At 39.5% G+C, this 57,671-nt stretch carries 54 protein-coding genes and 1 pseudogene (1 of these 55 running past the window's edge); 42 read left to right on the top strand and 13 right to left on the bottom strand.

Features of this window, described 5'->3' with window-relative positions; all coding sequences use genetic code 11:
- From BAU16_RS12955 to yihA, 5 genes are all read left to right on the top strand, one after another.
- Positions 1-354: the 3' portion of an RDD family protein gene (locus BAU16_RS12955; RefSeq protein ID WP_371851514.1), read on the top strand. The gene continues 288 nt to the left of window position 1, outside the view; 354 of the gene's 642 nt are visible here — the last part of the coding sequence; its start codon lies beyond the left edge, outside the window; the stop codon is at positions 352-354.
- A gap of 81 nt (positions 355-435) precedes the next feature.
- Positions 436-1,404: a hypothetical protein gene (locus BAU16_RS12950; RefSeq protein ID WP_137605460.1), complete on the top strand. Its 969-nt coding sequence runs from the start codon at positions 436-438 to the stop codon at positions 1,402-1,404.
- 117 nt (positions 1,405-1,521) lie between these two features.
- Positions 1,522-2,805 carry a trigger factor gene (gene tig / locus BAU16_RS12945; RefSeq protein ID WP_137605459.1) on the top strand — a complete coding sequence of 428 codons (1,284 nt, stop codon included), beginning with the start codon at positions 1,522-1,524 and terminating at the stop codon, positions 2,803-2,805.
- Positions 2,806-3,047: 242 nt separating this feature from the next.
- A complete protein-coding gene (clpX, locus tag BAU16_RS12940) occupies positions 3,048-4,289 on the top strand; it encodes an ATP-dependent Clp protease ATP-binding subunit ClpX (RefSeq protein ID WP_048602974.1) in 1,242 nt (413 codons plus the stop codon).
- A 71-nt stretch (positions 4,290-4,360) separates the two neighbouring features.
- Complete coding sequence (yihA, locus tag BAU16_RS12935; protein WP_048602973.1) at positions 4,361-4,960, top strand: ribosome biogenesis GTP-binding protein YihA/YsxC; 600 nt, start codon at positions 4,361-4,363, stop codon at positions 4,958-4,960.
- Here yihA and BAU16_RS13620 read toward each other — a convergent pair.
- The gene (locus tag BAU16_RS13620; RefSeq protein WP_171000818.1) at positions 4,957-5,121 is read right to left on the bottom strand and encodes an SPJ_0845 family protein; all 165 of its coding nucleotides are present in this window, start codon (positions 5,119-5,121) and stop codon (positions 4,957-4,959) included. The genes yihA and BAU16_RS13620 overlap by 4 nt on opposite strands.
- Positions 5,122-5,264: 143 nt before the next feature.
- Between BAU16_RS13620 and BAU16_RS12930 the strand changes: the two genes are divergently transcribed.
- Both BAU16_RS12930 and BAU16_RS12925 read left to right on the top strand, forming a co-directional pair.
- On the top strand, positions 5,265-6,593 hold the full coding sequence (locus BAU16_RS12930) for a hypothetical protein (protein WP_161527230.1): 1,329 nt from the start codon (positions 5,265-5,267) through the stop codon (positions 6,591-6,593).
- A 4-nt stretch (positions 6,594-6,597) separates the two neighbouring features.
- Positions 6,598-6,762: a hypothetical protein gene (locus tag BAU16_RS12925; protein WP_156171195.1), complete on the top strand. Its 165-nt coding sequence runs from the start codon at positions 6,598-6,600 to the stop codon at positions 6,760-6,762.
- A 39-nt stretch (positions 6,763-6,801) separates the two neighbouring features.
- On the opposite strand, the gene BAU16_RS12920 is transcribed toward BAU16_RS12925, so the two are convergent.
- The 3 genes from BAU16_RS12920 to BAU16_RS12910 all read right to left on the bottom strand — a co-directional run bounded on the left by BAU16_RS12920 (position 6,802) and on the right by BAU16_RS12910 (position 10,458).
- On the bottom strand, positions 6,802-8,706 hold the full coding sequence (locus tag BAU16_RS12920; protein WP_161527229.1) for a PTS fructose transporter subunit IIABC: 1,905 nt from the start codon (positions 8,704-8,706) through the stop codon (positions 6,802-6,804).
- Between the two features lie 85 nt (positions 8,707-8,791).
- A complete protein-coding gene (gene pfkB / locus BAU16_RS12915) occupies positions 8,792-9,706 on the bottom strand; it encodes a 1-phosphofructokinase (protein ID WP_048602970.1) in 915 nt (304 codons plus the stop codon).
- Positions 9,703-10,458 carry a DeoR/GlpR family DNA-binding transcription regulator gene (locus BAU16_RS12910; protein ID WP_048602969.1) on the bottom strand — a complete coding sequence of 252 codons (756 nt, stop codon included), beginning with the start codon at positions 10,456-10,458 and terminating at the stop codon, positions 9,703-9,705. Before BAU16_RS12910 ends, pfkB begins: the two co-directional genes overlap by 4 nt.
- A gap of 231 nt (positions 10,459-10,689) precedes the next feature.
- On the opposite strand from BAU16_RS12910, the gene BAU16_RS12905 reads away from it, so the two are divergent.
- Positions 10,690-12,159 (top strand): alpha-amylase, encoded by a 1,470-nt coding sequence (locus tag BAU16_RS12905; protein WP_161527228.1) that lies wholly within the window; start codon positions 10,690-10,692, stop codon positions 12,157-12,159.
- A gap of 40 nt (positions 12,160-12,199) precedes the next feature.
- Here the strand turns inward: BAU16_RS12905 and BAU16_RS12900 are convergent, their stop codons facing one another.
- Positions 12,200-13,747, bottom strand: a complete 1,548-nt coding sequence (locus BAU16_RS12900; RefSeq protein WP_202621265.1) for a ClC family H(+)/Cl(-) exchange transporter — start codon at positions 13,745-13,747, stop codon at positions 12,200-12,202.
- Positions 13,748-13,962: 215 nt separating this feature from the next.
- Between BAU16_RS12900 and pcrA the strand changes: the two genes are divergently transcribed.
- The 9 genes from pcrA (at position 13,963) to BAU16_RS13750 (ending at position 25,514) form a co-directional block, all read left to right on the top strand.
- Entirely contained in the window at positions 13,963-16,197 is a 2,235-nt protein-coding gene (gene pcrA / locus BAU16_RS12895) for a DNA helicase PcrA (RefSeq protein WP_137605452.1), read from the top strand.
- Positions 16,198-16,212: 15 nt separating this feature from the next.
- A complete protein-coding gene (ligA, locus tag BAU16_RS12890; protein WP_161527226.1) occupies positions 16,213-18,246 on the top strand; it encodes an NAD-dependent DNA ligase LigA in 2,034 nt (677 codons plus the stop codon).
- Complete coding sequence (locus tag BAU16_RS12885; protein ID WP_161527225.1) at positions 18,236-19,333, top strand: CamS family sex pheromone protein; 1,098 nt, start codon at positions 18,236-18,238, stop codon at positions 19,331-19,333. The genes ligA and BAU16_RS12885 overlap by 11 nt, the downstream gene beginning before the upstream one ends.
- An 89-nt stretch (positions 19,334-19,422) precedes the next feature.
- Positions 19,423-19,728 carry an Asp-tRNA(Asn)/Glu-tRNA(Gln) amidotransferase subunit GatC gene (gene gatC / locus BAU16_RS12880; protein ID WP_048602963.1) on the top strand — a complete coding sequence of 102 codons (306 nt, stop codon included), beginning with the start codon at positions 19,423-19,425 and terminating at the stop codon, positions 19,726-19,728.
- Positions 19,728-21,200 (top strand): Asp-tRNA(Asn)/Glu-tRNA(Gln) amidotransferase subunit GatA, encoded by a 1,473-nt coding sequence (gene gatA, locus BAU16_RS12875; protein ID WP_137605449.1) that lies wholly within the window; start codon positions 19,728-19,730, stop codon positions 21,198-21,200. Before gatC ends, gatA begins: the two co-directional genes overlap by 1 nt.
- Positions 21,197-22,627, top strand: coding sequence for an Asp-tRNA(Asn)/Glu-tRNA(Gln) amidotransferase subunit GatB (gene gatB / locus BAU16_RS12870; protein WP_048602961.1), 1,431 nt, complete (start codon positions 21,197-21,199; stop codon positions 22,625-22,627). Before gatA ends, gatB begins: the two co-directional genes overlap by 4 nt.
- Before the next feature lie 11 nt (positions 22,628-22,638).
- Complete coding sequence (locus tag BAU16_RS12865; RefSeq protein WP_048602960.1) at positions 22,639-23,679, top strand: diacylglycerol kinase; 1,041 nt, start codon at positions 22,639-22,641, stop codon at positions 23,677-23,679.
- Positions 23,680-23,764: 85 nt separating this feature from the next.
- Complete coding sequence (gene rlmD, locus BAU16_RS12860; protein ID WP_048602959.1) at positions 23,765-25,138, top strand: 23S rRNA (uracil(1939)-C(5))-methyltransferase RlmD; 1,374 nt, start codon at positions 23,765-23,767, stop codon at positions 25,136-25,138.
- Between the two features lie 247 nt (positions 25,139-25,385).
- Entirely contained in the window at positions 25,386-25,514 is a 129-nt protein-coding gene (locus tag BAU16_RS13750; RefSeq protein WP_272927848.1) for a hypothetical protein, read from the top strand.
- Between the two features lie 55 nt (positions 25,515-25,569).
- Here the strand turns inward: BAU16_RS13750 and BAU16_RS12855 are convergent, their stop codons facing one another.
- The gene (locus BAU16_RS12855) at positions 25,570-26,910 is read right to left on the bottom strand and encodes a metallophosphoesterase (protein ID WP_161527224.1); all 1,341 of its coding nucleotides are present in this window, start codon (positions 26,908-26,910) and stop codon (positions 25,570-25,572) included.
- A gap of 125 nt (positions 26,911-27,035) precedes the next feature.
- Here BAU16_RS12855 and BAU16_RS12850 point away from each other — a divergent pair, with 125 nt between their 5' ends.
- The 3 genes from BAU16_RS12850 to BAU16_RS12840 are packed head-to-tail and all read left to right on the top strand — an operon-like array spanning position 27,036 to position 28,866.
- Entirely contained in the window at positions 27,036-27,719 is a 684-nt protein-coding gene (locus BAU16_RS12850) for a DUF1538 domain-containing protein (protein WP_048602956.1), read from the top strand.
- The gene (locus tag BAU16_RS12845; protein ID WP_048602955.1) at positions 27,716-28,489 is read left to right on the top strand and encodes a DUF1538 domain-containing protein; all 774 of its coding nucleotides are present in this window, start codon (positions 27,716-27,718) and stop codon (positions 28,487-28,489) included. Before BAU16_RS12850 ends, BAU16_RS12845 begins: the two co-directional genes overlap by 4 nt.
- Positions 28,486-28,866 (top strand): P-II family nitrogen regulator, encoded by a 381-nt coding sequence (locus BAU16_RS12840; RefSeq protein WP_048602954.1) that lies wholly within the window; start codon positions 28,486-28,488, stop codon positions 28,864-28,866. Before BAU16_RS12845 ends, BAU16_RS12840 begins: the two co-directional genes overlap by 4 nt.
- Positions 28,867-28,909: 43 nt before the next feature.
- Here BAU16_RS12840 and BAU16_RS12835 read toward each other — a convergent pair whose 3' ends face one another.
- A complete protein-coding gene (locus BAU16_RS12835; RefSeq protein WP_161527223.1) occupies positions 28,910-30,268 on the bottom strand; it encodes an MATE family efflux transporter in 1,359 nt (452 codons plus the stop codon).
- A 202-nt stretch (positions 30,269-30,470) separates the two neighbouring features.
- Between BAU16_RS12835 and BAU16_RS12830 the strand changes: the two genes are divergently transcribed.
- From BAU16_RS12830 to holA, 8 genes are all read left to right on the top strand, one after another.
- Complete coding sequence (locus tag BAU16_RS12830; protein ID WP_161527222.1) at positions 30,471-31,136, top strand: 2,3-bisphosphoglycerate-dependent phosphoglycerate mutase; 666 nt, start codon at positions 30,471-30,473, stop codon at positions 31,134-31,136.
- Positions 31,137-31,239: 103 nt separating this feature from the next.
- Entirely contained in the window at positions 31,240-31,506 is a 267-nt protein-coding gene (locus tag BAU16_RS12825) for an ACT domain-containing protein (protein ID WP_048602951.1), read from the top strand.
- 14 nt (positions 31,507-31,520) lie between these two features.
- Positions 31,521-32,864, top strand: a complete 1,344-nt coding sequence (locus BAU16_RS12820; protein WP_161527221.1) for a PFL family protein — start codon at positions 31,521-31,523, stop codon at positions 32,862-32,864.
- A 9-nt stretch (positions 32,865-32,873) separates the two neighbouring features.
- The gene (locus BAU16_RS12815; RefSeq protein ID WP_048602949.1) at positions 32,874-33,488 is read left to right on the top strand and encodes an HAD-IA family hydrolase; all 615 of its coding nucleotides are present in this window, start codon (positions 32,874-32,876) and stop codon (positions 33,486-33,488) included.
- An 85-nt stretch (positions 33,489-33,573) separates the two neighbouring features.
- Entirely contained in the window at positions 33,574-34,194 is a 621-nt protein-coding gene (locus BAU16_RS12810) for a helix-hairpin-helix domain-containing protein (RefSeq protein ID WP_161527220.1), read from the top strand.
- 27 nt (positions 34,195-34,221) lie between these two features.
- Positions 34,222-34,710 (top strand): ComE operon protein 2, encoded by a 489-nt coding sequence (locus BAU16_RS12805; protein WP_161527219.1) that lies wholly within the window; start codon positions 34,222-34,224, stop codon positions 34,708-34,710.
- Positions 34,691-36,931 carry a DNA internalization-related competence protein ComEC/Rec2 gene (locus BAU16_RS12800; RefSeq protein WP_161527218.1) on the top strand — a complete coding sequence of 747 codons (2,241 nt, stop codon included), beginning with the start codon at positions 34,691-34,693 and terminating at the stop codon, positions 36,929-36,931. The genes BAU16_RS12805 and BAU16_RS12800 overlap by 20 nt, the downstream gene beginning before the upstream one ends.
- Before the next feature lie 48 nt (positions 36,932-36,979).
- Positions 36,980-38,008 carry a DNA polymerase III subunit delta gene (gene holA, locus BAU16_RS12795; protein WP_161527217.1) on the top strand — a complete coding sequence of 343 codons (1,029 nt, stop codon included), beginning with the start codon at positions 36,980-36,982 and terminating at the stop codon, positions 38,006-38,008.
- 64 nt (positions 38,009-38,072) lie between these two features.
- On the opposite strand, the gene rpsT is transcribed toward holA, so the two are convergent.
- Positions 38,073-38,327, bottom strand: a complete 255-nt coding sequence (gene rpsT, locus BAU16_RS12790) for a 30S ribosomal protein S20 (RefSeq protein ID WP_048602944.1) — start codon at positions 38,325-38,327, stop codon at positions 38,073-38,075.
- A 330-nt stretch (positions 38,328-38,657) separates the two neighbouring features.
- Here rpsT and BAU16_RS12785 point away from each other — a divergent pair, with 330 nt between their 5' ends.
- Both BAU16_RS12785 and BAU16_RS12780 read left to right on the top strand, forming a co-directional pair.
- A complete protein-coding gene (locus BAU16_RS12785; protein WP_161527247.1) occupies positions 38,658-39,641 on the top strand; it encodes an inorganic phosphate transporter in 984 nt (327 codons plus the stop codon).
- 12 nt (positions 39,642-39,653) lie between these two features.
- Positions 39,654-40,277, top strand: coding sequence for a DUF47 domain-containing protein (locus tag BAU16_RS12780; protein WP_048602942.1), 624 nt, complete (start codon positions 39,654-39,656; stop codon positions 40,275-40,277).
- Positions 40,278-40,319: 42 nt separating this feature from the next.
- On the opposite strand, the gene BAU16_RS12775 is transcribed toward BAU16_RS12780, so the two are convergent.
- The 4 genes from BAU16_RS12775 to BAU16_RS12760 form a co-directional block, all read right to left on the bottom strand.
- On the bottom strand, positions 40,320-42,245 hold the full coding sequence (locus BAU16_RS12775) for a heavy metal translocating P-type ATPase (protein ID WP_161527216.1): 1,926 nt from the start codon (positions 42,243-42,245) through the stop codon (positions 40,320-40,322).
- A 135-nt stretch (positions 42,246-42,380) separates the two neighbouring features.
- Positions 42,381-43,214 carry an undecaprenyl-diphosphate phosphatase gene (locus BAU16_RS12770; protein WP_161527215.1) on the bottom strand — a complete coding sequence of 278 codons (834 nt, stop codon included), beginning with the start codon at positions 43,212-43,214 and terminating at the stop codon, positions 42,381-42,383.
- A 118-nt stretch (positions 43,215-43,332) separates the two neighbouring features.
- Entirely contained in the window at positions 43,333-44,037 is a 705-nt protein-coding gene (locus BAU16_RS12765; RefSeq protein WP_048602940.1) for a histidine phosphatase family protein, read from the bottom strand.
- A 71-nt stretch (positions 44,038-44,108) separates the two neighbouring features.
- Positions 44,109-44,732 carry an MBL fold metallo-hydrolase gene (locus BAU16_RS12760; RefSeq protein WP_048602939.1) on the bottom strand — a complete coding sequence of 208 codons (624 nt, stop codon included), beginning with the start codon at positions 44,730-44,732 and terminating at the stop codon, positions 44,109-44,111.
- A gap of 206 nt (positions 44,733-44,938) precedes the next feature.
- Here BAU16_RS12760 and BAU16_RS12755 point away from each other — a divergent pair, with 206 nt between their 5' ends.
- The 10 genes and pseudogenes from BAU16_RS12755 (at position 44,939) to BAU16_RS12715 (ending at position 53,221) form a co-directional block, all read left to right on the top strand.
- A complete protein-coding gene (locus BAU16_RS12755; RefSeq protein ID WP_048602938.1) occupies positions 44,939-45,475 on the top strand; it encodes a hypothetical protein in 537 nt (178 codons plus the stop codon).
- A 212-nt stretch (positions 45,476-45,687) separates the two neighbouring features.
- Positions 45,688-46,059, top strand: a complete 372-nt coding sequence (locus BAU16_RS12750) for a phage holin family protein (protein WP_048602937.1) — start codon at positions 45,688-45,690, stop codon at positions 46,057-46,059.
- 102 nt (positions 46,060-46,161) lie between these two features.
- On the top strand, positions 46,162-48,504 hold the full coding sequence (locus tag BAU16_RS12745) for an ATP-dependent DNA helicase (RefSeq protein ID WP_161527214.1): 2,343 nt from the start codon (positions 46,162-46,164) through the stop codon (positions 48,502-48,504).
- Positions 48,505-48,574: 70 nt separating this feature from the next.
- On the top strand, positions 48,575-48,757 hold the full coding sequence (locus BAU16_RS12740; RefSeq protein WP_048602935.1) for a hypothetical protein: 183 nt from the start codon (positions 48,575-48,577) through the stop codon (positions 48,755-48,757).
- A 172-nt stretch (positions 48,758-48,929) separates the two neighbouring features.
- Positions 48,930-49,826 carry a YitT family protein gene (locus tag BAU16_RS12735; RefSeq protein ID WP_390622574.1) on the top strand — a complete coding sequence of 299 codons (897 nt, stop codon included), beginning with the start codon at positions 48,930-48,932 and terminating at the stop codon, positions 49,824-49,826.
- An 87-nt stretch (positions 49,827-49,913) separates the two neighbouring features.
- Positions 49,914-50,249, top strand: a complete 336-nt coding sequence (locus BAU16_RS12730; RefSeq protein WP_048602933.1) for a metal-sulfur cluster assembly factor — start codon at positions 49,914-49,916, stop codon at positions 50,247-50,249.
- 201 nt (positions 50,250-50,450) lie between these two features.
- Positions 50,451-51,428 carry a tyrosine-type recombinase/integrase gene (locus tag BAU16_RS12725; RefSeq protein WP_144771445.1) on the top strand — a complete coding sequence of 326 codons (978 nt, stop codon included), beginning with the start codon at positions 50,451-50,453 and terminating at the stop codon, positions 51,426-51,428.
- Positions 51,429-51,536: 108 nt separating this feature from the next.
- Positions 51,537-51,938 (top strand): annotated as a pseudogene (locus BAU16_RS12720) (recombinase family protein); the annotation flags it as partial.
- Positions 51,930-52,106, top strand: coding sequence for a helix-turn-helix domain-containing protein (locus tag BAU16_RS13820; protein ID WP_442896824.1), 177 nt, complete (start codon positions 51,930-51,932; stop codon positions 52,104-52,106). The pseudogene BAU16_RS12720 and the gene BAU16_RS13820, both read left to right, overlap by 9 nt.
- A gap of 353 nt (positions 52,107-52,459) precedes the next feature.
- Positions 52,460-53,221 carry a hypothetical protein gene (locus BAU16_RS12715; protein WP_161527212.1) on the top strand — a complete coding sequence of 254 codons (762 nt, stop codon included), beginning with the start codon at positions 52,460-52,462 and terminating at the stop codon, positions 53,219-53,221.
- Positions 53,222-53,721: 500 nt separating this feature from the next.
- On the opposite strand, the gene BAU16_RS12710 is transcribed toward BAU16_RS12715, so the two are convergent.
- Positions 53,722-55,038, bottom strand: coding sequence for an ISL3 family transposase (locus BAU16_RS12710; RefSeq protein WP_161527211.1), 1,317 nt, complete (start codon positions 55,036-55,038; stop codon positions 53,722-53,724).
- A gap of 213 nt (positions 55,039-55,251) precedes the next feature.
- Here BAU16_RS12710 and BAU16_RS12705 point away from each other — a divergent pair, with 213 nt between their 5' ends.
- Entirely contained in the window at positions 55,252-57,036 is a 1,785-nt protein-coding gene (locus BAU16_RS12705; RefSeq protein ID WP_237579250.1) for a glucosaminidase domain-containing protein, read from the top strand.
- Positions 57,037-57,155: 119 nt separating this feature from the next.
- Positions 57,156-57,341 (top strand): hypothetical protein, encoded by a 186-nt coding sequence (locus BAU16_RS12700; protein ID WP_048602927.1) that lies wholly within the window; start codon positions 57,156-57,158, stop codon positions 57,339-57,341.
- Positions 57,342-57,671 lie beyond the last annotated feature (330 nt).

The following is a 57,671-nucleotide window of genomic DNA, read 5'->3' as shown; positions in this document are numbered from 1 at the left end:
CGTTTGAGAGGACAAACACCTGATAGCGGTTTTCTAAGTGTTTATGCTTTGCTGAGCCTGGCTATTTATCTTGTCTATTTTATTTTACTGACCAAATTGAACAAAGGCCAAACAATTGGAAAAATGGTTTTTGGAATTCGTGTTGTTAGTTTGGATCAAGAGGAATTGAGCTGGGCGACAGTGCTTGTTCGCGAGGGAGCTTGCCGATTTATTCTCAAATCATTTCCCTTCATTTTGGGTTATCTACCGGCAGCATTTTCGAGGAAAAAACAACATTTGGGGGATTACTTTTCCGGTACGGCAGTGGTAACCTTAAACATGATTAAGGCTTTCAATAAAGAAATCCACGTATAATTTAGTGCTACTTATATCCATTCTTGGAACGGCTTGAGCAACAACAGCTGTTCCAAACTTATTTTAAAGGAGCTATCCATAATGGGAGATACGGTAAAATTTCCAGATGAATACCAAAGACTTTTGTGGCAAGGCCAGCAGCTAATGGAGAAGGCAGAGTATCTTGGAGCGGCAGCGGCTTTTGAAAAGGCGTACCAGCTTGCACCGAATTTTGATAATCATTTGCTTTGGACAAAAGCATTAGTTAAACTGGAAGACTTCGACAAAGTACTGCGAATCGCGGAAGATTGGTATGAAGAATATTTCTCTCACAGGACTGGCTTTCGTTTATATACGCAAACACTGCTTTTGAGTCGGCGATTTTTGAAGGCAAGAGAATATTTGTTAATAGGAAAAAAAGCGAAAAAAATAGACAACATACTGATAGAGGAGCTTTTTCAGCAATTGCAGCAGTTAGAAAATATCCAGCAACTGGTGGACCCTGAATCTGTTCCGCAAAAGCGCAGATTGCTACGGGAATTCGATCAAGCAATCGGTCCGATTTCAAAGAATGACTGGGATGTGTTTACTCAAAACGTGACCTATTTATCATTTCTTTCGCTAATAAAGGAATTTTTACCAATCGCAACGAATCCTTTTGTGCGGCCTCGCTTAGCTGAGGAGTTGGTGAAGCTGGAGTGTAATAAGATTTTTGTTGTCAAAAGCTTGGAAGGCACCTTGCAGGAATTTCAACCCAACTTGCTGACGCTGCCGGAAAAGGCAGAAAGCTTGCAACAAATGATTCGACATGTGGAAGAAACAACGGGCCAAGATGATCCTGCCCTATCAGCAGCGATAGTAGCAGAGATTCAGGCGCATTTTGCGCTGGCTTTTCCTTTTCCTCCCCAGGAGCTTCAACCAGAAGCATGGGCGGAAAGTTATGTTTTGGAATACGCAGCCATGTTTGGAAATGAGGACGCCAATCGCGAATTAATGCGTTATCAGGAAATCCAGCAGGAAAAAACCCGATTTCGGGAATTTTTTCAACAATTAATCGAGAAAAATCGCTAGAAAACAAGAAAGTTTCAACCCTAAATATTTACATTTCAAAAGGGTTAGTGTACTATTGAAAAGTATGCATGAAGTTATTTCATATGTAAAATTATTAAAACATTCGGAGGGAAATACATGACTGCAAAATGGGAAAAAACAGGCACCAATGATGGTGTATTGACATTTTCGATTGCACAAGAAGAAATTCAAAAAGGGCTGAATCAAGCTTTCAATAAAGTGAAGGGCAACTTAAATGTCCCTGGATTCCGTAAAGGAAAAGTATCACGCCAAGTATTTAATCGTATCTATGGCGAAGAAGCATTGTTTGAAGATGCATTGAACGCTGTTTTACCAGAAGCGTATGAAGCTGCTGTTGCAGAAGCTGGCATTGATCCTGTTTCACAACCAAAAATCGATGTTGAAAGCATGAACAAAGGGGAAGACTGGACAATCAAAGCAGAAGTTACAGTTAAACCTGAGGTAAAACTAGGCGAATACAAAAATCTGACGGTTGAAAAACAAGACCGTGAAGTTTCTGAAGACGATGTTGACGCACGCATCAAACGGGAACAAGAACAACAAGCAGATTTAGTAATTAAAGAAGACGAAGCAGCTGAAAACGGCGACACAGTTGTTATTGACTTTGAAGGTTTTGTGAATGATGAAGCCTTTGAAGGCGGAAAAGGTGAAAACCATTCCTTAGAACTTGGATCAGGTTCATTTATTCCTGGGTTTGAAGAACAATTAGTCGGACACAAAGCTGGCGATAATTTAGATGTAACTGTGACTTTCCCAGAAGATTACCAAGCAGAAGATTTAGCTGGTAAAGAAGCAGTCTTTAAAGTGACTGTTCATGAAGTCAAAGCAAAAGAACTTCCTGAATTAGACGATGATTTTGCCAAAGACATCGACGAAGAAGTTAACTCACTTGATGAATTGAAAGAAAAATACCGCAAAGAACTAGCTGAAACAAAAGAAAAAGCAGCAGAAGATGCAAAAGATGAAGCTGCAATTCGTCAAGCAGTTGAAAACGCAGAAATTCTTGACTTACCACATGTAATGGTTCATGACGAAGTTCACCGTTCAATGGACGAATTCCTAAACAACATGCAACGTCAAGGAATCTCAGCAGAAATGTATTACCAATTAACTGGTTCAACAGAAGAAGATTTGCATAAACAATTTGAAGGCGAAGCAGAAATGCGCGTTAAAACAAATCTAGTTATCGAAGCAATCGCTAAAGAAGAAAATCTAGAAGCGTCTGCAGAAGATGTAGCAAAAGAAATCAAAGAACTTTCTGAAGCATACAACATGCCAGAGGACCAAATCAAAAATGTTTTAACAGAAGATATGTTGAAACATGACATTACGATGAAACAAGCAGTTGAACTTGTAACGGGAACAGCTGTAGAAAAATAATCTTCCATCTTTCTTAGGAAGAGTTTGATTGAAAGAAAGTATCGATAGCCTCGATGCTTTCTTTTTCTTCCTTAAAAAAGAGTAAAAAGTTCTAAGAAAATGCAAAATCCCCCATCTATCGATGAATCCAATCGAAAGAACTTTTTCTTTTTTTTAAATTATGTTATGATTATAAAAGACTGAAAAAGTCTGTATCTTATTCCACTCGTTAACGAGCTTGGAAAATTCAAGAGGTGAAAACCATGTACGACAATTCTAACGGTAGTGAAACAGTACGCTGTTCTTTTTGCGGTAAAACACAAGAAGAAGTCAAAAAGATCGTAGCTGGTCCCGGCGTCTACATTTGTAACGAGTGTATTGATTTGTGCAAGGAGATCATTGATGAGGAATTATATGAAGAAGCGGTCCGTGAATTTACGGAAGTGCCGAAACCTCAAGAGATCTTAAGTATTTTAAATGATTATGTCATCGGACAAGACCGTGCGAAAAGAGCATTGGCGGTGGCGGTTTATAACCATTACAAACGGGTAAATGCAGAAGTAACGTCAGAAGACGAAGTAGAATTGCAAAAGAGCAATATTTGTCTAATTGGCCCAACTGGTTCTGGAAAGACCTTTTTAGCGCAAACTTTAGCAAAAACCTTGAACGTGCCTTTTGCGATCGCTGATGCGACAAGTTTGACTGAAGCAGGCTACGTTGGGGAAGACGTTGAAAATATCTTGCTAAAACTATTACAGGCAGCCGATTACAATGTTGATCGCGCTGAAAAAGGCATCATCTATATTGATGAAATTGATAAAATTGCCCGTAAAAGTGAAAATGTATCGATCACTCGGGATGTTTCCGGTGAAGGCGTACAGCAAGCGTTACTGAAAATTTTAGAAGGTACCGAAGCGAGTGTGCCTCCGCAAGGCGGACGCAAACATCCCCATCAAGAAATGATCCAAATCGATACGACAAATATTTTGTTTATCGTAGGTGGCGCCTTTGATGGCATCGAAACCATTGTAAAAAATCGAATGGGTGAAAAAACAATCGGTTTTGGTACCAACAATCGGAAAATCGGTGAAAATGAAAGTGTGATGCAACACATCATTCCGGAAGATTTACTGAAATTTGGGTTGATTCCTGAATTTATCGGACGTTTGCCGGTAATGGCAGCATTGGATAAATTAACCAATGAAGATTTGGTTCGTATTTTGACCGAACCTAAAAATGCTTTAGTTAAGCAATATAAAAAATTGCTGGCACTAGATGAAACAAAGTTAGAATTTGAACCGACAGCGCTAAAAGCGATTGCTGACAAAGCCATCGAACGAAATACCGGCGCTCGAGGCTTGCGTTCGATCATTGAAGATATCATGATGGATGTGATGTTTGATATTCCATCTGAAACAGGGATTGAAAAGGTGATTATCACTGAACTGGCAGCCAAAGGACAGGGCCAACCAGAAATCGTCTACACAGAGAAAAAAGCAGGATAACAAAAGAAAGCCGGTCGACGAAATTCTCGTCCCGGCTCTCTGTTTGTCATTCGTTTGAAAGGAGTAAAAACATGAAAGTTCACTCAGCCGAAATCGTGATCAGTGCAGTTGCACCGAAACAATATCCTGAAAGCCAACTGCCGGAAATTGCCTTGGCAGGTCGCTCCAATGTGGGGAAATCTTCTTTCATCAATACGTTGATTGATCGGCGGAATTTGGCACGAACCTCATCCAAACCCGGAAAAACCCAGACGTTGAATTTTTATTTAATTGAAGAAAGTTTGTATTTTGTCGATGTCCCAGGATATGGTTATGCAAAAGTTTCAAAAACCGAACGGGCAAAGTGGGGAAAAATGATTGAAACATATATCACTCAGCGGGAGCAACTAAAAGCGGTCGTCTCCTTAGTTGATATGCGTCATGCCCCTAGTCAAGAAGATATTCAGATGTATCAATTTTTGAGCTATTATCATATACCGATCATCGTTGTCGCCACCAAAGCAGACAAAATTCCCCGGGGAAAATGGAACAAACATGAATCAATGATCAAAAAGGCATTGAATTTTAATCCAAGAGATCAGTTTATTATTTTCTCTTCTGTGACAAAAGAAGGAAAAGAAACTGCTTGGCAGGCTATTGAAGAAGCAATCAAAAACGACCAACACGTTTAATCGTCTTGGTCGTTTTTTTTGTCTTTTGTCTTTTTTTCTGGTTTTAGAAAACGTTCAATTGCTTTATTTTCTTCCACTACTTTTTCTTTTTGATCGGGTAAAATGGCGAATTCTTCAAACATTTTATCCAATGAATCTTCACGTTGAAATTTTAAGCCCATGATTGCCACCTCCGCTAGGTCTAGTTTAGCACGAAATGCTTCTTTTTTCATTGCTTTTGCTAGAACCTATTTCTTTTTTTTCTTTTGCGTTTTCGTTATAATTAGATTAGCAAATGATTAAAAAACGAAAGGAGAGGGGGAAAATGCAAAAAACCGAACGTGTGATGGCGACGATTCAATATCGTTCTTTATCCAAAAAAATGATTCAGCGGCACACGCAGGATTGGTTTGTTCTGATTCGTTTATTGTATGAACCAATCTATATGAAAATCGCAGAGGAATCCTATACCCAATTTTCCCTGATTCGTTGCCGAGAAACTATTGAGCAATTAGGCACTCATGAAGATTTTTCGATCATTGTTGGAAATGGGACGAATGAGTCCACCTTTTATTTGTTTGAAGGAGAGTTATTAGAAAAGCACATTATTCAAAGGAAGATTTTTGAAGAAAAACGAGAATTATTTCTCAATTACGTAGAAACGCAGGCTCACCAAAAGGGATTGTTTGCGTCGATTCGCTCCTATGATGAATATCTCTATCACAATACAGAAAAGATTGAACAGCGATTACTTTTTGAGACACAAGAAGAAGTAGATGAGTTGCCAAAAAGGAAAAATTTTCGTGGAGAAGTGATTGTAGACTGCAATCAGTTTTCTGGGTACGATGTGAATTATCGTGGATTCTGGCTGACTTCGTGTTGGCGGCTCTATTTTCATACTAGCTACCACCAAATCATTCCTCTGCCTTTATTTGCCGATATTCAGCAGGTGGAACGGGTACAGCAAATCGATGAGCTGGTAATTATTGAATTATACAAAGATCCTTTTCGTTGGGATGAGTCGGCAAATGCGAACTATCAACGGTTGTTTCGTGATCAAATTGGGATTGATCAATTGGCATGGGACAATGGCGTGGGAATTTTTCGAGAACCATTTGTAGAATACGCATTTAATGGCAATATGATTCAAACTGTGCAATACCAAAATGATCGCTTGCAGCCAATCGAAAAGAAAAAAGCTTCCCATTTTGTTACACGGACGTATGACATCGTTCGCCGTCATTATCAGGAAAAACGAGTGAAGGGCGAACTAAATGCACGAGCTTATTTTCCCTGGGTAGATGAACAAGGAATGAAGATGATGAATTATCTTGTGTTAAATCCTGAATATGCCATTGATGAAGGATTTTCGGCGTACATGTATTATATTCGCAACTATTTGGAAATCAATGTTTGTGATGAAAATTATCCTGAATTCAAGGCGATTTTGACGATTTATATTCCGGACGACTATTTAAAAAAAATCCCCTTCAAAAAATTGAAGGAAACCATGACGGATATTCGCTTTAGTCGTTTAAGACAGCGAAAAGGAAAATCCTTCTTTGATTTAAAGAAAGGGAAAAACCATTTACGTGTTGTTTTCATGAATTATTCGACCTTTGAACAACTGGAAACAAGAGGACTAGGAGGCTGATTGAATGGATGATAAATTATTTTTAAAAGTGATGCTGCCGATTGCAGTACTCGCATTTTTCTTATTTTTACTGCCTGACTTTGCTTTGAAAATTCCGATTGGCCTTGTTTCTTTTGTCGATGGTTTGGCACTTTGTTATTATCTTGAAAGAGAAGTGAAAAAAGAATGAGTAACGCCCCGTATCGCTGGAGGATACGGGGCGTTAAAGTTAATTAATTTTTTTCTTCAAAAGTCCAAAGATCACACCGGAAATAAGTGATCCAATCAGAATAAATAAAAGATAAAGCAGCGGATTGCTTAGTAAGAATACCACGAAAATTCCACCGTGAGGAGCTAATAATTTAATTCCTAAAGCACCTACTAATGCTCCTGTTACCGCTGAACCGGCAACAAAACTTGGAATTGCCCGCAATGGGTCAGATGCTGCAAAAGGAATTGAACCTTCTGTTACAAAGGAGAGGCCCATCACGATATTGGTTAAGCCAGCATCCAGTTGGTCTTGGGTAAACTTATTTTTAAAAAGACGAGTAGCCACAAAAATTGCTAATGGAGGTACCATTCCGCCAGCCATGACCGCTGCCATGACAACACTTCCGCCGTCGGCTACGGTACTGGCCAAGGTAGCTGTACCGAAAACATAAGCGGCTTTATTGATCGGTCCGCCAAGGTCGGTCGCCATCATTCCGGCCAGCAAAGCACCTAACAATGCTGCATTGGTTCCACTCATGCCCGTTAAGAAGCTGTTCAAGCCATCATTAATGATTTTCATAGGAATATTGATGACCAACATCATCAGACCAGTGATGATCAAGCCAAACACCGGATAGAAAAGGATTGTTTTGATTCCATCTAACGATTTTGGTAATCCTTTGAAAATCTTTCGTAAAAATAAGACAACGTAGCCGGCCAAAAAGCCGCCAACAAGTGCACCTAAAAATCCGGCACCTCCGGTATTTGCCAGCGCACCGGCTGCAAAACCAACGACTAATCCTGGTCGATCAGCAATACTGGAAGCGATAAATCCAGCAAGAACCGGTAACATGAAACCAAAAGCGGCACTGCCGATTTGATTGAACCAACTGGCAACTTCATTGTAATTTCCTAAATCAGCTAAATTGGCTTGTGGCACACCTAAGGATTGATCAATCAGGAAGGAGAGGGCGATTGCAATCCCACCACCGATTACGAAAGGTAACATATGCGAAACACCATTCATCAAATCTTTATAGATTCGTTGCCCAACAGTTCCATCTGCTTGGTGAGAATCGGCGGCTGCTTGCCCATCTCCATGAAATAAAGGTGCCTTTCCCCTGAGGGCTTCATTGATTAATTCTTCTGGTTTACGGATGCCGTCACTTACAGGGCGATTGACTAAAGGTTTGCCATCAAACCGATTCATCTCCACTTTTTTATCGGCGGCAACAATGACTCCTTTGGCACGAGCAATATCTTCATCAGTTAGTCGATGCTTGATTCCTTCCGATCCGTTTGTTTCAACTTTGATAGCCACGCCCATTTCTTTGGCTTTTTTCTTTAAAGCATCCTCTGCCATATAGGTGTGGGCGATGCCGGTTGGACAAGCAGTGACTGCCACGATATAGGGTTGATCTTCTTTTTCAGTTGTTTCTGCTGTTTCGGCTTTTTCTTCGGCTTCTTTATCCGCCTCCGCCTCTTGAAAAAGTTTTTGGACATCATCAGGTGTTTCGGCTTTCTTTAAACGGTCGACAAATTCTGGATCCACCAACAGTCGTGCTAATTGTGCTAAGGCTTGCAGGTGAGTATCATTTGCGCCTTCTGGAGCAGCGATCATAAAGAAAAGATAGGTTGGTTGTCCGTCCAACGCTTCGTAATCCAATCCTTTGTTACTTTTTGCAAAAAGAACAGTTGCTTCTTTTACAGCCGCATTTTTTGCATGGGGCATAGCGATTCCGTCACCTAAACCTGTTGAAGTTTGGGCTTCACGTGCCAAAATGCCTTCTTTGTAGGTAGCAATATCTGAAATACGACCAGTATCAAACATTTTTTGAACCATTTCATCAATGGCACCTTGTTTGTCAGTTGCTTGCAAATCCATGATCATTGCATCTTTAATCAATAAATCCTTGATGTTCATTTTTCTCCTCCTCTTTTTAATACAAAACGGCATCGTTCGTCATTGGGTATTTCTCTTTGTTAAAAATAATCAATTGCTCTTACTCTTAGTCAATAGGTGTAATCTTGACTTCGGGTAATAAACTGTCAATGAATTCTTTTGTTGCCAAATCATCGGAAAAAGCAGTGGCACTGCCACAAGCAACTCCCCATTTGAAAGCGGAAAGGGCATCTTGTGTTTTGGCATATTCACCGATAAAACCAGCAATCATCGAATCACCGGCACCTACTGAATTTTTTACTGGACGTTTTAATACGTTGGACTGATAGATTCCATCTTGTGTAAACAGCAAGGCGCCGTCACCAGCCATTGAAATAATGGCATGTTGCGCTCCGTCATCTAAAAGTTTTTTTCCAAAAGGCAAGATGTCTGCGATTGTTGTGAAGCTGGTTTGGTAAAGTTCCGCTAGCTCGTGGTTATTTGGTTTCACTAATAGTGGGTGCTGCTCCAAAGACTGTAAAAGGTCTTTGCCAGTCGTATCAATGATAAAGTCAGCCCCGTTGCGTTTAACAAGGGTAACCAACTCGTTGTAGAAACCTTCAGGAAGATTTGCTGGTTTGCTGCCGGAAAGAATGACGATATCTCCTTTACCAGCTTTTTCTAAGTTTTTTTTCAACTGCTCGATTTCTTGTGAAGAAATGTCTGGTCCTAACCCGTTGATTTCCGTTTCAGTATCTGATTTGAGTTTGATATTGATTCGGGTATCGTTTTTGACTGAAGTAAATTGTTGAGTGATACCTTCTTCAGTCAGCCAGTCATGAATAAAGCGGCCGGTAAATCCCCCTAAAAAGCCGGTAGCGACTGAATCTTGGCCTAAGCGTTTTAAAATTCGGGAGACATTCAGTCCTTTTCCACCGGGAAGCTTGAGATCTTTTGTCATGCGATTCAGAGCGTCCGCTTGAAAATGGTCGACGTGAACGATAAAGTCGATGGATGGATTAAGAGTAACGGTGTAAATCATTGTTTGACCTCCATAATAGTAGTTTCGGGATAAAGGGAACGATAGCCATCAGGAACGTGATCGGTAATCAGCGTGATGCTGCTGTCTAAAGGTGCTACCTGCGTAAAAGTGATTTGCTGAAATTTTGAGTGATCAATCAAAACAAACGTTTGTTCACTATTCTCAATTGCTAATCGTTTCAAAGCAGCTTCTTCTGGATCAGGGGTAGTAAGTCCGCAGTGATCTTCCACACCGTTCATCCCTAAAAACGTTTTGTTAAAACGGTATTGTTTTAACTGCTGTGCGCTGGTAGACCCCATCGCAGCATTTGTTGAAAGTTTTATCGTTCCACCGATAATAATCGTTGCTATTTGTCGATCAATCAGTAGAGCAGCATGTTTGACAGAATTAGTCACAACTTTAAGATCAAAATGAGTCGGCAATAGTGGGATCATTTCGTAGGTGGTGGATCCGGCATCTAAATAGATGACTTCATTTTTATGAAGCTGATTCACTGCTTGTTGTGCGATTGCTTTTTTTTCTGTTGCGTTTTTCTGGGTTTTTTCCAGCATCGTTGGTTCAACACCGAGACGTTGAATCTTTTTAGCACCGCCGTGGATGCGGGTCAAGAGTTGTTGATCTTCCAATTCTTGAAGATCACGGCGAATCGTCGACTCGGAGGCCCCAAGAGCATTAGTCAGTTCATGAAGTTTGACGATGTTTTTTTCTTCTAATAGGGAGAGAATTTTTTGTTGGCGTTCCTCTGTAAGCATTTGCATTCACCTCTTCGTTTTTTATCCTAGCATATTCTTTTTATTTATTCAATCAAAAACAATCAAATTATTCCAAAAGCGGTCACATAGATCCCTACGAATCCGCCATAAACGAGCAGAGAAGCAATCATACGGATTTCTTTTGACTTTTTTTCTGCTTCTTGGCTTAATGGAAGAAGGACCATTTGCTAAAAAAGTGCAATAACAGTCACGGGATTAGGAGGATAGATGATGAACAATCAATTAATCTTACAAGCGTTTCAATGGGAATTGCCTGCTGACGGCACTCATTGGCAAACGATAAAAGAGAAAGCCGCAGCGTTGCAACAGTTAGGGATCACCGCCGTTTGGCTGCCGCCAGCTTCTAAAGGTGCTGCCGGATCAGAAGATGTGGGATACGGCACGTATGATCTGTATGATTTAGGGGAGTTTGATCAAAAAGGAAGCGTTGCTACGAAGTATGGAACGAAAGCAGAATATTTAGCAGCGATTCAAGCCTTGCAAAATCAAGGAATCGCGGTATATGGGGATATAGTGTTCAATCATTTTATGGGAGCAGACGAGATAGAGCGAGTCTCGGCGGTAGAATACAATTGGGATAATCGTAACCAAGCAATCAGCGGAGAAGAAGAAATTGAAGCTTGGACCAAATTCACTTTTCCTGGTCGCCAAGGAAAATACAATACGTATTCTTGGACTTGGAAAAACTTTTCTGGAGTAGACTATGATGCTCGACGATCTAATCATGCGATTTTTAATTTTGCTGATAAAGGTTGGGACGAAGAGGTCGATAGGGAAAAAGGGAATTTTGACTATTTGATGGGCTGTGATCTGGATATGGAGAATCCTGAGACGGCAGAGCAATTAAATAAATGGGGAAAATGGTATTTGGAAGAAACAAATGTCAATGGTTTCCGTTTAGATGCAGTCAAACATATCCAATTTGATTTTTTTGTGGATTGGTTGTTGCAGCGGCGAAAAGAAAAAAAAGATTCCTTGTTTGTTGTCGGGGAATATTGGGCGGATGAAGTAACTAAATTGGAGGAGTATATTGATGCTTCCGGTAATTTGATTGCACTTTTTGACGTTCCTTTGCATTTTAATTTTTATCGTGCCAGTTCGTCGATGGGAAGTTTTGACATGCGGGAAATTTTTGCGAATACCTTGATTGCTTCTCGTCCAGATTATGCAGTGACTTTTGTTGATAACCATGATACGCAAAAGGGGCAGAGTTTGGAGTCGTGGATTGATGGCTGGTTCAAGGTACATGCTTATGCCTTGATTTTATTGCGCAAGGCAGGAATTCCAACCGTTTTTTGGGGCGATCTTTATGGAATTCCAACACAAAAAATTAATCCTGTCGGTCAAGATCTTGAGACCTTGATAGCAATCCGACAACAATTAGCGTTTGGTAACCAAGTGGATTATTTTGATGACCCCGATCGGATTGGTTGGGTGATGACAGGAGATTTTGAGCATGAGCATTCAGGATTTGCCGTACTCATGACGAATGGGTCTGGTGGTGAAAAAGAAATGACCATCAGCGGTATCCATGCAGGAAAAACTTTCGTGGACGTGTTGAGCAATCAGCAAGAAAAGGTTGTCCTCGATGAAAACGGCAAAGGGGTTTTTCCTGTGAAGGATGGTTCCATTTCTGTTTATCTAAACGAAGAAATTGCTGCTGATTTTGGCTATAATTAAAAAGAACCTTCCCGATTTAGTTGCCGGGAAGGTTCTTTTTTTAGATCAATGTCTTTGCTGAACGTTGTTGAATCGTTTGCCGAACTTCTGCAACATTGGTATCGTCAGTCAGAATCCGCAATGTGTCTCCTAACTTCATAATGGTATCCCCGTGAGTCAGTAGTTCGTGATCTCCCCGTCGAATCGAAATCAGCAGCATATTTGCCGGCCAATTAAAGTCACGAATCATCAGTCCATCCAAAGAGCTTTCAACGGTAATCGGCCATTCAAGTACAAGTTTTTTTCCTTGAATATCAGAAGGTTTAGTTTGCACCAATCGTTCTAATAGTGATTCATAGATTGGATTGCCGCCTAATAAATCCACCACGACATACGCAACCAGTGCAACAACTCCCAACGGCATCAAGTGAACTAACGAGCCGACCATTTCTGTCACTAAGACGATTGCTGTTAGTGGTGCCTTGCCGATTGCTGCAAAGTAGCCGGCCATTGCCACGATGATAAAATTCTTAACAAAAATCGGATCAATGTGAAACCAAAGAACTGCTGCCGTGCCGAACAAACTACCTAAAACAGCACCTAATGTCAAAATAGGCAAAAAGATTCCTCCCGGTAAAGATGAGCCGTAGGAAATCATTGAGAAAACAAAACGTAGCAAGAAAAGTCCCAGCATAATTAGTAAGGTCGGCGAAGTTTGTCCTAACTGAATCACGATTTGATTTCCACCGCCCAAACTATCAGGAAAGAACCAACCAATCGGGATCACCAGCAAAAAAGGAATCAAGCCATGAAGGTACTCTGGAAGTGGTAATTTATGAAACCATTTTGACAATGATAATAATACAAGCTGATAGAAGCGCCCTAAGAGTCCTAAAAAAATACCTAAAAGAATTAACAACCAATAATACCGCAAGGGCAAGGATTCGATTGCGCCTAAATGAAGAACCGGCTGCAAACCAAAAATTGTTAATGAAACAAAATTTGCAGTAATGGCTGAGGCGAAAGAAGTCAACCAAACAAGAGGCGAAAAATTATGATGTACTTCTTCTACGACAAAAAGCAATCCAGCAATCGGTGCGTTGAAGGCGGCGGCAAGTCCTGCGCTGGCACCACTGGAAATCAGAACTTTTGTCTCAGAATTTTCTGCCTGCCATTTTTTGGCAAAACCTTGTCCGACACTGGCACCCAGTTGGATTGATGGTCCTTCACGCCCTAAAAACAATCCCATGCCGACAGAAAGCACACCGCCGATAAATTTTTTCCATAAAGCGGGGAACCAGGGAACGTGGATTTCATCCCGTAGCTGACCCTCGACTTGGGGAATCCCGCTACCTTTGATGTCCGGTTCACTTTTTACCAGTAGACCGACAAAAACAGCAATGATAGATGAAAGTAGTATCCAAGGAATCAGCCACAACGGTTCCTCATGAAAAAAAAGGTACGCATCAGTCACCCAAGTGCTCAAGGTTGCAATAAACAACCGAAAGAGACTAACAATGAAGCCGGCACAAGCACCCACTAAAACCCCTTTTCCAATATATTTTATTCGTGTTTCATCTAAATAGTTTATTTTACTCATTTTTTTCACTCATTTCCTTATTTAATGTAGCTTGTTTTTATTGTGCTGACAAGGGTAATCCGAAGAAAAAAGGAGATTCAAAAAAAATAAAAATGATTTTCATTGTTTCTTAGAAGAATAGTTGGGGTTTTATTGAAATTTAAAAAAGTTTTCCTATTAGCCGTTTTATGACAAGAGGGAAAATGCTATAATTGGGAGGATTGAAATGGAAAGGATGTTTCGTTATGTCATCCAGGAAAAACTTGCTACAAGGGATGAATCCCAAACAAAAAGAAGCCGTGCAGCAAACAGAAGGACCATTATTATTGATGGCCGGAGCCGGTAGCGGAAAAACCCGCGTATTGACCCATCGAATTGCTTATTTAATTGAAGAAAAGGAAGTTAATCCTTGGAATATTTTAGCAATCACCTTTACAAATAAAGCAGCAAAAGAAATGAAGGAACGCGTTGGAAATCTGCTGGGTGCAGAAGGAGCAGATGTCTGGGTTTCGACTTTCCACTCCATGTGTGTGCGTATTTTGCGCCGGGATGTCGATTTCATCGGTTACTCGCGAAATTTTACAATCATCGATTCATCAGAACAATTGACATTGATGAAACGAGTGCTAAAAGAATTGAATATTGATCCAAAGAAATACGATGCCCGATCAATTTTAGGCGCAATCTCCAATGCAAAAAATGCTTTGCAGACGCCTGACGATGTAGAAGCATTACAAGGCAGCTTTTTTGAACAAATCGTTGCTCGTTGTTATCACCTGTATCAAAAAGAATTGCGAACCAATCAGTGTATGGATTTTGATGATCTGATTATGAATACAATTCGTCTCTTCAATGAGCATCCAGATTCGTTGACCTATTACCAGTCTAAATTTCATTATATCCACGTCGATGAATACCAAGACACGAACCATGCGCAGTATACATTGGTCAATATGCTTGCAGCTCGTTTCCGCAATTTGTGTGTTGTTGGTGATGCAGATCAAAGTATCTATGGTTGGCGGGGAGCCGATATGCAGAATATTTTGGATTTTGAAAAAGATTATCCAGATGCATCTGTTATTTTATTAGAACAAAATTATCGTTCCACCAAAACGATTTTGGCTGCGGCAAACCAAGTGATTCAAAATAATCGCAACCGGAAAGAAAAGCAACTGTGGACGGAAAACAACGACGGAGAAAAAATCACCTATTATCGTGGAGACAATGAACGGGACGAGGGACAATTTATCGTTTCAGAGATTTTGCGTCAGATTAGTGACAATCAACGAAAATACGGCGATTTCGCAGTACTTTATCGAACCAATGCGCAATCACGTGTCGTGGAAGAAACTTTCTTAAAAGCCAATATCCCTTATAAAATGGTTGGCGGGCACAAATTCTACGACCGCAAAGAAATTAGAGATATTTTGGCTTATTTGCAAGTGATTGCCAATCCCAAAGACTCAATCAGTTTTGAACGAATCGTCAATGTACCCAAACGTGGTGTCGGACCGGGCTCTATTGAAAAATTACGGGATTTTGCTGCACTTCATGAATTTTCATTACTAGAGGCTACTGAAAATGTCCAGTTAGCTAATATTTCTGGAAAGGCTGGTCGGGAATTAGGCGATTTCGGGGAAATGATCGCAGATTTTTCGAAGATGGTTCCTTTTCTGTCAGTGACAGAATTAACCGCCGAAGTTTTGACTAAATCCGGCTATGAAGATGAATTGAAACGACAAAATACGTTAGAGGCACAAACCCGTTTAGAAAACTTAGAAGAGTTTCTTTCAGTGACGCAGGAATTTGATAAACGTTTTGAACGAGAAGAAATGGAAGCTGAAGATAAATTAACAATCTTCCTTAATGATTTGGCGCTGTTATCGGATGTTGATAGCTACGAAGAAGAAGCCAGCCAAGTCACTTTGATGACCCTGCATGCAGCAAAAGGCTTGGAGTTTTCAGTTGTCTTTTTAGTAGGGATGGAAGAAGGCGTCTTTCCTCTTTCCCGTGCCTTGCTGGAAGAAGCAGAATTAGAAGAAGAACGACGATTGGCTTATGTCGGGATCACTCGAGCCGAAGAAGAATTATATTTGACAAATGCTTTTTCTCGAACTTTATATGGGCGAACGCAGTATAATCGTCCGTCTCGTTTTATCGAAGAGATTGAAGGAGAATTACTGGCTAATAAGGGAAGCCGAACGGGCAGTATTCATCAAAAACCTGTGCGAACTTTTGATCCTAAAGTCTTCAAACCTGCTTATGTACAGCCAACACAGCGGGTTGTATCCAGCCGTCAAGAAACTGGTGGAGATTCCGCTGATTGGAAAGCCGGCGATAAAGTGAAACATAAGAAATGGGGAATCGGCACGGTGGTTCGTACAAACGGTACAGCCAAAGATGTAGAGTTAGATGTTGCTTTTCCTGAACAAGGTGTTAAAAAATTATTGGCGGCTTTTGCCCCAATCGAGAAATTATAAGAAAGGACAGCTGATATGAGCCAACCAGAAATAAATAAGATTTCCGAAAAGGCAGAAAAAATCAGAGAGCAGTTGAATCGCTACGCCTATGAGTATTATGTTCAAGATCAACCGACAGTAGAAGATTATATCTATGATCGGCTGTACCATGAATTGGCGGCGATTGAAGCGCAATATCCACAGCTCGTTACTGCTGACTCGCCCACACAGCGAGTCGGTGGACAAGTGCTTCAAGGCTTTGAAAAAGCAGTCCATGATCGTCCTCTTTACAGTTTGAGTGATGTATTCAGCAAAGAAGAGATTATTGCTTTTGACGAACGGGTAAAGAAGGCGCTGGGAGAACAAGTCTCTTACGTGTGTGAATTGAAAATCGATGGACTTTCTATTTCGTTGCGTTACGAAGAAGGAATCTTCGTTCGAGGAGCGACTCGAGGAGACGGCACCGTAGGAGAAAATATCACGGAGAACCTGAAAACCGTCAAATCGATTCCTTTGCGTTTACAAGAACCGATATCTGTTGAGGTTCGCGGCGAATGCTATATGCCGAAAAAATCTTTTGTTTCGCTAAATGAACAAAGGGAAGAAGCTGGGTTGGATGTTTTTGCGAATCCGAGAAATGCCGCTGCCGGAAGTTTACGGCAGCTAGATACTAAAATTACGGCAAAACGTAACCTTAACACTTTTTTGTATACGGTAGCTGATTTTGGTCCATTGGAAGCACAAACCCAATTTGATGCGCTAAATGAATTAGCGCGGATCGGTTTTCGTACCAATCCGGAAAAACGTCTATGCAAAAATGTAGAAGAAATCTGGGCATACATTGAAGAATACCATGAAAAACGATTAGACCTGCCTTATGAAATTGATGGCGTTGTTATCAAGGTCAACGATTTCAATCAGCAGGATCAACTTGGCTTTACTGTAAAAGCGCCTCGTTGGGCAACGGCTTACAAATTTCCTCCTGAAGAAGCTCAAACAACAATTGAAACGATCGAATGGACGGTCGGCCGTACCGGTGTTGTAACGCCAACTGCGGTAATGACCCCAGTTCGTGTGGCTGGAACAACAGTTAGTCGTGCCTCGTTGCACAATGTTGATTACATCAAGATGAAGGATATCCGTTTACAGGATAGAGTAGTGATTTATAAAGCTGGGGATATTATTCCTGAAGTGGCACAAGTTTTGATCGACGAACGTCCAGCGGATAGCCAGCCTTATCAGATTCCGACCCATTGCCCAATTTGCAATAGTGAATTGGTTCATTTGGACGAAGAAGTTGCTTTGCGGTGTATTAATCCAAAATGTCCTGCGCAAATCAAAGAAGGCTTGAGTCATTTTGTTTCGCGAAATGCTATGAACATTGATGGGTTAGGTCCACGGGTTTTAGCTCAAATGTACGATCGTGGACTGGTTAAAGATGTCGCTGATTTGTATTCGTTAACGGAGGAACAACTGCTCACCTTAGATAAGATAAAAGAAAAATCAGCCAATAATTTATTGACCGCTATCGCACAGAGTAAAGAAAATTCAGTGGAACGTTTGCTGTTTGGTTTGGGAATCCGCCATGTCGGCAGCAAAGCTGCGAAAATTCTAGCTGAATATTTTGGTAATTTATGGCAGGTTGCTGAGGCGAAAAAAGAAGAAATCATTCAGCTTGATGCAATCGGAGAGATCATCGCAGATAGTTTGGTGACTTATTTTGCTAATGAGGAGGTCCATGAACTTCTTCGTGAATTGGCCGAAGCTGGTGTCAATTTTGCCTATCAGGGAAAAACTATCAGGGAGCTTGAAAAAATAGAGTCTCCTTTTAAGGATAAAACAGTTGTTTTAACTGGAAAATTAACGCATTTTACGCGAGAAGAAGCAAAAGAGCGAATCGAAAACCTAGGGGGAAAAGTCACTGGTAGTGTTTCGAAGAAAACCGATATTGTCGTTGCCGGTGAAGAGGCAGGAAGTAAATTAGTCAAGGCGCAAACTCTTGGCGTCACTGTTTGGAATGAAGCAGAAATGGTCGCAGCAATCGAAGGGAGTCATGAAGATGAAAACTAAAAAAATACTTCTGTTGGGTGCGACCATATTTTTCTTAAGTGCCTGTGGAAATTTAGAAAATGGGATTTCCAATGTAAATGAAGGCGAGAAGACCAGTGGGGGAAGTATCACTACTGGTCGGGTGGATAATTCCGCTTACCAGGCATTGATGAAAGACGGACAATACCAAACCAGTGCTGCCCGCAAGTTAAATGCAGAGAAAATGACCGGCGGCTACAACCAGCAGAATTTTGAAGATGGGTTGTTACGGCTTTCTCATGAAACCTTTCCGGTGGATTCGTATTATTTCCAAGAAGGACAAAAAATTGATGAGGAGACCCTTCGTTCTTGGTTGGATCGGGCAAGTGATGATAATCCGGATGGGCTTAATCCCAAAGATGAAAAAAAGCCGATTATCTTTCAGCAGTTGATGGAACAAGATTTCATTAAGGAAGACGGCAAAACCTTGGGAGGAATCAGTTTAGGCTTTGCATTTAATTCGGTGGATTATTCGGGAGATGAAGCAGTTGAAATCTCTCGGGATGAAATCATGGCAAATGCTCGTAAAACTGTCAATGCTGTACTGACCCGTGTGCGGAAAATTTCAGGTCTGGAAAAAGTGCCGATTATGGTTGGACTGTTTGAACAAGCAGCTAGAGAAGACATTCGAGGCGGAAATTATATTTATTCTGCTGTGAGCAAGGATGGCGGGACGACCATTGATCAGTTTGATAGGGTCACTGAAGCGCACGTCACTTTACCAGTGGCTTCTGGAGAGAAAAACAATGCGACACAAGATGGTTTGAATACGAAATTTACCAGCTTTCGTGATGCCATACAAGGTTTCTTCCCAGAATTAGCGGGAGTAACCGGTAGTGCTTATTATGTCGAAGATCAGGTGCAAGCAGTAACAATGAGCATCTATTCAAAATATTATAGTAAAACTGAGATTACCAGTTTTACCCAATTTATTGGAAAACAAATCGAATCAATTTTTGAGGGGACTTCCGGGACAATCGAGGTTCAAATCAATTCCATCGACGGTCCGCAAGCCTTTATAGCAAAAAAAGTAGGGGAAAAAGAAGTAATTTCCTATGTTTTTAATTAGTTACTTGCAAAATTGCGTGAAGTATTTCATTATAAGTAAGGAAAATCAAAAAAAGAGTTGTACGAAGATTTTTAGAAAGAAGGGGTACAATGGCGATTAGTGAAGAACAAGTCAAACATGTAGCAAAATTAGCAAAGTTATCTTTTTCAGATGCTGAGCGACATGAATTCACAACGCAATTAGGAAAAATCATCGATATGGTGGAATTACTCGATGAGGTAGACACACAAGGAGTGCCGTTCACTTCAAATGTTGTTGAAACAGTGAATGTTATGCGACCAGATCGCGCGCAAGCCGGTTGGAATCGTGATGAATTATTAAAAAATGTTCCAGAATCAGAAGATGGCTTTATTAAAGTACCGGCAATCATCGAAAATGGGGAGGCTGGTGCATAATGGAAAAACTATATGACAAAACTTTAGAGGAATTACACGCATTGCTTGTTTCAAAAGAAATCACTTCAGTGGATTTGACTAAAGCAATTTTTGATCGGATCAAAGAAACAGAACCGGAAATCGATGCGTTCATCACCACAGTAGAAGAAAAAGCTATGGCCCAAGCAAAAGCGATTGATGAAAAAGGAATTTCAGAAGACAACGTATTGGCAGGAATTCCTATTGGGATCAAAGATAATATTGTTACAAAAGATATTCTGACGACAGCAGCTTCAAAAATCCTGTCAAATTTTGAACCAATCTATGATGCAACTGTCATGGATAAATTGTATCAAGCAGATATGATTCCAGTTGGTAAATTGAATATGGATGAATTTGCGATGGGGGGCAGTACTGAGACCTCTTATTTCAAGAAAACAAAAAATGCATGGGATCATTCTAAAGTTCCTGGCGGTTCTTCAGGTGGTTCGGCTGCAGCTGTTGCGGCCGGTCAAATTCCAGTTTCATTAGGGAGTGACACAGGTGGTTCGATTCGTCAGCCAGCTTCATTCAATGGAATCGTGGGCATGAAGCCGACTTATGGCCGTGTGTCTCGTTTTGGCTTGATTGCTTTTGCTTCCTCATTGGATCAAATCGGACCAATGACCCGTACCGTCAAAGACAATGCCTTGGCACTAAATGCCATCAGTGGTTTTGATGAAAAGGACGGTACATCTTCCGGTATTTCTGTTCCTGATTTTACTGAAGGATTGACGGGAGAAATCAAAGGAATGAAAATTGCTTTGCCAAAAGAATATTTAGGCGAAGGGGTTCAACCCGGCGTGAAGGAAGCAATTTTGAAAGCTGCAGAAACCTTTAAAGAATTAGGGGCAACAGTGGAAGAGGTCAGCTTGCCTCATTCAAAATATGGCGTAGCTGTCTACTACATTATTGCTTCATCAGAAGCAAGTTCAAATCTGCAACGTTTTGATGGAATCCGTTATGGCTTCCGATCTGAAAATGTCAAAAATTTGGAAGATGTTTATGTAAATTCTCGTAGTGAAGGGTTTGGTACCGAAGTAAAACGTCGGATTATGTTGGGGACTTTCTCATTAAGTGCTGGCTATTATGATGCCTACTTCAAAAAAGCCGGTCAAGTTCGGACAATGATCAAACAGGACTTTGAAAAAGTTTTTGCAGATTACGACTTGATTATTGGTCCAGCATCACCGACTGTAGCTTTTGGAATCGGTGAAAACATCAACGATCCAATCACTATGTATATGAGTGATATTTTGACGATTCCTGTAAACTTAGCAGGACTTCCTGGAATGTCAGTTCCAGCAGGTTTCTCGGAGGGCTTACCTGTAGGATTACAAATCATCGGCAAGCACTTTGATGAAGCAACGATGTACAAAGCAGCCTATGCCTTTGAACAAGCAACAGAATTTCACAAGAAAAAACCAGCGATTTTAGGGGGAAATGCGGAATGAATTTTGAAACAGTCATTGGATTAGAAGTCCACGTAGAATTAAAAACCAACTCTAAAATCTTTTCACCGGCACCCGCTCATTTTGGAGCAGAACCAAACAGCAATACCAATGTAATCGACTGGGGATATCCAGGTGTGCTACCGGTTATGAACAAAGCCGCAGTAGAATTTGGAATGAAAGCTGCCCTTGCGTTAAACTGCGAAATTTCAAGAGACACGCATTTTGACCGAAAGAATTATTTTTACCCTGACAATCCCAAAGCATATCAAATTTCACAATTCGATCAACCTATTGGGCATGATGGATGGATTGAAATTGAGGTTGAAGGCAAGAAGAAAAAAATTCGAATTGAACGAGTCCATTTAGAAGAAGATGCCGGAAAAAATATGCATGGTATCGGCGGTTACTCTTATGTTGATTTGAACCGTCAGGGAACACCGTTGATCGAAATCGTTTCTGAAGCAGATATGCGTTCACCAGAAGAAGCTTATGCCTATTTGGAAGCCTTACGTTCCATCATCCAGTTTACGGAAGTTTCCGATGTGAAGATGGAAGAAGGCTCCATGCGCTGTGATGCGAATATTTCTTTACGTCCTTATGGGCAAGAAGAGTTTGGAACAAAAACTGAATTAAAAAATCTGAACTCCATGAGCTTTGTAAAAAAAGGATTAGCATTTGAAGAAGTACGGCAGGCAAAGGTTCTGTTATCTGGTGGAGAAATTCAGCAAGAAACCCGCCGTTTTGACGAAACTACCAATAAAACACTTTTGATGCGTGTGAAAGAAGGGTCAAGTGATTATCGTTACTTCCCAGAACCTGATATTCCGCGATTCGTTATTGATGATGAGTGGATTGCTCGAGTAAAGGCAACCTTGCCTGAATTACCAGCTGCTCGCAGAGTACGTTATGTCAATGAACTTGGTTTGCCAGAATACGATGCAAAAGTACTGACTCTATCAAAAGAAATGTCGGATTTCTTTGAAGAAACATTGAAAGATGGCGCAGATGCCAAGCAAGCCTCCAACTGGTTGATGGGTGAAGTTTCTGCTTATCTAAATAGTGAAAAGCTTGAGTTGGCTGAAACGAAATTGACACCAAGCAATTTGGCGGGGATGATCCAATTGATTGCAGACGGTACCATCAGTTCAAAAATTGCGAAAAAAGTTTTCCGTGAATTAATTACTAACGGTGGCAGTGCCAAAGAAGTGGTGGAAGCAAAAGGATTGATCCAATTGTCAGATCCTGCACAGCTTTTACCGATCATCAATGAAATTTTAGATAAAAACCAACAATCAATTGAAGACTTCAAAAACGGGAAAGATCGTGCCGTTGGTTTCTTAGTAGGGCAGCTTATGAAAGCCACGAAAGGAAAGGCAAATCCGGCAGTTGTAAATAAACTGTTGCAAGAAGAATTAGCAAAACGGTAAGAGGGGCAATCATGAAAAAAGCTAGAGTAATCTATAATCCAACTTCAGGAAAAGAAACCCTTAAAAGAAATCTTGCAGACATTTTAGATGTATTGGAACGTGCTGGCTATGAAGCCAGCGCGTTTGCCACTACACCGGAACCAAATTCCGCAATGTTTGAAGCAAAACGTTCGGGAGAGGCTGGCTTTGATCTTGTGGTGGCAGCTGGAGGAGACGGCACGATCAATGAGGTCGTAAATGGTATCGCACCTTTGGCGAATCGTCCAAAAATGGCAATTATCCCAGCTGGAACAACGAATGATTATGCTCGAGCATTGAAAATTCCAAGAGATAATATTCGTGATGCCGCCGAAGTGATTTTGAAAAATCAGACAATCAAAATGGACATCGGAAAAACGACAGATAATTATTTCATTAACATCGCTGCGGGGGGACATCTGACAGAATTGACCTATGATGTACCTTCTGAATTGAAGAGTACCTTTGGTTATTTGGCTTATCTTGTTAAGGGAGCAGAGTTGCTGCCGCGAGTTAAACCAATCAAGATGCACCTCAAATATGACGATGGAGAATATGATGGAAACGCCTCAATGTTTTTCTTAGGATTAACCAATTCAGTTGGCGGCTTCGAGCAAATCGTTCCTGATGCTACCTTAGATGACGGAAAATTCTCTTTGATTATTGTGAAAACTGCCAATATTTTTGAAATCGTTCATTTAGTGGCACTAATGTTAAATGGTGGCAAGCACGTCAATGACAAACGGCTGATCTATACGAAAACGTCGAAGCTGGTAGTTGAAGCACCAACTTCGGAAGGACGGTTAATGATCAACTTAGACGGGGAATACGGTGGTGATGCACCGATGACCTTCGAAAATCTCCATCAGCATATTGAAATGTTTGCCAATATTGATGAAATACCAGATGATGCGCTAGTTGGTACTGAGGAAGAGGATTACGAAGAAGTCAGCAAAGGATTTATCAAAGAGGTAGAACGGCTGACGGATGAGGATATTGATGGCGACGGCAAAGTTGCTGAAGAAAAAAAGTAAATTAAAGCACTTTACTTTGCACGAAAAGCGTAGTAAAGTGTTTTTCTATTGCATGGTCACAAAAGTCAAAAATTAGGAGTAAATAATGAAAGACTACCCAATCAAAAAAAATGAACAGCATACGGTGGAGATCATCGATTTGACCCATGAAGGTATGGGAATTGCTAAATTTGATCACTATCCTGTATTTATTGAAAATGCATTACCTGGCGAAAAAGTCCGCATCAAAATTTTAAAAGTTGGACCTAAATTTGGCTTTGGAAAAATCAGCGAATGGCTTGAAAAAAGTCCAGATCGTCAAGAAGTTGTCAATGAAGAATTACTTCGTACTGGAATTGCACCTTTAAGCCATCTAAGCTATGAACAACAGCTTTTATTCAAGCAAAAACAAGTGAAAAATCTTCTGCAACGGGTGGCAAAATTGCCGGATGTTCCTGTTTTGGATACGATTGGTATGGCGGTACCTTCCCATTATCGGAACAAAGCACAAATTCCTGTCAAAAAAATTGACGGCAAGCTACAAACAGGTTTTTACCGAAAAAATAGTCATGATCTTGTGCCTATTGAGGATTTCTATATTCAGGATCCAGCAATTGATGCTGCTATCATCACTGTTCGTGAGATTTTGCAACGCTTCAACGTAAAAGCCTATAATGAAGAAGCACATGAAGGTTTCTTACGGCACATCGTTATTCGTCGCGGACATTACTCCCATCAAATGATGGTGGTTTTGGTGACCAAAAAAGAGAAATTCTTTAAAGGAAAAGAAATTGCATCCGTAATCCATGATGAAATTCCTGATGTAGTTTCTGTCATCCAAAATATCAATGAAGAAAAAACCAATGTCATTATGGGAGAAAAGGAAGTTGTTTTGTATGGTCAAGCCTACATTGAAGATCAACTTTTAGGCAATACGTACCGAATTTCAGCGAAATCCTTCTACCAAGTCAATACCCAGCAAACAGAATTGCTGTATCAAACAGCTATTGATTTTGCTGATCTGCAAAAGGATGATATTGTAGTCGATGCTTATTCAGGTATCGGAACTATCGGATTGTCGGTAGCCAAACGAGTAGCCCATGTTTACGGAATGGAAACCATTGAAAGTGCTGTTGCCGATGCAAAATATAATGCTGAAAAAAATGGAATCGACAATGCAACCTATTTAGTCGGAAAAGCAGAAAAAGTTATGCAGCAGTGGGCACGAGAAGATGTGAATCCTACTGTGATTTTCGTTGATCCACCCCGCAAAGGACTAGAACCAAAATTCATTGAAGCTGCCAGTGATGTAGCTCCAGAAAAAATTATTTATATTTCTTGCAACCCGGCAACTCTTGCTCGTGATTTGGCACTTTTTGCTGAAAAAGGCTATGAGACTAAAAAGATTCAGCCAATTGATTTGTTCCCACAAACATATCATGTGGAGTCAGTAAGTTTGCTTACTCGAGTGGAGAAGTAATTGAATTGATAGCTTTTCGAGAGTTTGGATCTTAATCTGAATTCTCGATTTCTTTACTTAGGAGTGCTAACTTCAAGAAAATTTTGAGTTTACGCAACGAGGCTCTCTATCTAAAAGTCATTATTGCCAAGTGTTTTATATTCTGCTATCATGAGATTTTGTGATGTGGATAATGGAACTACTCCATTGATAGAAAATGAAAAGAGAAGCGTCGGTTGAGTAATAAGCCGTGAAGGTGGTGGAACAAATGAATTCAAAAGAAAAAATGTTAGAATTAATCAAGAAGAAACAGGGTGGCGGCAGATCCAAACAGATGGATACCCCGAAAAATGATCGCAAGAATATGCGAAAAGGTCCTAAAATTTTCAATAAATAAAGGTATAAAAACGGCGTACATTTTGTGCGCTATTTTTATACCCTCATCAAAAAAATTACTTCTCAGAAAGCGAGATTTCCAAGTGATCATCTGGTAAATTTGTATCTTGTAGTATCGTATCAAGATAGTTTTTTAAAAAACTAGAGTGTTCAGCAATCAACTGATAGCCTTCCTGTTGTTTTTCTTGCGCAACTTCGGTGTCGGAAAGAAAATCGTTTCCCGTAAAATAGAGATAATTCTTCTCTCCGACAAATGTGGCGCTAGGCTCTAGAACGGTTTTATCAAAAATATCCTGCCCTAGTAATTGCTCATAGGCCATCCGTTCCCCATCAAGAAGAAATAAATCTTTCAAATATTTCTGATGATGAAGCAGATTTTCTGCTGTTTCATGCTGTTCTTTTGCCCAAGTATCGACATCCAACGTTTTTCGATTATAAGTGATTTTTTGTGGTTGGATTGAAAGAATACCGTAGCCGTGGTCGGCAATGGCAAACGAACCGGTGACAATTTCTTTTGTGTCTAGCTGTTGATCGGGATCGGCCATAATATCTTGAACATGAATGTGACCAGAAAAAACAACCGGAACCTTATAGTCTTTTAAAAGTTTCTTTAAGTCGTTGGTATTTTTTAAAACATAGCCTTGATGAACCAGCGCATTATGCTGATAAAGATTGTGGTGCATGAAAACCAAAGAAGTTTGTTTTGCTTCTTTTGCCTGCGCCAGTTGTTGCTTTAGCCACGACAAAGTTTCTTTTGATAGTTCTCCACCGGTTGGAGGAGCAGAGGAGCTGACATCCAACGTATAGATGTTTGAATCCAGAAAGATAAATTGGTAATGAGAATTGACCGAAATGCTATAACTCAAACTATCTGGATCAGTACTGTTTGCTATTTTATAGCCATCCGGAAAAATCTTTTTAAAATCTTCAGGACTGATCTGAGGAATTTTTTCTTGCTCTTCGCCGTGATAAGACCTTGCCCAACCATCGTGGATGTCGTGATTTCCGGGAATACATAAAAGTTTAATACCCTTTTTTTCAAGGGGACGAAACAAGTCTGCCATTTTTTCCGCACTTGCTTTTTCGCCGTTTAACGTGAGGTCACCGGTAATGATGATTCCCTCTGGTTTTTCTTGCCGGGCTTTTTCAATAAAGGCCTGCAAACTTTCTTCTTGGTAGTATAAATCTTTGCCAGCCGCTGTTTTTGTGATGTAAGTAAATTCAGGTCCATCATCGTGCAACTCTGGCGCAATAAAGTGAACATCTGAAAGCACCCAAAAATCAGGAGCCTCTTTTTTCAACCACGAGGTTTTTTTTTCTCCGTGACTTGAAAGAAAGGTTCCAAATGCTACAAGAAGGAGTAGAAACCCGATTGTTGGTACTATCCATTTTTTCATTTTGTCATCTCTTCCCTATAAAATTTCCTATAAACCTAAAAAAAAATGAAGTAAATTGAAAATAAATTGGTATGAACGTTATTTTTAGGTTACACTATAAGTATAACAAATATAGGAGGAGAGCGATGCGAAAAACATTTCAAGAAGTAATTGTTTCAATTTTGCCGATGACGGTCTTGATCACGATCTTGACATTTATTTTTGCACCTTTAGCAAAGGATGATTTAATTACTTTTCTAGTGGGTGCAGGAATCATGATGGTGGGAATGGCGTTCTTTTTATTTGGTGCAGAATATTCGATGTTGCGAGTGGGGGAATTAGTCGGCGAGTATATGATCAAACGACGTAATTTAGCAATTATGCTTAGTCTCGGCTTTGCAATCGGGATCGGAATCACTATTGCAGAACCATCTGTTCAGGTTCTTGCCCAGCAAGTGACGGATATTTCTGAAGGCGCAATCACAAAATTTTTATTAATCGGCGTTGTTAGTATCGGAACGGGGGTCTTTCTAGCTTTTGCCTTGTTGCGAGTAGTATTTAAAATTTCCTATTACAAGTTGATGCTGGTAGGATACATAGCGGTTTTGGCGGCTTCCTTTTTTACACCGCCAGAATTTATGCCGATTGCCTTCGATGCTGGAGGCGTAACGACAGGACCAGTTACTGTACCGTTTATTTTAGCTTTAGCTAGTGGATTGACCAGTATGATCCAACAAGGTAAGGGCGAGGATGACAGCTTTGGTATGGTTGGGATCTCATCACTGGGACCTATTTTAGCAGTAATGTTGTTGGGAGTGATTTTTCAGTGAGTTTACTTCAACAGATTTTTACCGGATTTGACGACATCATTAAGGATGTTTTGATGGCGATTTTTCCAATTATTTTGATTTTTGTATTGATGAATGCGTTTAGCTTCAAACTAAAAAAACAAAAATTTTGGAATATTATGAAAGGCTTTTTACTGACTACATTTGGCTTGATTCTCTTTTTACATGGGGTTGAGATTGCTTATGTACCGGTGGGGCAACATTTAGGTTCTGCACTTGCATCTATGGAGAACAACTACATTCTGATTCCAATCGGATTAGTGATGGGCTTTCTAGTTGGTTTTGCCGAACCTGCGATCCATGTCATGGTTAAGCAAGTGGAAGAAGAAAGTGAGGGAACGATTCAAGGGAAAGTTTTACTAGCAGTCGTTTCTATCGGAATTGGTATTGCAGTTGCTCTTTCTATGTGGCGCTTGTTGGCAGGTTTTAGTCTGTACTATTTCCTGATTCCCGGCTATTTACTGGTTTTTATTTTAGGAAGAAAAGTGGATAAAATGTTTTTAGCAATGGCCTTTGATAACGGGGGCGTTGCCACCGGACCAATGTGTTCTACCTTTATTTTATCGATGGCAGTAGCTATTGCCGCACAAATCGAAGGGCGCAGTCCGATGATTGATGGATTCGGCGTGGTTGCGATGATCGCCTTGACGCCAATCTTATCGACCTTAGCATTAGGCTATATTTATAAACGCAAACAAGAACGTGTTCTAAAACAGCGACAAGCATTACAAGAATCGGAGGAAAGAAGATGAATAGACCCGTTGCATTAAATTTGGAAATGATCGTGACCATCGTTGATAAAGGCGTTGGTTCTGAAGTGATCGGTTACTCAAAGGAGGCTGGCGCAAATGGCGGAACAGTCATCCATGCGAAAGGCTCCGGCGCTCATGACAGCGCCCGCTTTTTCGGAATTGAAATCGAACCGGAAAAGGATATCGTTTTGACACTTGTTCCTGATACATTAACGAATGAAGTGATGCAGGCGATTGGTAGTGGTATACAGATCAGCAAACCAGGAAACGGGATTTGTTTTAGTATCGACATTGATAAAGTGATTGGAATTACAGAAATCAATTCTTATCGTAAAGTTGTCGATATGGAACGATTATTGGACGAGGGGAAACAATAAAAAGAGGACAGAAACAGCTTGATTTCGCTGTTTCTGTCCTTTTTCATTTTGCTTCAACTAATTGCTGTTGCGCATCCAATCGTTTCAGCTCTTTGATCGCTTTGAAATAAGAATAGAGAAGTACAATGACGGAGCCAATCCAAGCAAGAGGAGAAGCTGCAGCAGCACCAGGATATTGGAAATAATGAGTCAGTACGATTGCTGCGAAGGAACGCATAATCAATTCCATCACACCGGCAATCGTTGGGATTTTTGTTTGTCCCAGACCTTGTAAGGTGTAGCGTAAAATAAACAAGATAGCTAAAATCCAGTACATACTAGAAGCAATATTAAAATAAATCTGAGCTAAGTGAAAAACCTCAACTTCGCTGGTATTTACAAATAAACGAACAAATTGCTTTCCGAAGAGGACCACAATGGCACCGGCAACAATACTGAAGCTGCAACTCATAATCAGACACTGTTTTACTCCTGTTAATATACGACCGTATTTTTTCGCTCCGAAGTTTTGTGCGGTGAAGGTTGCCATCGTTACGCCAAATGACATCATTGGCTGGGTAGCAAATTGGTCGATTCGTCCAGCCGCGGCTTGAGCGGCAACCACGTCCGTTCCTAGACTGTTTAAAGCGGATTGAAGGATAACAGCTCCAATAGCGATGATCGACGACTGGAAGGCCATTGGCAGCCCTGCATTCAAATGGACACGAATATTTTTCTTATCGAATTGAAAATCACTTTTTGTTAATTGGAGTAAGGGAATTTTTTTCTTGATATAAATAAAACACATGACACTGGCGGCAATTTGAGCAATAACGGTAGCATAGCCAGCACCTGCAACCCCCATTTTAAAATTAATAATAAAAACTAAATCCAAAACAACATTAATAATCACTGCGAAGATCAGAAAGAAAAGGGGAGTGCGGCTGTCTCCCAATGCACGAACCATGTTTGAAAGCAAATTAAAGGCCATGGAAGCAAACATGCCTCCTAAAATAACGGAAATAAATTCCTGTGCTTGCTCCAAAATTTCTGGAGGAGTCTGCATCACCAAGAGTAATGGGCGCAGAAAAACCAAACTTAAAATTGTTAGAATTGTTGTAACGACTAGGCTGATTACGATGCTGACTGCAAAACTTCTTTTGACTCCGCGATAATCCTGCGCGCCAAAACGTTGAGCCGTAATAATTGACAGCCCGGCAGTCAAACCTTGAGCAAATCCGATAATCAAAAAAGTAATACTCCCAGTGGCTCCAACCGCTGCCAGGGCTTCTTTTCCGATGGTTTGTCCGACGATGATCATATCTACCATATTATAGAATTGCTGAAAAATATTTCCGACGAGCAACGGAATAGTAAAAATAAAAATTAATTTTGCTGGGGTACCCGTGGTCAAGTCTCTCATACTTTATAACCCTCACTTTTTCATTTTCGCAAGTTACATACTATCACAGTTGAATGGAAACACAAGAGTAGAAATCAACAAAAATTCAATCAAAAATTAGGCATTTTGTTAGGGTTTGCAATCATAAAATGTTCAGATAATAAATAGGGAATGACTTTTTTCAGTGAAACTGGGATAATCAATTCAAGAGAGGTGTAGCGAGATGGATGTCGTATTAATTCGTCATGGAGAAAGTGAAGCAAATTTTGAAAATTATTGGACGGGATGGTTAGACGTTCCGTTAACAGAAAAAGGGAAGGTGCAGGCGCAAGAAGCGGGAGAAAAGATTAAGGCTGCTCAGATTGAATTTGATGCTGCTTACACTTCGGTTCTAAAGAGGGCACTGTTGACCTGTCACATCGTTTTGGAAGCAAGTAATCAACTCTGGGTTCCTACCTATAAGACTTGGCGGTTGAATGAACGCCATTATGGTGCATTAGTAGGTGAAAACAAGGATGAAATGGCTGAGCGTTTTGGAAAAGAACAGGTTCAGCGTTGGCGTCGGGATTTTTACGAAATGCCGCCCTTAGCTTCAGAAAATCATTTTGATCGACGGTATAATCATTTAGCCGCTAGAGATATTTCTCATGGGGAAAATCTGCAAATGACGGTTCAGCGGATCATTCCTTTATGGCAAGAAATAGCCCCCCTTCTTCGTTCTGGAAAAAATGTATTGATTGCCGGTCATGGGAATAGTTTGCGGGCACTGGTAAAATATTTGGAGAATATTCCAGAGAATCAAATGGATACGATCGACATTCCTAATGCCCAACCGATTTTGTATCGTTTAGATCCTCAGTTACGCATTATTGAGAAACAATTATTGTAAACTACGAACATTCATGAAAATTCAAAGACGCTTGTTCTGAAATTTTGTGAATAACTAGGCAAAGGTATGGTATACTATTGAAAAAAATTGGAGGATTCGCTGCATGAAAGCTATCTTAACAGTAATCGGCAAAGACAAGGTGGGAATTATCGCCGGTGTCAGCCAAAAATTAGCAGAACTTGAAATCAATATTTTAGATGTAACACAAACTATCATGGAGGAATATTTTACCATGATGATGATGCTGGAAATGGATGCGGCAGCCGATTTTGGGCAGATCAAACAGGAATTGGACCAAGTAGGGGCTGCTCTTGGTGTTAAAATTAGTATTCAAAACGAAGAAATTTTCAATGCAATGCACAAACTATAATTCGGAGGAAAACTATGGAAACAAAACAAGTTTTAGAAACGATCCGAATGGTAGAAGAAGAAAATCTGGACATTCGGACCATCACAATGGGAATTTCTTTACTGGATTGTATTGATGCAAGTACGGAAAAGACCTGTCAGAAAATTTATCAAAAAATTACTGAAAAAGCCAAAAACTTGGTGAAGGTTGGAGAAGATATTTCAACGGAATTCGGTATTCCAATTATTAACAAACGGATATCAGTAACACCAATTGCAATCATTGCTTCCGCAAGCGGCGGGCAGGATTGCGTTCAATTTGCAAAAACATTGGACAAAGCGGCAAAAGCAGTAGGCGTGAACTTTATCGGTGGCTACAGTGCGTTAGTCGAAAAAGGGTACCAAGGTGCAGATCTGCCGCTGATTCATTCCATTCCGGAAGCTTTGGCAGAAACAGAATTTGTTTGTTCTTCTGTCAATATCGGTTCTACACGTGCTGGTATCAACATGGATGCAGTGAAACTAATGGGTGAAACGATTAAAAAAACGGCGGCTGCTTCTGATATGGGCTGTGCAAAGCTGGTAGTTTTTGCCAATGCGGTTGAGGATAATCCTTTTATGGCAGGAGCTTTTCATGGAGTTGGGGAAGCAGATTGCGAGATCAATGTTGGTGTCAGCGGTCCGGGAGTAGTGAAGCGGGCGTTAGAAAAAGTCAAAGGAGAACCTTTTGATGTAGTGGCGGAAACCGTCAAAAAAACAGCTTTCAAAATTACTCGTATGGGACAATTGGTGGGCAGAGTTGCTTCCGAGCGTCTAAATGTTCCGTTTGGAATCGTTGATTTGTCATTGGCCCCAACACCGGCTGTTGGAGATAGCGTTGCGCTGATTTTGGAAGAAATGGGATTAGAGTCAGTTGGAACCCATGGAACGACAGCAGCATTGGCTTTACTGAATGATGCAGTGAAAAAAGGCGGCGTAATGGCTTGTAACCATGTTGGGGGATTATCCGGAGCTTTTATTCCGGTTTCTGAAGATGCGGGAATGATTAAAGCCGTGGAAAACGGGTATTTGAATCTTGAAAAATTAGAAGCGATGACGGCTATCTGTTCGGTTGGTCTGGATATGATTGCTATTCCGGGAGACACACCAGCAGAAACGATTGCTGCAATGATTGCTGATGAAGCAGCTATCGGTGTTATCAATCATAAAACTACCGCTGTTCGAATCATTCCGGCAAAGGATAAAAAAGTTGGTGACCTGGTTGAGTTCGGTGGTCTTTTAGGAACTGCACCGGTAATGAAGACCAATCAAGCAGCTTCTACCGATTTTATACAGCGCGGGGGCAGAATCCCAGCGCCAATTCATTCATTTAAGAATTAGGAGAAAAACATGTTTCATTCATATATTTGGGATTTTGACGGGACGTTATTTGACACGTACCCTATCATGTTAGACGGCTTTATTCAAGCGTTGGCTGATTATCAGATCAACGCAGAACCGAAAAAAATTTATCGTTTACTAAAAGAACACTCATCAAAAGCAGTAGCAGAGACCTACCAGTTGGATTTTGCGGAATTTACTGAACGGTTTCATCAAAAAGAAGCAATGGATCAACGGCAGCCAGTAGTATTTCCAGAAGTTTACGATACCTTGAAGGCGATAATTCAAGCGGGAGGAAAAAATTATATTTTGACCCATCGCACCGTTGCTTCAACAAAAGAACTTTTAGCAAATGCTGGAATGTTGGAATTTTTTGAAGAAATCGTTGGACCTGAATACCAATTTCCAAGAAAACCAGATCCAAGTGCCATCAACTATCTCGTTGAAAAATACCACTTGCCAAGAGAAAGTACTGTTATGGTAGGGGATCGTCCAATGGATATCGATGCAGGAAAAAGTGCCGGGATCAAAACGTGTTTTTACGATATTGACTATTTTTTGTCTGAGATTTCAGCCGACTTTACGATTCATCACATGAGTGAGATTCTTACTTTGAATAAGTAGAACGAAACAACTATCTTTTGGGTAGTTGTTTTTTTTCGCAGAAAACTATTTTTTTAGCGAACTTATTAACGAAGGAGGAAAAATAATGGAAAAACTAAAACTATGTTGGAAAAATTATCGACTTTTTGTATGTTTAGGAAGTATTATTTTGCTCATTCTTTGTGGTGTGGCATTTATCTACTTCCAACGGACCTTTACTACCGAGACAAGTTGGGATTTAGCAGAAGAAAGTCAGGAAAGTTCAGTGTCGTCAGAAACGAGGATAACAGAAAAAACCGAGATTCTTATAGATATCAAAGGAGAGGTGAAAAAGCCAGGTGTCTACTCGTTAGAGCCAAATGCACGCATTCACGAGGCAGTTTTGTTAGCGGGAGGCTTGACAGAGGCAGCAGATGAAAAGGCATTAAATTTAGCCGCCATTTTGGTTGACCAACAAATGATCTATGTTCCAAATAAAGAAGAAACGGAAGTGATAATGCATCCACAAATTCAAGAAGTATCAGCTGCTGATTCGATACAAATCAATATCAATACAGCAACAATTAGTCAACTACAAGAATTATCTGGTATCGGTGAAAAGAAAGCCCAAGCGATCATTGACTATCGGGAAGAAAATGGTCCATTTCCTTCTGTCGAGGATTTGACAGAAGTTTCAGGTATTGGTGAAAAGACGGTTGAAAAATTGAAACCTTCCATTACAATATAAGTAATAACGATGATTAGGAGAGAACGTATGACTTTTGAACGAATCCCTTGGGACCAATATTTTATGGCGCAGGCAGCTTTGCTGTCCTTGCGTAGTACGTGCACACGACTGGAAGTAGGAGCTACTTTAGTGAAAGACCGTCGGATTATTGCAGGCGGATATAACGGGTCTGTTAGTGGAGATGTTCATTGCATTGATGATGGGTGTTCTGTCGTTGATGGTCATTGTATTCGAACGATCCACGCAGAAATGAATGCCATCCTTCAATGTGCAAAATTAGGTGTCTCAACAGAAGGTGCGGAGATTTATGTCACGCATTTTCCTTGTTTGCCTTGTACCAAAGCAATCCTACAAGCAGGCATTAAAACGATTCATTATATGAATGATTATCGAAACAATGAGTATGCTTTAGACTTGATTCAGCAGGTGGGGGCGTCTGTTCATCAAGTTGTCTTGGAACCTAAATATTTCACCAAACTTTCTTTCGGAGAGTTGAGTGAAAAAACCAACCCTTGATTGGACACTGCGCAATCAGCTTATTTTCCCGAGTTTGCTGGTTGCGACTTTTTGCAGTGGATGGCTATTTTCAGCCTATGGGTTCTGTCTTTTTGGCATCTATCTATTTATTTTTCTTTGCTGTAAAAGAAAAATTGCTTTATTACTTTTGGCACTGTTTTGCGGGTTGATCGTTTTAGTTTTGGGAATCAGCAGCTTACCAAAAATGATATCACCCGGAAAAACAGAAATGATCCTTCAAGTAGAACCAGACACTATCCAATTGAAAGAAAATCTTGTAACTTTTGATGGAGAGGATCAACAGAAACGTCGCTTTCGCTGTTCTTATCAACTAAAAAAGCAAACAGACCATGAAATGTGGCAACAGCGAAAAAATTGGCAGGTTCGAATCCGTATCAAAGGAGAAATACAACTGGGGCAACCGCAAAGAAATCAATACGGTTTTGATTATCAACGGTATCTGAAGATTAACGGGTATTCCGGAATTTTAAAAATCCATCGTATCGAGAAAAAGCAGGCAATTTCGAAAGTATTTTCAATCAGAGGTTTACGTGCGGGTTTGATTGATCATATCGAAAAAAGTTTTTCGACAAAGAGCAGTGCCTATGTATCGGCACTGTTGACAGGTTACAAAGACCAGCGCTTTGAGGAATTGACGGAGATTTTTGCGCCAGCTGGAGTGTTGCATCTGTTTAGTATCTCAGGCATGCATGTCTATTTTTTTCTGGGAGGAATCCAGAAGTTAGTTAGAAGGCTTCGTTGGACACCACAGGAAACTTTTCCACTTTTTTGTCTGATTACAATAGTGTTGATTGGCTTGATGGGTGGTGCTCCCGGCGTTTGGCGGGCTGGCTTGTTGTTTCTTTTGAGATTATTCACACAAATGGTTCCGGTAAGACTTTCGGCAATGGATTGTTTTGCTCTCGTGTTACTTGTTTTACTTATTTTGGACCCGGCAGTAGTGGTCAAAACTTCCGGACTGCTTTCTTTGATGATGTCTTGGCTGATTTTGTGTCAACCTAAAGCAAGCGGTTGGTTGAGGCTGCTTATACGTTCCCAATGGCTCTCGCTTTTAGCTGCGCCATTGATTCTCTATCTCTTTTTTGAGTGGCCGTTGATGGGCGGAATTTTGACATTTCTCTTGGCACCGATTTTTCAGTTTATATTATTGCCGACTGCACTTCTTTTGCTTAGCTGGTCCTTTATTGGAAAAATTCCAGCGGTGTTTCTGGCAGGTTTTGACCAGCTGCTTACTTTGGTGGAGACACTATCCGGTTTATTTCCGTGGCTTTGGCGAAGCGGGCAGCCACCATTTATAATTATGTTGTTGGGACTATTTGCAGGGGGCTTTTTTTATCAAAGAAAGAAGTATTGCAAAGCGATTATTTTTTGTTTGCTTCTGCCGACGCTACCTAATTTACTTTCAGTAGAAACAGCAGTGACCTTCGTTGATGTGGGACAAGGAGATGCCATTTTGCTGACTGCACCACTTCAGCGGGAAGTTGTATTGATTGATACCGGTGGGAAGTTGCAGTTTTTTTCTCAGAAAGGACAAAAAAGGAATGCTGACTACACCTTGCTGCCTTTATTAAAAGGAAAAGGAATCCGGAAAATCGATAAACTGCTGTTGACTCATGGAGATACGGATCATATGGGTGATGTACTTGCTTTAGCAAAGCATATTTTTATTGACACGGTTTATTTGACTAATGGGAGTCAACAACACCCAAACATCAAAAAAATGCTGGCTCAATTAGCGCCAAAAACGAAAATAAAATATGTAAAGGCCGGGGATCGAGTGGGTTCTTTTTTTCGATTGGAGGTTTTGCATCCTTTCAAAGAAGGAAAAGGGGAGAATGAAGATTCTATGGTTGTGGCAACAAAAGTCAAAGGGCAACGTTTCTTACTTACCGGAGATTTGGGGAAAGAAGGAGAGAAGCAGGTGCTTCGTCACTATCCTTCCTTGGCAGTGGATGTACTAAAATTAGGACATCATGGCAGTCGCACCTCAACAGATGCTGACTTTTTGAAAAAGGTTGCTCCGAAGCAGGCTATTATTTCATGCGGATTTGATAATCGCTTTGGTCATCCGCACGAAGAAGTTGTGACACTTTTAAAGGAACAAAATATTGAGATTTTGCGAACGGATCAGCAGGGTATGATTAGCTATCGTTGGAAAATTTGGCAAACACAGCCAACAATCTCAAAAATAAAAGAATAGAATTTGAGCTATTGAAATGGTAGGATGATTCTTGAAGGTGGGGAAATAATGAATACTCAAACAGCCTTGCAGGCGATTCGTTCACAGGAACTTCAGCCGCTTTATTTAGTACTGGGAACAGAGAAATATTTGCAGGATCAGATCCGTGATGCTTTTTTGAAGCGTTTGGCGGTAGAGGATGACGATTTGAATTTTGCACAGTTTGATATGGAGAGAGATCCGCTTGATAGTGTTCTCGCTGAAGCAGAGTCGGCGCCATTTTTCGGAGATCAACGACTGATTTTTGTGGAACGTCCGTATTTCTTTACAGCAGAAAAGAAAGCCAACGCTCCTGAACATGATATGGATGCTTTTTTGACCTATTTGAAACAGCCGAATGAAACTTCAGTTGTCGTGTTTTTTGCAGATTATGAAAAATTGGATGAGCGAAAAAAAATAACGAAGCAACTGAAAAAAGCCAGTGAACTAATCGATGTTCACCCCTTAAAAGAACCCGAAGTCCGGCGTTACGTTCAACAGACGATGGAAAATGATGGTCTGAAAATGGATCGTCAAACGATTGATCTTTTTTTACAACTTACGGATCTAGATTTGAGCAAAACGATGCAAGAGTTGGAGAAACTGAAAATTTTTGCTGGGGAGACTCATTTTGTATCTAAGCAGGAACTGCTGCAATTGATTCCAAAAACGTTGGAACATAATATCTTTGATTTGACCGGAAATGTTTTAAGCGGCAATGTTGAGGCGGCGTTGAAGATTTATCAAGATTTGCATTTACAAGGGGAAGAAACCATCAAGATCAATGCGATCCTGATTGGGCAATTACGTTTATTATTACAAACACGAATTTTGATGAAAGCCGGGTACCAACAGGCAAAAATCGCTGAAACTCTTAAGATTCATCCATATCGGGTGAAACTAGCCATGCAGCAAGTTCGCAACTATCAAGAAGAAAATTTAGTGCGTTTACTTGACGAGTTGGTGGAAAATGACTATTTGATCAAAACCGGAAAAGTGGAAAAAGAGTTCGCTTTTCAATTGTTCGTGTTACAGGCAAGTCAAGATACGGTGAAATAGAGCATAACAAAAAAGCCTGAGAAATCAGGCTTTTTTGTTAAACAGTGGAAAACCAACCGTTTGATTATTTTGCGATTTTTTTGCTTAAACGAGATTTGTCGCGATTTGCTTTGTTTTTGTGGATTAATCCTTTTGACTCAGCCATATCGATTGCTTTAACAGCATCTTTGTATAACGCATCTACGTTATCCGCACCAGCTTCAACTGCTTGGTCAAATTTTTTGACAGCAGAACGCATAGCGCTTGATTGAGATGAATTTTTCGCGTTGGCAACTTCGCTTGTACGTACGCGTTTGATTGCAGATTCAATGTTTGGCATGTATTTCACCTCCGAAAAAAAAGTTCTTATACGAAATTTCGTATAAATCAACACTAGTCATTATACCTAAACCTTGAGTTCATTGCAATAAAAGTTGTAAAGAAAATTTACTTAACAGAAGAAATTTATTTTTTTCAGGAAATGAAAAGAATCTTATTATCGGCAAATTACCCATGTTATCAAGAGATTTTACTTTGAATTGGTGTTTTAAACCTGTTTTTTCAAAAAAAACTAAGCAACAATTCTGGATATGTGCTATGATAACAACGGAAAAATTTTTTGGTGGTGTATTATTTGAGTATTGCATTAGTAATAACAGTCACACTCGTTATGGGTGTAATTTTTGTAAACGGTTGGACAGATGCGCCCAACGCAATCGCAACTGCCGTTTCTACGCGTGTTTTAAAACCAAACGTTGCAATTTGGATCGCCGTAGCCATGAATTTTTTGGGTGCGCTCGTGATGACAGCGTTTAACGCGCAGGTTGCAGAAACAATCAGTAACATCGTTTCTTTTGATGCCCAAGGCAATATCGGTGCATCGCAGGTCGCTTTGGCGGCGGCGCTTTTTTCTATCGTTGTATGGTCGGTAGCGGCTTGGTACTTCGGTATTCCAACCAGTGAGTCTCATGCGCTGATTGCCGGATTAACCGGCTCGGCAATGGCTTTAGGTGGTTTGGATGCGGTCAACGGACAAGAATGGCTAAAAGTTCTTATCGGTCTTGTCGTTTCTACTGTGATGGGTTTTGGCGGTGGGTACTTAATTGCCAAACTGATTGCAGTGATTTTCCGAGATGTTCAGCGTCGGGCAGCAAATAAATTTTTCACCATTGGGCAGGCAATTGCAGCTGCCGCAAATGCTTTTTTGCATGGCGCACAAGATGGTCAGAAATTTATGGGGGTTTTTATGCTGGGTCTTTATTATAATAACCTGGTTGAAAAAACCGGCAATGGCTTTGTTATTCCTTTATGGGTGATGGCGTTGTGTTCCTTGACGATGGGCTTTGGTACTTCGGTCGGTGGAATGAAGATCATCAAATCTGTTGGTATGGATATGGTGAAGATTGAAAAATATCAAGGCTTTTCAGCGGATGTTAGTGCAGCAATCTGTCTTTTTCTTGCGTCAGTTTTTGGGATTCCGGTTTCTACAACCCATACAAAAACCACTGCAATCATGGGTGTTGGCGCTTCTCGACGATTATCCAGTGTTGATTGGCGGATCGTAAAGGAAATGATATTTGCCTGGGTAATGACCTTCCCGGGATGTGGATTGATTGCCTACGTCATGGCAAAATTATTTGTAGCAATTTTTTAAGGAGAGAATTCGATGGCACGGAAAAAACAATTTGACTTTTTTGAGGCAATGGAACATTTGGCAGCCAATGCGCATAGCGCCGCAGAGATTCTGCTGAATCTAGTTGGTAACTATTCACCTGACAATTTAGTGTCAGAGTCGGAAAAAATCCATGAGTTGGAACGCGAAGGAGATCGAATCGTTACTGAACTGACCAATGAGCTGTATGATGCATTTATTACACCAATCGATCGCGAAGATATTTTAGTTATTTCTGAACGAATTGATGATATTTTAGATGGAATCAATGGAATGACTTATCTCTTCGAAAACCTAGTAATTACTGAAATGCGAAAAGATACAGATACCTTTGCTGAAATGGTAGCAAAAGCAGCTCAAGGGGTGCATACCGCTACGAAAGAATTTCACAAATTTAAAAATTCAAAAATATTGCGCAAGATGATTGATGAAGTAAATCATACGGAATCTGATGCAGACCGACTTTATTCTGATTTGAAAAAAGAACTGTTTACTGCAGAAATCAATGTGGTGGAAATCATCAAATGGAAAGACATCTACGATCGTTTTGAAGAAATCATCAATGCCAGTGAAGATGCTGTTGATATCATCGACGGAATGGTTATTAAAAATACGTAAACAAAAAAACGAAAAACCTTTGCGGGTTTTTCGTTTTTTTTGTTAAGCAGCAGAATCACTCTTCTGCAAATTGTAAATTTCACACTCCAGACAGGCGGAATCTACGGAGGGGACTTTCGGCATTCTTAGTAGGCGCAAGCCATTTAGAATCACAAGAATCGTACTGCCTTCATGACCGATAACACCCAGTGGTAAATTTAAAATTTGGAAGAAGTTGGACAAAATCAATAACCCGATGACGCCAACTGAAAAGACGATGTTTTGTTTGATTACCCGTTGCAATTTTAAGGCGTGAAGATGCACTTGCTGTAATTTGATAAGCTCATTTTTCATCAATACCATCTCTGCGACATCTACGGCAAGATCCGTTCCTTCTCCCATAGCGATTCCCACTGAGGCGCTAGCAAGAGCAGGTGCATCATTGATACCATCTCCCACCATAGCAATTTCTCCTTGCTGTTTAAGTGCGGTGATGATTTTTGATTTATCATCTGGCAGGCAATCCGCATGAAAGTCATCCAGCGCAATTTTTTTGGCAATGACTTCAGCGGTTCCCTGATGGTCACCGGTAAGCATTACAGTTTGAATGTTTTTCTTTTTAAAATAATTGATAACTTGATGGGCATCAGCCTTGGCGATATCCTGCAGCGCAAAGAAAGCTAATAGCTCGTGGTCCCGTGCGTAGTAAATGATTGTTTTTCCGCTACTGGTGAAATTCTTGAGCATTGTGGTGTGTTCTTCACTCAAAGTTTGTTTGGGGTCATAAGCATGTTTTCCGACTTTCCAAGTTGCCCCTTGAAACTGAGTTTGTAATCCAAAACCTGTGATTTCTTCAATTTCTAGCGCAGCAAATTGAGGATCAATCGTCAGATCGAAGTAATTGATAATCGCATCGGCTAATGGATGAGTAGTTTTTGCTTCCATAGCGACAATTAATTGTCGAATTGTGGGAGAGTCCTGCAAAAAGACTGCATCCGTTACGATTGGTTTTCCTTCTGTCAGGGTACCGGTTTTATCAAAGGCAACTGTTTTTAATTGGGCAAAGCGTTCCAATGCTGCGCCGCCCTTTAGCAAAATGCCGTTTTTAGCACTGCTGGAAATGGCAGCTAAAGTCGCTGGTGTAGCAGAGGCGACTAAGGCACAGGGAGAAGCGACCACTAATAGAACCATTCCGCGGTAAAAGCTTTCTTCCCAACTCCAACCAATCAAATAATGGGGCAGGAGAATCATGAGCGGTACCGTCAGTAACACGATTTTTACATAGGTATTTTCAATTTTTTCAATAAAGGTGGCCGTTTTTGTCGGTTTTTGTTGCGCTTCTTCCACCAGTTTTACGATTTTTGCCATCAAAGTTTCATTGCTTGCTTTGGTAACGGTGACGATTAAAACATTTCCTAAATTCAATGTACCACCGTAGACGTCATCACCGCTTTTTTTCTCAACGGGAATGGATTCACCATTAACGGAGGCTTCATTGATGGCAGAATGTCCTTGCAAGATTTGTCCGTCAATCGGGATTGTTGCTCCCTTTGGTACTAAAACCCGATCATTGATGCTCAAGCTGGAAACAGGAATTTCTTCAGTCGACCCATCTGGCAGGTATTTTTGAGCGGTCGCAGGTTGAAGATTCATTAGGGAAGTGATCTCTTTTCGGCTTTTATTTGTTGTATATTCTTCAAGAAAACCACTTAAACAGAAAATAAAGGTCAGCATGGCTCCTTCAAACCAGTTGCCGATAATACAAGCACCAATTGCTGCTAAAGCCATTAACAGATCCACATTTACCCGTCGGTCATGGAACAACTCTTTCAAGCCTTCGGAGGTTTGTTTCCACCCGCCAAAAAAGATAGCTGTCAGAAATAATAAGGGGGCAATAATTGGAAGAAATAATCCGCTGATTGATCCGGCAATCATAAAAATCAAACAGAACACAGTGGAAAGAAATGCTTGTTTTTCAGTTTTACTCATAGGTTTTCCTCCTCTCAAATTCAGAATAGCATAGAGAAGTTCGTGAAGGATACAAAAAACCATCAATTGAGAACGATAGTAGTTATCACTTATCTTGTAAAAAAAAAAACGGACACAGGGTCCGTTTTTTTTTTTTTACATAGCAATCAACCAATAACCAATCAGAATCACACCTAAGATAATTCGATACCACCCAAATACAGTAAAATCATTTCTCTTGATGTAGCTCAGTAAGAATTTGATGGCAAGAACAGAAACAATAAAGGAAACGATTGTTCCAGTGAGAAGAATAACTACCCCTTGGAACTCAAACACATTGCCATCTTTGATAAATTTAAAAATCTTCAAGGCGCTTGCACCAAACATAACCGGAATTCCCAAAAAGAAGGAAAATTCCGTAGCAACAAAGCGGGAAGCACCAATCAAGATGGCGCCTAAAATCGTTGCTCCTGAGCGAGAGGTACCAGGAATCAAGGATAAAACTTGGAAAAAACCGACAACTGCGGCGGCTTTATAAGTGAACTGGTTCAAATCTGTACATTTTGGTGTTACATTCTTGTTCCGTTGTTCAACAACAATGAAGGCAATCCCATAAACAATCAACATAATAGCTACGGGTAAAAATTTATGAAAGTGAGCATCCAACCAATCATCTGCTGGGATTCCAATAATTGCTGCCGGTACGCAGGCAACCAGAACCTTTGACCATAAAATCCAAGTGTTTTTCTTTTCTAAACTATTTTTGGTCGGAGAAAAAGGGTTAAGCTTATGAAAATAAAGATAAACTACCGCTAAAATGGCACCTAATTGAATTACGACATTGAACATCGACATAAACTCGGCAGTTTCATTTAATTTAATAAATTGATCGGCTAAAATCAAATGACCGGTACTGCTGATCGGCAACCATTCGGTGATTCCTTCAATAATTCCTAAAAGGATAGCTTTTATAAAATTTGTAAAAAACATTTTTTCATTCCTTTCCATTATGAATTCAGTCTTTAGTATACCTTTTCTATACTGGAAAACCAATCGTTTTTTTAGCAAAAAAAGACAGCTGTCTCTGAGAGAAAGCTGTCATTTAGTATTAAGCTAAAAGATCATGAGAAAGTTGTTTTCCTTTTTCAATGTAATCAATGCTGCCAATTTCTGCAATCGTAAATTTTCCATTCTCATACACCAGACGACTGACGCTGCCGTTTAACAGGTTGGCACGGACTGGTTGGGAAGCATCAATTAGATTTAATAAGAAAGCAATCGTCAGCCCGTGGGAGACAACAGCTACTTTTCCGCCGCCTTGCTTTTCGACGCGATGGGCAATGTCTTCAAAGCCGGAATACACTCGCGCTTGCAACTGCTCGTAGGTTTCTGCCCAATTTGCCGTGTCTGCTTCATACACAGCATTGGCGATTTCTTTAAAAGTAGTATGAGTCATAAAGGTTTCGTTATCCCCTTTGAAATCCAATACGCGAGGAATCACTCCCCACATTTCTGCATCATAGCCGCCTTCCAATGAACCAAAACACCATTCACGAATTCGATTGTCAATGGAATAAGGAATTTTTGGTCCATTGATGTGTTCCCCTAGGATGATGCGCATTGTTTCAATCGCTCGACCGCTGTCGCTGGAAACGGCATCCACAAATTCGGTTTCTCGTAAACCTAAAGCCAGATAATGAATTCCTTCTCGTCCACTTTTAGTTAGCGGTGTATCACACCAGCCTTGAACCCGCTGGACGCTGTTGAACATTGTTTTACCATGTCGGATAATATAAAGTTCCGTTTTTGCCATGTTTTTTCCTCCTTGTACCTTAAAATTTTTACAGATGCTAGTTTTTGCTGAAAAAGCGTAACTACCTTGTTCTAATTAAAAAAGGGATTTGTAGTGATTTCACGCTCAATCGTAGTAGCATCTCCATGCCCAGGATAAACTGGAAATTGTTTCGGCAAGGTAAATAGTTGTGTTTTGATACTTGTCAGCAATTGGTCTAAATTCCCCGTTGCAAGATCCGTTCGTCCGATACTGCCCCGGAAAAGAGCATCCCCTGAAACCACAAAGTCATCAAAAATAAAGCTGACACTGCCAATCGAATGGCCGGGAGTTGCCACAACAGAAAAGCGCATATCTCCAAGCGTATAGTCTTTTAATTCAAATAAATACTCTGCTGGTCTAACGAGGACATCGGCAATGTCATCGTGCCGTCCTAATCCTGACAAATTCATTTGCGGATCTTGCAACCAATCCTGTTCTAACGGACTCACATAAACAGGAATTTGATAATAATCTCTTAATGGATCAACGGCACCGATATGATCATAATGGGTATGGGTCAATAAAATTGCCACAGGTTTTCGTTGTAGTTTTTCGATTTGTAGAATTATTTTCTCCGGTTCTGCACCGGGGTCCACAATCAGTAGATTTTCTTTGTTGTAAATAAGATAGCAGTTTTCTTGAATGGGACCAGTCACTAGTCGTAAGATTTCCATAAGACGCCTCCTCTTTTCTATAAGTATAGCGCAAAGAAACGTATCCAACAAAGAAAGAAATTTTTCTGCCTCTAAAAAAGAAAGACTAAGGAGACTATGATGGAAAAATGGTAGATTCAAAAGAAACAACTAAAAAAACATTTATTTAACGAAGGTTTAAAAACCGCTCTGCTATACTTAGGGTAACGTATATTGGGGGAGTTTATATGAAAAAAGGAATCATAACAATCAACCTACTCATCATTGCGTCATTTCTTTTAGTTTCCTGTGCATCGAAAAAAGAATCCTTTTCGACAAAAGAGAGTGTTTTGGAAAATGAACCTGCGCTGGAACCGGAAATAAAATTACAAAGCAAAGAGCTGCTTATCCTACAAACAAACAACAATGATTTCCCCCAAAGCCAAGGGGTATATGATATTCATAACGACACATTGACAATCGTCAAACAATATATTCCTGATGATGATCCATCCATTACTTCGGAGAAGCTATCAGATTTGTATCACGAAAAATTGACGATTATAAAAGAAGATTTTGCGTCCACCTTTACTGAACAAGAGCTTTCAACCGATTTATTTCAAGTTTATGAACGGGTGGTACCGGAAATCACTGTTTCACTAGAAGGTCGAGAACTGATTTTACATGGAGAAGAATTTCAAAAGTCTTTCTATTTTGTCTCCGGCAGTACAAAGATCGTTGTTGACGGCAACAATGTTGAGTATGAAGTGAAGTACGACCGTTAGAATAATCGAAATTGTCAGATAAATGAAATCTTTTTTTGCTGAATTCTTACAAGTCAGTCGTGATTATTTCATGCCCTTTTAATAATTTCTCGTTATATTATAGACATCCCAAAAATCTAAATTCTTATCCTGTATCCCTGAAAATTTTTCAGGGATTTCTTTTTACATTTTTCCTCTTTTTTTCGTTATAGAAGTGAAGGGAGGAAAATAGAATGAACTGGGAAGAATTATTTTTGGAATTGCAGCAACAAAAGATTCTTTATGTCTTAGGTTTACTGGCGGTGGCAATGACGCTGGATTTTTTCAGCGGTGTGTATGTTGCAAAAAAGCAGCAGTGCCTTTCGTCTAAAGTTGGGATCAATGGAATTTTGCGTAAGCTTGCCAGCATGGTTTTACTGGTTTTCTTTTTGCCAGTGGCGTTGTTGCTGCCCATTAAGACTGGCATTGCGATGCTTTACGTCTTCTATGTGGGCTATCTTTTGCTGGAAATTCAATCTATTTTGGAAAATTATCAAAAAATTGGCATCAACAGTCTGCCTTTTTCGGCATTTTTAGAATTGCTGAAAAAATATCGGCAGAAATAATTTGTTACGCTCCTGAAAAATTTCAGGAGTTTTTTTGTCTTTGACCTTTGCTTATTTTCTTCTATAATAAAGGGACTGCTGGAAAGAGGAGGTGCAAAACAAATGCATCGAGGAAAAATATCGGTCCGCAAAATCGTTGAATTTATTTTGCGCAGAGGAGATATTGATAGCCGGCGAGTGAGCAACCACACTGCTTTAGAAGGCGCAAAAATCCACCGACGACTGCAAAGTGCAGCAGGCGAGGCGTATCAAAAAGAAGTTACGCTGAAAATCGAAAGCCAGCTGGGGGAGGACCTGTTGATTGTTGAAGGTCGGGCAGACGGTATTTTTATGGGAGATTTCTGGACGATTGATGAAATTAAAACTTCCGAGGTTGCCTTTGAAGATTTGACGGAAGACCAGATCGAATTGTTTTTCTATCAGGCGATGGTTTATGCTTATATTTATGCAAAAGAAAATACCTTGCTGGAAATTGATGTTCAATTAACATATTTTCAGACAACAGAAGAGCTGATCACGCGAAAGAACAGGCATTTTTTATTTTCTGAATTAGAAACTTTTTATTTGGACTTGATCCATGAATACCATAAATGGCTGCTGTTTCAAGAAGACTGGCGAAGAGTCCGTAATACCTCTTTGATGGCGTTGAAATTTCCCCATGAAACCTATCGGAAAGGACAACGAGAACTGGCTGTGGCAGCTTATAAGACATTAAAAGCCAAGCAAAAATTGTTTGCAGAGGCACCGACAGGTACAGGAAAAACAATTTCCACCCTTTTTCCGGCGCTCAAGGCAATGGGAGAAGATGAAGCAGATCGGATTTTTTATTTAACTGCGAAAACAATCACTCGGCAAGTGGCAGAAGATGCTATGAAAGCTTTGACAGATGTCGGCGGACAGGCAAAAGTAATCACGATTACGGCGAAAGATAAAATTTGTTTTCTTGAGGACCGTAATTGCACACCGGAAAACTGTCCCTATGCCAAAGGCTATTACAACCGAATCAATGAAGGATTGTGGGATCTTTTGCATCATGAAAATTTGATTACCAGAGAAGTGATCGAAACCTATGCCCGCAAGCACATGCTTTGTCCTTTTGAATTTTCTCTTGATGCCAGTCTGTGGTGTGATGTCATCATTGGAGATTACAATTATTTGTTTGATCCAACGGTTTATTTGCGCCGTTTCTTTGAAGAAAATGACGAAAACTATTTCTTTCTAGTAGATGAAGCACATAATCTGGTCAATCGTTCACGAGAAATGTACTCGGCAGAAATTTCCTACGCAAAGGCAAAAGTACTTTGGGAGCAGTTGGGAAAAACCCACCAAAAATTGCGTAGAAGTTTAAATAAGGTGAATAAGGAATTTGAAAAAATTGATGAGATCGGCAAAGAAGACGGCTGGGAGTACCATCACCAACAAGCACCGGCGGATCAATTGATCAAACAGCTGTTTCGTTTACAAGAGAAGATGAAAGAATGGCTGGCTGCAAATCCAGATGACCGGGCTCAAGAGCAAGTACTCAGCTTCTATTTTGATGTGCTGCATTTCTTAAAAATCAGTGAATTTTATGATGATCATTATGAAACGACTGTTGAACGTTCACGAGTTGATATACGAATCAAGCTTTTTTGTATGGCACCTGCGCCATTCTTAACTGAGATGCTGAATAAAGGAAAAGCCAGTCTCTTGTTTTCTGCCAGCTTCAGTCCGCTTTCTTATTACCAAGAAGTACTGGGAGGCGAAAAGGAAGCTCTGCGCTATAAGCTGCCAAGTCCCTTTGAAGAAAAACAACAAAAAATCATCATCACCAACTATATTCAAACCACGTATCAAAGACGACAAGAAAGTCTGCCAGAAATCGTCGCCGCACTAAATACAATGATTCAAGCAAAAAAAGGCAATTATATGGTTTTCTTTCCATCTTATCGTTATTTGGATGATACGGCTGCACTGTTCAAAGAATTGTATCCAGAAGTCACTACCTTAATTCAAGACTCTAAAATGAATGAAGGCGAACGGGAACAGTTTTTAGCAAAATTTGAAGAGAATCCGCAAAATCCGGTATTGGCATTTTGTGTACTGGGAGGAATTTTTTCGGAAGGAATCGATTTGAAGGGAACTCGTTTGATTGGCACTGCGATTGTTGGTGTAGGGTTGCCTCAAATCAATCATGAACAAGAGTTGATTCGTGATTATTTTGACGAACAAAATCATCGGGGCTTTGAGTATGCCTATCAATTACCTGGGATGAACAAAATATTACAGGCGGCCGGGCGGGTGATTCGAGATGAAACAGACTATGGTGTGGTCCTGCTTTTGGATCAGCGCTTTCATTCTCCGCGTTATCGTCAATTATTTCCATTGCATTGGCATCCTGCTGTTGCCTATCGTCCCCAACAACTGGCAGATGAACTGGCAAATTTCTGGAAAACCATAAAATAAGGCGTGTTGCTTTACTTAATTTAAACTATAGGATACCCTTGGATAAATTTAAGGCGAAGGGTGTTTTTTTATGGATGGCAGCGGACTAAAAAAAGATCAAATTTATCTTGCGAAAGTAGTTGGATGTGAAACTTTGCAAAAAATCCGGATTATGAATGTGATGACTAATTGTGCCACGGTGGAACTAATCGAAGGCGGAAAAAACGGTGTCGTCAAATTGACGGATATTTTCCCAATGGAACAGAAAAGTTGATGCCAAGTATCAAATAATCAGCGATGAAGAGTTGCTTGCCGAGTGCTTTTATTTTCTCATGGAAAAATCAGTTTAATTTTCAGATGGAAACTGCTATTCTAAAGAAGATGAAAATTGAAGCAAGGAGAAACTGATTGTGGGAAAAATTGGCGTTAGACATGAACAAACAGAGATGTTTAAAAAAATAGGAGTTGTGCTGATTTCAGGAATCACCGCAGCTATTTCATTAAATTATTTTCTGATTCCGGCAAAGGTACTTTCTGCTGGAATGAACGGAGTGGCACAAATTATCGTGTTTCTTGGCTGGCGTTATTTCGAGATTCATTTGAGTACTGGTCTGTTTATTTTGATTTTAAATATTCCAATTTTTATTTTAGGTTTTATGAAGTTGGGGAAAGCATCGACATTTTGGAGTTTTGTTAATGTTGTTGGCGTTTCATTGATAACGATGATTATGCCTCAGGGTGAAGTCACCAATAACATCCTAATGAATTCATTGGTCGGCGGCGTCTTGTTGGGCGTGGGTGCCGGGTTTTCCTTAAAAATGGGATTTACTACCGGTGGCATGGATATTTTATCATTGATTTTATCGAAAACAACGGGTAAAACGGTTGGAAAGTATATGTTTATTCTCAATGGAATCATCGTGATGGTGGCGGGTTTTATTTTTAGCTGGGAAAGTGCATTGTATACAATTATCTCGATTTATTGTATGAGTCACGTGGTGGATATGATCCACACAAGCCATCAGAAAGTCACCGCAATGATTATTACTACCAAACCCGATGAAGTTGGGAAAAATATCGCTGCTCGTGTTTTTCGGGGGATGACGTTGATGCCTTCTGTTGGAGGTTATTCCGGTGTGGAAGGCAAGACGATCATGATGGTGATTACCCGCTATGAACTTTATGATTTAGAACAAGCAGTCATTGAAGCCGATGAAAATGCCTTTGTCAATATCTTGCCTACACAATCCATTATTGGACGATTTGCCAGCGAAGACGATCAACGAACTTTTAAAGCAACCGGAAAATTTCCGGAAATGAAGATTCAAAAGAAAGGACGCTGACCTTTTTAGATAGAAACAGAGGATATTTACAAAAGGGGAAAAACAAGGTATTATTTGGAAAGAAATGGTTAAAGGAGGCTTGTGCAAATGAGTCAACAATACTCTGAACAAGAAGTAGAAGAAATCAAAGATCGCGTGCTGACTGCGTTAGAAACAGTTATCGACCCAGAACTTGGCATCGACATCGTGAATCTTGGCTTGATATATGAAATCGAATTTGATGGAGAAACTGGCAATGCTGTCGTGAAAATGACACTGACCACGATGGGCTGTCCTCTAGCGGACATCTTAACTGATCAAATCCATCAAGCATTGGCAGAAGTAACAGAAGTGAAAAATGTCGAAGTGAAATTGGTTTGGTATCCAGCTTGGACGACTGATAAAATGAGTCGTTATGCACGGATTGCTTTGGGGATTAGATAGGTTGATATATCAAGGTTTAAAGAGGTTTTTGATTGAAATTTGATGGGTTAAATACTCATCTAGTGCGGTGTCCAATATGAATTTTTACTGTCTTGGATTACTTACCACGTGAGTTAAATTTTGATTGGACTCTAATTTAAAATGGCAAAAGTCAGAAGGCTCTTTCGTTAACTAATATGTTAGCGAAGGAGTTTTTTTGTTATGGAAAGATTGATATTAAAGGATTTAGTAGTAGAGTCAGCATTTAATGACAGGGCAAGAGGATTATCTCCAAAGACGATAAAAAAACATGGGAAAACTTTGAGTATGTTTCTGAAATTTTTAGAAGAAAAAAATGTTGACTCACTAGATATGGTGACTGTATCTCACGTACGCGGCTTTTTGATTAAGAATATTGAAGAAGGAAAAGCAGAAACTTACGTAAATAGCCATTTACGTAGCATTAGAGCGTTTTTTAGGTATTGTATAGATGAGAATTACATGAGAGAAAAAGAAAATCCATGTTTATATGTAAAGTGGATAAAAGAGAGACAGGTTGTTATCAACACCTTCTCTGATGATGAAGTTAAAAAGATGTTAAAGTACGCTAAACAAAGAACATTTACAAATGTAAAGCGTAAAGACAAATACCATCTAGGACTTCAGACCAAGTTTACCAATGAAAGAAGTTACTTACTGTTGCTAATTTTAGTTGACACTGGTCTCAGAATAAGTGAGGTTATGAATCTTAAACACTATCATGTTGAAGAATCGCAAATTAAGGTGGAGAACGGTAAAGGTAAGAAAGATAGAGTAGTTCATTGTTCGCCAACAGTATATAAAGCTTATCTAAAGTATCTCAGAGTAGCTAATGTTTTTTTTGAATATTATGAAATTATGAAAGATGAATATGTATTTCTTACAAAGTATGGCAAACAATATAGCTATATCTCGGCAGAGAGAGAAATTAAGAAAATTGGTGTTGCAAGTAATGTTAATCCAAATATTAGGATTAGTCCTCATACTTTTAGACATTATTTTACTCAGAAACTAGTTAGAAATGGTGCAGATATTTATATGATTCAAAAATTATTGGGACATTCCTCGATTAAGACGACGGAAGTCTATCTAAGGTCATTAAATATTGACGATTCAATAGAAAAAGCAGTCAAACACTCACCGCTACAAACAATTAAGTAAAAGTGTATTGACAATATCAGTAATAGTTCATAAGCTTGCTACAAAGTTTCTTAACCACTCACTATTACTGACAACAGTAAACTATTAAACCAGTAGAAGGAGTCAGCGATGAAGAAAGTAGCGTACATCAGAACATCGACAGGTAAGCAAACATTAGGTATTGAAGTCCAAATAGAGGCTCTCACAGCTTACCAACCCACTCACTGGTTCATTGAACAAGTCAGTGGTCGTAAAGTTGATAGAGAGCAATTAAACAGAGCTCTAGACATCCTAGAAGAAGGAGATACGCTAATAGTCTACAAACTTGACAGATTAGGAAGGAGCACTAAACAATTGGTCAATCTTATTAGTCAATTAGAAGAGAAAAAGATTCATCTTAATATCATTACGGAGGGGATTGACACATCAACAGCGACAGGGAAACTTATTTTTACAATCTTATCCTCAGTTGCAGAGATGGAAGCGAGTTTAATTTCAGAACGCACGAAACAAGCTCTAGCGATGTCGGATAACAAAGGTGGTAGACCGAGATTAAGTAATTTAACTAAAGCTAAAGTACTTGAAATGCATCGAAAACAGAATTACACAGTGAGCGAGATAGCACTTGAGCTTAATATTAGTGAAAGTAGTATTTATAGAATAGTTAGAACACATAAATTAAATAGTAACAAAGGTTGATAAACTTTTAGTAAGTATCGTATAATTATGTTAAGAAACGAACGAATTAGATAATAGTGAATATAATAGAAAAAGAATCTCAAAAAACAACCAAAAAGGTTGAGTTCATAAGATTCTTAGTGAGTCAGTTTTTATTGTTTAACGTCTGTCAAAAACGTTCGTTTTAGACAAGGTTTACCAGTGTTAGTAATAGTGAAATAGTTAAGGAAAGGGAATTTGCTTATTAGGCGTACCTTATTACCAAACTTGTGATTTTTTAATCATAAGAATGTTAATACCACATTTAGCTCTCAATTATATTAATATTGTTAGATAAACTGAAAAGTAATGGAATAAATAAGGGAGATGTATCAATGAAAAAAATAAAAATATCAATTTTTTTAATTATATTGCTGTTATTATTTGTTGGTTGTACAAATAATAATAATAAAATTAGTAAAGAATCAGAAACTTTAGAAACTTTAAAATCATCAGAAAGTTATAGTATGAATAAGTATGATAATAAACAACAAATGAATAATTTGACTCTTTATGAAATATTTAATGTTGGCGATAATAGTATTATGAATGGTATGGTTGGTCTATTAATGCTTGAAAACAATTTAGTTGATATTACCAAGGATAGTTTAGTTCCTAGTATACTAGCAATCAATTACAATGGGAAAAAAATTACAACATTCATTTATAAAAAAGGTTATTCTAGACCGTTGTCAGAATTTGTGAATGCTGATAGTTGGGCAGATGTCTTAATTGAAGAAGAAGTTACCGTATACGAATTTACTCAAAATGACTCAGGTACTTCTAATCTAAACTTGAATTTAGTGACTGATTCGAAAGGAAACAATTTACGTGCAGAGTATATTCAATTCCTTAGTGATGGTATATCAGATAATAGTAAATCTATATTTAGTTTTACTGCCGTTGGTTCTATTGAGGAAACGGAAATCTATGGGAAGAAAGTCAAAGGCTTTTGGGGAGGTAAATTAGATGGAAGTATGAATGCAATTGTTACAACCTCGCTAAATGATTTTAATCTCAAACTAGATGATTTGAATAATCCTTACGGTTTGAAAGTGGATGACCAAAAATTGATTGAACAGATGATTAATAGGTAAAATTGCTAATTACTATACAACAAATATGTTTAATTAAAAGAATAAATAGCACCTATCTCTCAATTATTTATGAAAATAGATTCACGTATATATACGTTATAATATACCTTAAGGATATTTGCAGTGTATATATGCGTTGCAAAAGTAGTTTTTTTATGAATTAAAAATATAGGGTGTGTGAGTTATATTATAGGTTTTTTATTTAATTGAAGAAGTAATATTTTTATTGCGAAAGCGTTCGAAAGTATACTTATCAATAGTAAATAATTCTATAGTGAAATTTTACTTTGACTTTATATATAATTTGTGTTATAATAATATTAACGTTAATAAAATATAATAATGTAGTAATAATTACATTTAAAAAATCAAAACATAGAAGCAACACAAACATAAGTTTTAGCTCGAGAACATCCAACATCTTAGGCTCTTTGTCAAATGGTGTTGTTTTGATCAAATCACACTTTAGGAAATGCTTCGGCATTTCCTTTTTTGCGTTATTAAATGATTTCACAGATATTTTGTTGGATGAGAATACGCATCCGAAGGTGACGGAAAGTCCGAAATCCAAAAGCTATTCTTTTGATTACTTTGATAAGATTGTTCTTTCCTTCTAGTTTTCCGTTTGAATAAGGATATTTTAAGGAGTTTGTGATGGCTTCTTTGTGCTTTCTCAGGTAACGAATCGCTTTTTTAAACCCATCGTTCAAGGAATGTGGTAATGATTCAATCAAGTCAAAGAACTCGGTGAAATCTTTTGCATCAAAAGCAGCCAACAGTTCTTGATAGACCTTATAGCTTTGCCGTAGTTGGTCGTCTATAGAAAGCAGGTAATCTAACACCTCAGATTCTGTTAAGTATCTTCTTTGAAAGAGAGGAAACTGCTTGAAGGAGGTGTAGTTTATCTTTGAATTTTTCTTCAAAATTGTTCGCCAATACTTTTTCAATTTTCGGTAGTCTTTTTGAGCTTGTGGATCGCTTTTCTTCAGCTGATTCATTGCCTGAATCCGTTGTTTATTAAAGGCGCGTGTCATTTGTTGGATGATATGAAATCGATCAATGGAGATTCGGGCGTTTGGAAAGACTTCTTTGGTCATCGCATCGTAAGAGGCGTTCATATCCATTACAATATGTGTGACCTGTTTTCTTGCTTTTAAGGTAAATCGCTGAAAGTATGCTCGTAATTTAAAGTTTCGTCGATCATCTAGGATATCAAAGATTTTACCAGTATCTGCATCACTGACAATAAAGCACATCACTCCTTCACAATCGCTAGTCCCTTTAAATTCATCAATCAGAAGATGCTTAGGAAGGTAAGTTAGCTGTTTACGAGGCTCTTCAAAGAAACTATCTAAGACCCGCTCAACGGTTTTTGTGGAAACGAAGTATCGTTTGGCGATATCTTGCATTGAAATCTTTTTCTTCAAATCCACAGCTATCGCAAATTTTAAAGCTTGCGAGATGTAACAATTCTCCGCTACATAATAGGTTTTGGCAGAAAACGTATGGTGGCACTGGGTACAACGAAAACGCTGTTTATATAGATGAAGGTAAGTGGGTACTTCTTGATAAGGAATCAATTGAATCCAGCTATCTTGGTAGGCATGACGAATAATTGAATCAAACCCACAATATTCACAACGATTCGCTTCTCCAGTTAATAAGCCGGTAAATACATTGGCCATCCGGCCATGAACAATCTCTTTACTAATCGCGTCTTTAGAGAAAGTAATGTGAGAATCCTTGATATTCAGGATTTGTTTGATTGATTTACTTGTATTTTCATCAGTACATTTGATATTCTTAACTATGGACATTTGGTTATCCTCCTATGATTGGGTTCAGCGATTTAATTATAGGGCAACCAAATGTCTTTTTGTTATAAAAAAAACTTGGTGTCCTTACTCATTTGAGAGTAACAACACCAAATATCATAGAACCCTTATACTGCGGCAACTTTTGCAGTCTTTCAAACAGCGCTGACGCAGGCAAAAACTGTTGCAGAAAATGAAAATGCGACAGAAGCAGAGGTGGCTCAAGCATTGACGGCCTTGCAACAAGCGATTGCTCAGCTTAAAAAAGCAGAACAAGCTAAGCCGACTCCAAAACCAGAACCAGAGAAACCGCAAAAACCAGTTACCACGCAGCCGGCAAAACCTGCGGAAACGAAACCGAAAGAAACAACGCCAGAGAAACAACCAGAAACAACACCTAATCAAGGTCCAGTTCAAGAAAGTTCAACCGGTGAAACTGTTTCTTTAGAAGATCGCTTAGTAACAGACAGTTTAACGGATTCTGATTTGAATGGTTTTGAATTGCCATTACTTTCCTCTTATGAAGATGAACGACAAGCAGCGATTGTTTCAGAAGCGTTGAAGCAATTAAGCCTGCCCTATGAAAAAAATGCCAAAGGCCCCAAAGCTTTTGACAATCTTCATGTGCCTATTTACGTGTACCAACAAGTTTTCGGTACTGATTTAGGAAAAGATTATCAAGATTTAGCAACTTCTGGAAAAAAAGTCGAATTAGCAAAAGCTCAACCAGGAGATCTGCTTTTCTGGAATAAAGACAATCAAGTGATACAAACTGCGATTTATCTTGGTTCAGGAAAATACCTGTTAGCCGACGAGACTTCACTTGAAGAACGTCAGCAAAATAGCGAGGAAGAAACAGAAGAAATACCCGGTGTTCGAATTTACTCCCTACAAGGCTATGACTTAGAAACTGGAGAAATCAAGGAAGATGCAGCAGAAGATACTGTGGCAACAACTTCACAAAGAGTTAATCCAGATTTTGCAGTTCAGGCTTCAGCAGATTTGAAATTAACCGACTATGGTCAAAAATTGATTGATACCTACGCAGCAAGTACTGATTTCAGAGCCAATCCTACGACACAGCACTTTATCGATGCGATTGCAGAAGATGCTCGTGAACTCGGATTGAAATATGATGTTTTTGCCTCAGTCATGATCGCCCAAGCCATTTTGGAAAGTGGATCAGGTGGAAGCACGTTATCAACGGCACCCTATTATAACCTGTTCGGAATCAAAGGCAGTAATAGTGGTAGTTCGGTGACGATGCCAACCATGGAAGATGATGGATCTGGAAACTTGTATCAAATTAATGCCGCTTTTCGCAGTTATGCCGGATATAAGGATTCCTTAACAGATTATGTTCGTTTAATCCGTGGTGGTATAAGTGGAAATCTAGGTTTCTATAAAGATGTCTGGCGTTCAGAAGCAAAGAATTATTTACAAGCAACCGAAGCATTGACCGGAAAATATGCAACAGATACTAGCTATAACAACAAACTAAACTCGATTATCGCAGCTTACAATCTGACACAATTTGATGAACCGAAGGCGGAAGCGGCTGGTGTCATTTTACAATCTAAAACAGAAATTCCAGCATATTATCGAGAAAAAATGACTTTCCCTGATTATAACGGTCGGGATTATAATACCTCTGGATCCTATCCAGTCGGCCAATGTACGTGGTACGTCTTCAATCGAATCACACAATTAGGCGGTCGAGTGGATGACTTCATGGGAAATGGCGGAGAGTGGGGACAAAAAGGTGCCCGTCTAGGTTACCAAACCACACAAACTCCGACAGTTGGGTATGCTGTAAGTTTCCATCCAGGTATTGCTGGATCTAGTTCCCTCTATGGACACGTTGCTTTTGTAGAAGCAGTTGGGCCAGATGGCATTTTAGTATCAGAAGGAAACGTGGTAGGTCCCACAACGATTTCCTATCGTGTAATCCCTAACAGCATTGCCCGTTCAGCAAATGTGACTTATGTAGCACCAAAATAAGTTTTGATAACCAGCCTCTGATCAAAGCGGAGGTTGGTTTTTTGTTGAAATAATCTAAATAAAACTCTTGTTTCTTCTATAAAGTCTTGATAAGATGGCTTTGTGAAGGACGGTGTATTATGAACAAACGTTTGAAGAAAAAACAAGCATATAAAAATTATATCCACGCTATTTTCAACGGTTATGAAAAAATGATATTGGAATCTGAATTAAAAGAACTTAAATTTCAGTATCTGAATGAAGAAACAATTATTTACCGAGATGAAGAAAATCTAATACGCTTTTTGACCCGTGACAAAAAGTAAAAGGCAACACGGAGCATAACTAATATTTTTAGTTGTGCTTTTTTTATTGACGCATATCTAAAAAGGTGCTATAGTAAAGCACGTTGTTCCGTTATATTCGAAAATGAATACTTTTCAGAAAAAAGTTGAAAAAGAGAGTTGACGAAACAAGAAACAGATGTTACTATAACAAAGTCGTCAAACGATGAAAGAAAATAAACCGTGATACAACGTGAAATTTTCCTTTAAAAAGTTGTTGACAAATAACAACTCGTTTGATAAACTAATCAAGTCGCTGTTAAGCAGCTGAAGAAAATTCGTTTTAAACACTTTGTTCAAACGAAAAAAACT

The sequence above is a fragment of the Enterococcus sp. JM9B genome, from assembly GCF_009933265.1.
GTDB lineage: Bacteria > Bacillota > Bacilli > Lactobacillales > Enterococcaceae > Enterococcus_C > Enterococcus_C songbeiensis.
This window is presented reverse-complemented; position numbering and strand designations above follow the sequence as displayed.

What these genes read in the sequence shown, in the direction of transcription:
- BAU16_RS12950 (WP_137605460.1), top strand. Translation starts at nt 436, where the DNA reads ATGGGAGATACGGTAAAATTTCCAGATGAATACCAAAGACTTTTGTGG.
- tig (WP_137605459.1), top strand. Translation starts at nt 1,522, where the DNA reads ATGACTGCAAAATGGGAAAAAACAGGCACCAATGATGGTGTATTGACA.
- clpX (WP_048602974.1), top strand. Translation starts at nt 3,048, where the DNA reads ATGTACGACAATTCTAACGGTAGTGAAACAGTACGCTGTTCTTTTTGC.
- yihA (WP_048602973.1), top strand. Translation starts at nt 4,361, where the DNA reads ATGAAAGTTCACTCAGCCGAAATCGTGATCAGTGCAGTTGCACCGAAA.
- BAU16_RS13620 (WP_171000818.1), bottom strand. Translation starts at nt 5,121, where the DNA reads ATGGGCTTAAAATTTCAACGTGAAGATTCATTGGATAAAATGTTTGAA.
- BAU16_RS12930 (WP_161527230.1), top strand. Translation starts at nt 5,265, where the DNA reads ATGCAAAAAACCGAACGTGTGATGGCGACGATTCAATATCGTTCTTTA.
- BAU16_RS12925 (WP_156171195.1), top strand. Translation starts at nt 6,598, where the DNA reads ATGGATGATAAATTATTTTTAAAAGTGATGCTGCCGATTGCAGTACTC.
- BAU16_RS12920 (WP_161527229.1), bottom strand. Translation starts at nt 8,706, where the DNA reads ATGAACATCAAGGATTTATTGATTAAAGATGCAATGATCATGGATTTG.
- pfkB (WP_048602970.1), bottom strand. Translation starts at nt 9,706, where the DNA reads ATGATTTACACCGTTACTCTTAATCCATCCATCGACTTTATCGTTCAC.
- BAU16_RS12910 (WP_048602969.1), bottom strand. Translation starts at nt 10,458, where the DNA reads ATGCTTACAGAGGAACGCCAACAAAAAATTCTCTCCCTATTAGAAGAA.
- BAU16_RS12905 (WP_161527228.1), top strand. Translation starts at nt 10,690, where the DNA reads ATGAACAATCAATTAATCTTACAAGCGTTTCAATGGGAATTGCCTGCT.
- pcrA (WP_137605452.1), top strand. Translation starts at nt 13,963, where the DNA reads ATGTCATCCAGGAAAAACTTGCTACAAGGGATGAATCCCAAACAAAAA.
- ligA (WP_161527226.1), top strand. Translation starts at nt 16,213, where the DNA reads ATGAGCCAACCAGAAATAAATAAGATTTCCGAAAAGGCAGAAAAAATC.
- BAU16_RS12885 (WP_161527225.1), top strand. Translation starts at nt 18,236, where the DNA reads ATGAAAACTAAAAAAATACTTCTGTTGGGTGCGACCATATTTTTCTTA.
- gatC (WP_048602963.1), top strand. Translation starts at nt 19,423, where the DNA reads ATGGCGATTAGTGAAGAACAAGTCAAACATGTAGCAAAATTAGCAAAG.
- gatA (WP_137605449.1), top strand. Translation starts at nt 19,728, where the DNA reads ATGGAAAAACTATATGACAAAACTTTAGAGGAATTACACGCATTGCTT.
- gatB (WP_048602961.1), top strand. Translation starts at nt 21,197, where the DNA reads ATGAATTTTGAAACAGTCATTGGATTAGAAGTCCACGTAGAATTAAAA.
- BAU16_RS12865 (WP_048602960.1), top strand. Translation starts at nt 22,639, where the DNA reads ATGAAAAAAGCTAGAGTAATCTATAATCCAACTTCAGGAAAAGAAACC.
- rlmD (WP_048602959.1), top strand. Translation starts at nt 23,765, where the DNA reads ATGAAAGACTACCCAATCAAAAAAAATGAACAGCATACGGTGGAGATC.
- BAU16_RS13750 (WP_272927848.1), top strand. Translation starts at nt 25,386, where the DNA reads ATGAATTCAAAAGAAAAAATGTTAGAATTAATCAAGAAGAAACAGGGT.
- BAU16_RS12855 (WP_161527224.1), bottom strand. Translation starts at nt 26,910, where the DNA reads ATGAAAAAATGGATAGTACCAACAATCGGGTTTCTACTCCTTCTTGTA.
- BAU16_RS12850 (WP_048602956.1), top strand. Translation starts at nt 27,036, where the DNA reads ATGCGAAAAACATTTCAAGAAGTAATTGTTTCAATTTTGCCGATGACG.
- BAU16_RS12840 (WP_048602954.1), top strand. Translation starts at nt 28,486, where the DNA reads ATGAATAGACCCGTTGCATTAAATTTGGAAATGATCGTGACCATCGTT.
- BAU16_RS12835 (WP_161527223.1), bottom strand. Translation starts at nt 30,268, where the DNA reads ATGAGAGACTTGACCACGGGTACCCCAGCAAAATTAATTTTTATTTTT.
- BAU16_RS12830 (WP_161527222.1), top strand. Translation starts at nt 30,471, where the DNA reads ATGGATGTCGTATTAATTCGTCATGGAGAAAGTGAAGCAAATTTTGAA.
- BAU16_RS12825 (WP_048602951.1), top strand. Translation starts at nt 31,240, where the DNA reads ATGAAAGCTATCTTAACAGTAATCGGCAAAGACAAGGTGGGAATTATC.
- BAU16_RS12820 (WP_161527221.1), top strand. Translation starts at nt 31,521, where the DNA reads ATGGAAACAAAACAAGTTTTAGAAACGATCCGAATGGTAGAAGAAGAA.
- BAU16_RS12815 (WP_048602949.1), top strand. Translation starts at nt 32,874, where the DNA reads ATGTTTCATTCATATATTTGGGATTTTGACGGGACGTTATTTGACACG.
- BAU16_RS12810 (WP_161527220.1), top strand. Translation starts at nt 33,574, where the DNA reads ATGGAAAAACTAAAACTATGTTGGAAAAATTATCGACTTTTTGTATGT.
- BAU16_RS12805 (WP_161527219.1), top strand. Translation starts at nt 34,222, where the DNA reads ATGACTTTTGAACGAATCCCTTGGGACCAATATTTTATGGCGCAGGCA.
- holA (WP_161527217.1), top strand. Translation starts at nt 36,980, where the DNA reads ATGAATACTCAAACAGCCTTGCAGGCGATTCGTTCACAGGAACTTCAG.
- rpsT (WP_048602944.1), bottom strand. Translation starts at nt 38,327, where the DNA reads ATGCCAAACATTGAATCTGCAATCAAACGCGTACGTACAAGCGAAGTT.
- BAU16_RS12785 (WP_161527247.1), top strand. Translation starts at nt 38,658, where the DNA reads ATGGGTGTAATTTTTGTAAACGGTTGGACAGATGCGCCCAACGCAATC.
- BAU16_RS12780 (WP_048602942.1), top strand. Translation starts at nt 39,654, where the DNA reads ATGGCACGGAAAAAACAATTTGACTTTTTTGAGGCAATGGAACATTTG.
- BAU16_RS12775 (WP_161527216.1), bottom strand. Translation starts at nt 42,245, where the DNA reads ATGAGTAAAACTGAAAAACAAGCATTTCTTTCCACTGTGTTCTGTTTG.
- BAU16_RS12770 (WP_161527215.1), bottom strand. Translation starts at nt 43,214, where the DNA reads ATGTTTTTTACAAATTTTATAAAAGCTATCCTTTTAGGAATTATTGAA.
- BAU16_RS12765 (WP_048602940.1), bottom strand. Translation starts at nt 44,037, where the DNA reads ATGGCAAAAACGGAACTTTATATTATCCGACATGGTAAAACAATGTTC.
- BAU16_RS12760 (WP_048602939.1), bottom strand. Translation starts at nt 44,732, where the DNA reads ATGGAAATCTTACGACTAGTGACTGGTCCCATTCAAGAAAACTGCTAT.
- BAU16_RS12755 (WP_048602938.1), top strand. Translation starts at nt 44,939, where the DNA reads ATGAAAAAAGGAATCATAACAATCAACCTACTCATCATTGCGTCATTT.
- BAU16_RS12750 (WP_048602937.1), top strand. Translation starts at nt 45,688, where the DNA reads ATGAACTGGGAAGAATTATTTTTGGAATTGCAGCAACAAAAGATTCTT.
- BAU16_RS12745 (WP_161527214.1), top strand. Translation starts at nt 46,162, where the DNA reads ATGCATCGAGGAAAAATATCGGTCCGCAAAATCGTTGAATTTATTTTG.
- BAU16_RS12740 (WP_048602935.1), top strand. Translation starts at nt 48,575, where the DNA reads ATGGATGGCAGCGGACTAAAAAAAGATCAAATTTATCTTGCGAAAGTA.
- BAU16_RS12735 (WP_390622574.1), top strand. Translation starts at nt 48,930, where the DNA reads ATGTTTAAAAAAATAGGAGTTGTGCTGATTTCAGGAATCACCGCAGCT.
- BAU16_RS12730 (WP_048602933.1), top strand. Translation starts at nt 49,914, where the DNA reads ATGAGTCAACAATACTCTGAACAAGAAGTAGAAGAAATCAAAGATCGC.
- BAU16_RS12725 (WP_144771445.1), top strand. Translation starts at nt 50,451, where the DNA reads ATGGAAAGATTGATATTAAAGGATTTAGTAGTAGAGTCAGCATTTAAT.
- BAU16_RS13820 (WP_442896824.1), top strand. Translation starts at nt 51,930, where the DNA reads ATGTCGGATAACAAAGGTGGTAGACCGAGATTAAGTAATTTAACTAAA.
- BAU16_RS12715 (WP_161527212.1), top strand. Translation starts at nt 52,460, where the DNA reads ATGAAAAAAATAAAAATATCAATTTTTTTAATTATATTGCTGTTATTA.
- BAU16_RS12710 (WP_161527211.1), bottom strand. Translation starts at nt 55,038, where the DNA reads ATGTCCATAGTTAAGAATATCAAATGTACTGATGAAAATACAAGTAAA.
- BAU16_RS12700 (WP_048602927.1), top strand. Translation starts at nt 57,156, where the DNA reads ATGAACAAACGTTTGAAGAAAAAACAAGCATATAAAAATTATATCCAC.